The following is a 45906-nucleotide window of genomic DNA, read 5'->3' as shown; positions in this document are numbered from 1 at the left end:
CCCCCAGAAGCCCCGCCCACTTTCGCTGCCCCCGCTCGAAGCCGCGGCGGTCCACCACGGTGCAGCGAATCCACTTGACCAGCACCGCGCCATCGTAAGGCCACGGAGCGTGGCGCCGGTCACTCTCGGCAGGAGTGCTCTCCGGCGTTCGCTCCCGCGCGCGTGGCAGGATGGACAACCGGCCTTGTCTGCTGGGCAGTTCGGGCTGAGACAAACGCGAAACGGGGAAGGGGAGCCTGGTGAACGCCATCAACAAGGGGATCCGGAAGGTCGAGATCTCACTCAAGTGGGATCCGAGTCCGGCGGGGCAGCCGCCCACCGACCTGGACCTCGTCGCCGCGACCTACCTGGCGAGCGACCCGTACGGCGATCCCGCGTACGTGGTGCACTTCGACAGCCGTTCTCCCGACGGGACCATCTATCTCAACCGGGACAGCAAGGACGGCAAGGGCTTTGGCTGGGACGAGGTCCTCACCGTGGAACTCGACCGGCTCGACAGCCGGTACGCGCGCGTGATGGTCGGAGTCGTGATCCAGCAGAACCCGTCGAAGCGCACCTTCGTCAGCGTCGTCAATCCGGCCCTGCGCATCCGTGAGGGCTACACGGTCATGGCCGAGGACGACTTCGGCGGCGTCCTCGGGTCGACGGCGACGACGGTCGCGGAGTTCGTGCGCGAGGGATCGAGCACATGGGACTTCCACCCGGGCATCCACGGTTTCGAGGACGACCCGGAGACGTTCACGGCAACTATGGGAAGGGCTCGCCAGCCCTGAGCGACTCGTAGGTTCGCCGGGCATACGGCGAAGAGGGGCGCCGACACAGGGTCGGCGCCCCTCTTCAGGGCCTTCGTCGGGTCACCTCAACGGCTGCCCGGCTTCAAGGCCATTCCGCTGCCCGATGTCAGCTGCAGCCGCTGGTCGAGCCGCAACCCTCGCAGATGTAGCAGGAGCCGGCCCGTTGCATCTTCGTGCCGCAGGAGAAGCACAGCGGGGCGTCGGCCTGGATGCCCAGCTGCATCTCCACCAGCTCGGCGCTGGTGTGGGCCTGCTGCGGAGCGGGCTTGGCCGCCGATGCCTCGGCCTTCGGCGTGGCGACGGCCTTCAGCTCCTGGGCGCGCGGCGCCGACTGGGCCAGGCCCTCGACGTCGACCTCGTCCTCGTTGGGCTCGTAGGAGCCCGTCTCCAGGTGACGCTGACGCTCCTCGGCGGAGTGGATGCCGAGTGCGGAGCGCGTCTCGAAGGGCAGGAAGTCCAGCGCCAGGCGGCGGAAGATGTAGTCGACGATCGACTGCGCCATCCGCACGTCCGGGTCGTCCGTCATGCCGGCCGGCTCGAAGCGCATGTTCGTGAACTTCGAGACGTACGTCTCCAGCGGCACGCCGTACTGGAGGCCCACCGAGACGGCGATGGAGAAGGCGTCCATCATGCCCGCGAGGGTCGAGCCCTGCTTGGACATCTTCAGGAAGACCTCGCCGAGACCGTCGTCCGGGTAGGAGTTGGCGGTCATGTAGCCCTCGGCGCCGCCGACGGTGAAGGAGGTGGTGATGCCGGGACGGCCCTTCGGGAGGCGCTTGCGGACCGGACGGTACTCGACGACCTTCTCGACCGTCTCACGGATGGTGGCCTCGGCCTTCTCCGTGATCTCGGCCTTCTCCTTCTCCTTGGTCTTGGCGGAGAGCGGCTGGCCGACCTTGCAGTTGTCGCGGTAGATGGCGAGCGCCTTGACGCCCAGCTTCCAGGCCTCGAAGTAGATCTCCTCGACCTCCTCGACGGTCGCCGACTCCGGCATGTTGACCGTCTTGGACAGGGCGCCGGAGATCCAGGGCTGGATCGCGGCCATCATGCGGACGTGGCCCATCGCGGAGATGGAACGCTCGCCCATGGCGCAGTCGAACACCTCGTAGTGCTCGTGCTTGAGACCGGGGGCGTCGACGACATTGCCGTGCTCGGCGATGTGGGCGACGATCGCCTCGATCTGCTCCTCCTGGTAGCCGAGGCGACGCAGGGCCTGCGGGACGGTGCCGTTGACGATCTGCATCGAGCCGCCGCCGACCAGCTTCTTGAACTTGACCAGCGCGAGGTCGGGCTCAAGACCGGTGGTGTCGCAGGACATCGCGAGACCGATGGTGCCGGTCGGGGCGATGACGGACGCCTGGGAGTTACGGAATCCGTTCTTCTCGCCGAGGCGCAGCACGTCCTGCCAGGCCTCCGTGGCGGCGGCCCAGATCGGCGTGTCCAGGTCGTCCATGCGGACGGCCACGGTGTTGGCGTCGGCGTGCTGCTTCATGACGCGCAGGTGCGGCTGGGCGTTGCGGGCGTAGCCGTCGTACGCGCCGACGACCGCGGCGAGTTCGGCGGAACGCTTGTACGACGTGCCCGTCATCAGGGAGGTGATGGCGCCGGCGAGGGCGCGGCCGCCGTCGGAGTCGTACGCGTGACCCGTCGCCATCAGCAGGGCGCCGAGGTTGGCGTAGCCGATGCCGAGCTGGCGGAACGCGCGCGTGTTCTCACCGATCTTCTGCGTCGGGAAGTCCGCGAAGCAGATGGAGATGTCCATCGCGGTGATGACGAGCTCGACGACCTTCGCGAAGCGCTCGACGTCGAAGGACTGGTTGCCCAAGCCGTCGTCCTTCAGGAACTTCATCAGGTTCAGCGAGGCGAGGTTGCAGGACGTGTTGTCCAGGTGCATGTACTCGCTGCAGGGGTTCGAGCCGTTGATACGGCCGGACTCCGGGCAGGTGTGCCAGTGGTTGATGGTGTCGTCGTACTGGATGCCGGGGTCGGCGCAGGCCCAGGCGGCCTCGGCCATCTTGCGGAAGAGGGCCTTGGCGTCGACCTCTTCGATGACCTCGCCGGTCATCCGCGCGCGGAGGCCGAACTTGCCGCCGGTCTCGACGGCCTTCATGAACTCGTCGTTCACACGGACCGAGTTGTTGGCGTTCTGGTACTGGACGGACGTGATGTCGTCGCCGCCCAGGTCCATGTCGAAGCCCGCGTCACGCAGGGCGCGGATCTTCTCCTCTTCCTTGACCTTGGTCTCGATGAAGTCCTCGATGTCGGGGTGGTCGACGTCGAGGATGACCATCTTGGCGGCGCGGCGGGTGGCGCCGCCCGACTTGATCGTTCCTGCAGAGGCGTCGGCACCGCGCATGAAGGAGACCGGACCGGAGGCGTTGCCACCGGAGGAGAGCAGTTCCTTGGAGGAGCGGATCCGGGAGAGGTTCAGGCCGGCGCCGGAGCCGCCCTTGAAGATCATGCCCTCTTCCTTGTACCAGTCGAGGATCGACTCCATGGAGTCGTCGACGGCCAGGATGAAGCAGGCGGAGACCTGCTGCGGTTGGGGCGTACCGACGTTGAACCAGACGGGGCTGTTGAAGCTGAAGATCTGGTGCAGGAGGGCGTAGGCCAGCTCGTGCTCGAAGATCTCGGCGTCGGCGGGCGAGGCGAAGTACTTGTAGTCCTCGCCGGCCTTCCGATACGTCTTCACGATGCGGTCGATGAGCTGCTTGAGGCTCACCTCGCGCTGCGGGGTGCCCACGGCGCCCCGGAAGTACTTGCTGGTGACGATGTTGACCGCGTTCACCGACCAGAAGTCGGGGAACTCGACGCCGCGCTGCTCGAAGTTCACAGAGCCGTCGCGCCAGTTGGTCATGACGACGTCACGGCGCTCCCAGGCCACCTCGTCGTACGGGTGTACGCCGGGGGTGGTGTGGATGCGCTCGATACGCAGTCCCTTGGTCGCCTTGGTGCCCTTGGCGCGGGAACTCCGTGCCGGACCGCTCGCCGTCTCTGTCATGCCGCCTCCCTGTACGGGCTAAAACGCCCTGAAGTGCCCCGATGTTCCCCGTGGCACGTGTTCTGTCTGGTGCTGCGGGCACCGTCCGATTGCCGCCCGCAGCAGGTCCTCTGTCGCCGCCGTCCGGCCGGATCCGAGAGTCCGAGGACCGGATCCGGCCCGCCCTCAGTCGGCGGCGTTGGCGGGCACGGGGACCTGTGCGGTCCCTCCGGGCCCACGATCGTCTTCCTGGCCCCCCGTGACTGCGTCGTCTTCGCGGTCGTCGTCGTCCGCGGCGGGGCGTCCCGTCGGCTCCCTGAGTTCCGCGATAGCGGCCTCGAAGTCCTCGAGCGAGTCGAACGCCCGGTAGACGGAGGCGAATCGCAGAAAGGCCACGAGGTCGAGCTCCTGCAACGGGCCGAGTATGGCCAGCCCCACGTCGTGGGTCGTCAGCTCGGCGCTGCCGGTGGCTCGCACCGCCTCCTCGACCCGTTGGCCGAGCTGGGCGAGCGCGTCCTCGGTGACCGGTCGTCCCTGGCATGCCTTGCGCACGCCGTTGATGACCTTGGTGCGACTGAATGGCTCGGTGACTCCGGACCGCTTGATCACCATCAGCGAGCACGTCTCCACCGTCGTGAAACGGCGGGAGCAGTCAGGACACTGGCGGCGTCGACGGATCGACGTGCCGTCGTCGGTCGTACGGCTGTCGACGACGCGACTGTCGGGGTGCCTGCAGAAGGGGCAGTGCATAGCTCTCAACCCTCCTCACAGCAGACTCAATAGCCTCGCTGGACCTCATGGGCCCCTCGAAGCAGCCCCAAGCATAGGCGATCTCCGAGCGGTCGAAGACCGGGGGGACCACAACTTCTGGGCTGCTGCCGCAATCCAACCACTAGATGTGGGGATTGGCTCATACATCGACACGGTTCGCGCGTGTCGCACAGACCATGGCGGGCGCCGTACGGCCGCACCGACTCGCGACGCGCTTTGCGCACAGACGTATCGCCCCGGCACATACGGAGATACCGTGAGCGCCGCACGAAGGGGACGTGGGACTCCCGCACAGATGGGGGTCGGTTCCCGGCTGATCCGATCTCGGATGGCAGACTGGGGCAACAACCCACGAGGTCGTCACCCCGGCGGTGAAGGGTACAACAATGAACCCATTTGCCCGTCGGACCGTGCGCCAGCCATACACCCGGACACACGATCACGTCAGGTGATTCGCGATTTTTCACTCGAACGTGTGTTTGGCGCAACCTTTCGAAAGCAACTACCGTTGTGCAACAGGGAGACCATCGAGAGGGGCCGACGTGACCACCACCGCAGACAGTGCCACCATCACTGCCCAGGACCGCTCCCAGGGCCGACTCGAGCCGGTGCATGCGATGAACGAAGCCATGAATCCCGAGGGGCACAAGCGCTCCCTACCGGGCCGACCTCCCGGCATCCGGGCGGACAGCTCAGGGCTCACCGATCGCCAGCGCCGTGTGATCGAGGTCATCAGGGATTCCGTGCAGCGGCGCGGCTACCCGCCGTCGATGCGGGAGATCGGCCAGGCGGTCGGCCTGTCCAGCACGTCCTCGGTGGCACACCAGCTGATGGCACTGGAGCGCAAGGGCTTCCTCCGCCGTGACCCGCACCGTCCGCGCGCGTACGAGGTGCGCGGCTCCGACCAGGCCGCCTCCGTGCAGCCCACGGACACCACCGGCAAGCCCGCCGCGTCGTACGTTCCGCTGGTCGGCCGCATCGCCGCCGGTGGCCCCATCCTCGCGGAGGAGTCCGTCGAGGACGTCTTCCCCCTCCCCCGACAGCTGGTCGGCGACGGCGAGCTGTTCGTGCTGAAGGTCGTCGGTGACTCGATGATCGAGGCCGCGATCTGCGACGGTGACTGGGTCACGGTCCGGCGCCAGCCGGTCGCCGAGAACGGCGACATCGTGGCCGCGATGCTCGACGGCGAAGCCACCGTCAAGCGCTTCAAGCGCGAGGACGGCCACGTCTGGCTTCTCCCCCACAACTCTGCGTACGAGCCGATTCCCGGTGACGACGCGACCATCCTGGGCAAGGTGGTGGCGGTGCTGCGGCGCGTGTGACGCTGCGGCGGGCGAGGAGCACGGCGTCGCCCTCTGACCGGGCCCCGGAACCCCTGCGCCGGTTCCGGGGCCCTGTGCTGTTCCGAGGCTCGTGCTGCTCCAGATCCTGAGCGTGCAGACCCCGACGTCAGTGGACGCAAGATCGGGGGTTAGCCTGTCGCGGCGCCGCGACAGGCTAACCCCCGATCACTGTTCCGCTTCCGACTTCTTCGCCGCCGCGTCGATGGCGGCCAGCGACTTTCGAACCTGGTTACGGTCCGTCGTGAACCAGAAGTCGGGCAGTGACGCCTTCAGATAGCTCCCGTACCGAGCGGTGGCCAGCCGCTGGTCCAGTACGGCGACCACGCCGCGGTCCCCCGATGCCCGTACGAGGCGGCCGGCGCCCTGTGCCATGAGCAGCGCGGCATGAGTGGCCGCGACCGCCATGAAGCCGTTGCCACCGGCGTCCTCCACCGCCTTCTGGCGGGCGCTCATCAGAGGGTCGTCGGGGCGCGGGAACGGGATCTTGTCCATGACGACCAGCTGACAGCTCGGGCCGGGAACGTCGACCCCCTGCCAGAGGGAGAGCGTGCCGAAGAGGCAGGTCTTCGGATCGGCCGCGAAGTTCTTGATCAGTTCGCCGAGCGTCTCCTCGCCCTGGAGGAGGATCGGGAACTCGGGAATGCGGGAGCGGAGCTCCTCGGCAGCCAGCTGGGCGGCTCGCATCGAGGAGAACAGGCCGAGCGTGCGGCCGCCTGCCGCCTGAATGAGCTCGGTCAGCTCGTCGAGCATGTCCACCCGATCGCCGTCCCGCGCGGGGCGCGACAGGTGCTTGGCAACGTAGAGAATGCCCTGCTTGCGGTACTCGAAGGGCGAGCCGACATCCACTCCCTTCCACTGCGGAAGGTCATCGCCCTCGGTGCCCTCGGGGGCGAGTCCCAGGGAAGCCCCGACGCCGTTGAAGTCGCCGCCCAGCTTCAAGGTCGCGGAAGTAAGGACGACCGACCGATCCGCGAAGAGCTTCTCCCGCAACAGGCCCGACACGGACATGGGGGCCACGCGCAGGGAAGCCCCGAAACGGTCATGACGCTCGTACCAGACGACATCCCACTCGGAGCCGTTCGTGATGCGCTCCGCCACGTCGTGCACGGTCTCCACCGAAGCCAGCGCCTGCTTGCGGACCGCGTCCTCGTCCTGCACCGACTTGTCGCGGGTCGCCCCGATCGCGGAGATGACCGTGCGGCCGGCGTCGCGCAGCGCCATGAGGGCGTAGGCGAGGTCTTCCGGGATCTCCTCCAGGCGGCCCGGCAACGCAAGCTCCATCAGCCTCTCGAAGCCCTCTGCGGCGGTCTGGAGCTGGTCGGCGGCCTTCTCGTTGACGAGCTTCGCGGCACGGCGCACCGCGCGGTTGACCTGCCCCGGCGTGAGTTCGCCGGTGGCGACTCCGGTGACCCGGGAGACCAGCTCGTGTGCCTCGTCGACGATCAGGACCTCGTGCTGCGGGAGGACGGGAGCGCCCTCAATGGCGTCGATCGCGAGCAGGGCGTGGTTGGTGACGACGACCTCCGCGAGCTTGGCGCGCTCGCGGGCCATCTCGGCGAAGCACTCGGCGCCGTACGCGCACTTCGAAGCACCTAGGCATTCACGCGACGACACCGACACCTGGGCCCAGGCCCGGTCGGACACACCGGGCGTCAGGCCGTCCCGGTCACCCGTCTCCGTCTCGTCCGACCACTCACGCAGCCGCAGCAGATCCTGCCCCAGCTTGCTGGTGGGTGCGGCGGCCTCGAACTGGTCGAAGAGACCCTCTTCCTCGTCCTGCGGCACGCCCTCGTGGAGGCGGTGCAGACACAGGTAGTTCGACCTGCCCTTGAGCATCGCGAACTCGGGGCGACGGCGCAGCAGTGGGTGCAGTGCCTCGACGGTGCGCGGCAGGTCCCGCTCCACGAGTTGGCGCTGGAGCGCCAGGGTGGCCGTCGCCACGACGACGCGCTCCCCCTGGGCGAGCGCCGGCACGAGGTAGCCCAGCGACTTTCCGGTGCCGGTGCCGGCCTGGACCAGCAGATGGGACCCGCCGTCGATCGCCTCCGCGACGGATTCGGCCATGGTCACCTGGCCGGGGCGCTCCGTACCGCCGACGGCAGTGACGGCAGCATGCAGGAGTTCGGGGAGTGAGGGCTTTGTCATAGCGCGACCACCCTACGGCCCGGCACTGACAAACGGGCGCCCACGGTCGGGACGAGCGGCGGGATCAAGACCTGGGATTCCTCGGGTGAGGTTCGGATCGGTTCAGGTGGGTGCGGGGTTTGTTCGGGCGGGTGCGGAATGGGGTTGTGCTCGGCTCGGGTGGGTGCGGGGTGGGTTTCGGATGAGGGCTGGAGCCGGCTGGGGTGGATGCGGGATCGGGTCGGTCGAGGTCGGAGCTGTACGTCTGTGATCCAGGTCGGTCCGGACCCGAAACCGGTTCGTCGGGACTGGGAACCGGATCGCCGCGAGCGGTGTACCAAAAGTGATGGCGCTGCGACTTGGCGTCACAGCAGATGGCGCAGACTTCGGTCTCTGACCATGAGGGCAGCCCGCTTGGCGGGCAGGTCGACCTCGGCGGAGAACCGGAAGCCGGCGCTCAGGAAAGCGGCGACGGAAGGGGTGTTACGAATGTCGGGTTCGGCGACGATGCGAGCGCAGGCCGGGCGCTTGTCCAAGGCGAGGTCGGCGACTGCTCGGAGAAGGATTCCACCGAGTCCTCGCCCTCGGTCACCCACGGCCCCGATGAGGAGATGGACGCCGGTGTCATGGGGCCGGGCCGGATAGTGCCGGGCCAGCGGGTCGAGGTCGGCTCGGTAGATCTCCCAGTAGCTCATCGGCGTGCCTTCCAACAATCCCAGGCAGGGGACGCTGCGTCCGTCGCCGGAGAGGTGGATCCGCAGGTGTTCCTCGGTCGCGTTCTGGGGTCCGGCGAGTCCCCAGAACGCCGCGACGGCGGGATCGTTCATCCAACGGCCGATGATCGGGAGGTCGCGGTCGACTCGCACAGGGACCAGGTGGAGGACTCCTGCGGATGTGCTGATCGGCCCCCAGTCGGCAACGTGGTCCAGCAGATCGTCGGCGATGGACAGGTCGGAGTCGGGTGCGGCCGTGGGACCGAGTACGGGTGCCTCGGTGAGGTCGGGCACAGGCGCGTCCGTGGAATCGGGTACGGAGGGGGCTGCGGGTGCAGGTGCAGAGGCCACCGCGGGCCCCGAGCGTGCGCCCAGGTTCCCTGTCCGGCCGGCACCGGCGTCCTCCGTGAAGAGCGCGATGATCTCGTCGGGCAAGGGCACGTCCAGCGTGTCCTCGCTGTCGGCGCTCGCGCCGGCGGCGGGGGCTGGAGCGGGAGCGACACGGCGCTCACGAGCGCCCGGGGTCGTGGCGGTACCGATGTCGGTGACGGGGGCGGTATCGGCGTCGGCGGCGGTATCGGTCTCGGCGTCGGCACTCGCGTCGGTGGGGGGCACGACGACGCTCCTCTCAGGAGACGGGGTGGGTCATGTTCCTCAGGGATGAAGGAGTGGGTGAAAGCCAGGGACGGAATCGGGAGCACAGGAGTCGAGCGAGGCGGTGACGGAGGCGAGGGATGCCGACGGGGGGGTGGCGACCGGACAGAAGTGCGGAACGACGAGGGGCGACAGTGATGGTCAGGTATGCAGGGGGTTGGCGATGGTGACGTAGACGGACTGGGTGTCGACCGGGCCGACGAGTTCGTCAAGGCCGTGCAGTCGGGTCAGCAGATTCGCCTTGCACCGCAGGACTGGTGAGTCGAGCAGGTGAGCGGGCAGTGCTGTGCTCAACCGGGCGGGACCGGAGGCGACTTCGCCGAGGAAACGGCGGAAGGCTGCGAGCAGCAACTGTTCGTCGGCGAGACGCTGGGAACCGAACGCGCCAATGAGACCGAACACGTTGTTGATCGCGAGGTAGTACACGAACCGCTCGTCGGTGACCTCGTCCGAGACGAAGGTGTCGCTGCGCTCGCCGATACCTGGAAGCCGAGCTTCGAGTTCCTGGCGACGGGACTCGCGGAAGTAGTAACCCTGGTTGTCGCGGTACCGGCCGCCCGATGGCCAACCGTCACCATCCAGCAGGAGCAGGGTGTTCTGCTGGTGCGCCTCCAGGGCGATCCCGACCTCAGAGTCCAGCCACAGCACCGGACGGACAACCTGCTCGAGGTAGCGCAGGAACCACTCGGCGGCAACGGCCTCGCGAGGGCGCGCTGTCCGGGCGGCGAGATGCGTGACCACCTCGGCCAGACGGGACCGAAGCAGTTCCTTGCCCGATCGCGGTCGGCCGGTGGGAGTGCCGGGTCGTGCAAAGGGGCGAGGTGAGACGAGTCCGGCCACGCAGGACACGTCGTCGGAAGGCATGAACGGGTTGTGCCGGATCACCACGTCGAAGCCAGGCACAGGAGCGCCGTCCGGCCCGTCGACGGCGAGCCATGCCGGATCGCGAACGATGTCGAAACCCGGGTGCGCCGCCTGCCACCGGGTCGAGACACCTGTGCGCAGGAGTCGGTGGACCTCGACGCCGCGGTGCAGCTCCTTGCGGAGGTTCTCACGACGGGAGTTGGTGATCCGCAGGCCCAGCGAAAGCTTGAGCATGGCGGCGGCACCGGACCTGTGGACGGTTCGGACGGAGGAGGTGGGATGCCATGGGGCGCCGCGGGCGCCGAGGTCCCGGAGCAGACCGGCTTCGACCAGGGCCGCGGTGTCGGCGCGGGACAGGACTTCGCGGTGCTGCCACGGGTGCAGGGGGAGGGCCGCGTACCCGTCGGGCAACGGCAGCCCAGTGCCGGCGAGTCGGGCCGTGAGCTGGGCGGCGGGGACAGCGCGGCCCCGTTCGGTCCAAGCAGAGTCAGTGGCGAGCAGGGAGGGAGCGACAGCCAGCCAGTGCAGGGGGAAGGAGCCACGCAACTCGGGTGAGTACCGCCGGGCTTCGCTCTCGGAGAGACCCTCGCGGCTCTTCGGCGTCGGATGGAGCGGGTGTCCGAGCATGAGTGCCTGCTCGGCCGCGAGGAAGCGGTCAGGGCCGTCGCCGGGCTCTTCGCGGCGCTCGCTGATGAACGTGACGGTTCGCCGGACGGAGTCGGCGACGCGGGCAACGAGGTCAGTGGCGGCCGTGGAGATTGCGGGGAGAGGCAGGGCTGAGGGCGCTAGAGAGACGGAGGAGTCGGAGGTCGGCAGAGGTGCGGCGCCGCCACCAGCGGGGTTGCCGCCGCCGAGTGTCTCCCTGATGAGCAGTGCGGCGAGGGTGACCGCGTCGGTCGGCGGGGACTGGGGCGGGAGACCGAAGCGGTGCCACCCCGCCGGGGACCAGTAGTGGACCGGGACCAGCAGGGTGGTGCCTGTGGCCGGCAGGGGGATTCGGAGGACTCCGTGGTCGGGTGCCGGGACGTTCGTCTCGCGCACCCAGCAGCGGAGCAGGTTCTCCACCGCAGCGGCCTGGGCTGCCACGTGTGGGTCGGGATGCTCCAGGGAGTCGGCGGTGTCCTCGTGCAGTCGCTCCTCGTCCGGGGCAAGGCCCTGTGCCGGCACGGGCTGCCCCTGCTGGGAGGGACGTCGAACGGAGGAGCTCTGCGCGCGGGTATCGGTACGGCCGGCTGTCGCGGGGGTGGTGGTCAAGGCTGGTCCTCTTGAAGTGGTTCCGGCTGTGCGGCGACGGCCGCCGTGCTGGTGGTGAGGGTGGCGTGGCCTTGAGGGGCCGTGCTCCAGAGGTGGGCTCGGAGGGGGTGTGTCAGTTGGCGGTGAGGTTTCGGTGGGGCATGAGGGGGTGCTCGGGTGTGAGGCGGTCGGCTGCACGCGACGTGACGGCACAGCTTGGGGTGCGTAGTGACGCACGCCCATGGGTTGCCGGGCTACATGGCCCAGTCGGCTCGACCTGCGCGACCTGTGCCGTCTGTCCGGTCTGTTCGGTCGCCGCGGTATTGATGGCCCTGGTGCGGCTGGTAACTGCCGTCGTGGGCGGCGTAGTCGCGGGACACCGCGTCCACCGCGTCGGCCAGTCGGTCCAGCACCGCGTTGGCCTGCTCGTCGCTGATGGTCAGGGGTGGAAGCAGGCGTACGACGCTGGAGTGGCGGCCGCCGAGTTCGACGATCAGGCCGCGTCGAAGGCACTCCCGCTGGATGGCTGCAGCGAGTTCGGGGGCAGCTGGACGTGGATGGCGGTCCTGGTCCTGCGCTGCCACCGCCCGTCCCGCGGGCGCCGCCAAACCTGCCGTCCGCGGCCTCGCACCAGGTGTGGACTCGGCCTCGGGTTCCACCACCTCGACCCCGATCATCAGCCCCCTCCCCCGCACATCGCCGATGCACCGGAACTCCCCTGCGAGTGCCTGGAGTCGACGCAGCATTCGCGAGCCCAGTTCGGCCGCCCGCTCGGCGAGCTGGTTCTGGCGGACGTACGCGAGGGTCGCTGTGCCGGCCGCCATGGCCAGCTGGTTTCCGCGGAACGTTCCGGCATGCGCGCCGGGTTGCCAGGCGTCGAGTTCGTCGCGGTAGACGATGACCGCCAGGGGGAGGCTGCCGCCGATGGCCTTGGAGAGGACCATGACGTCGGGGGTGACGCCGCTGTGCTCCACGGCCCAGAAGGCACCGGTGCGCCCGACGCCCGTCTGAACCTCGTCGGCGATCAGCGGGATGGAACGGTCAGCGGTGATCTGCCGCATGCGCCGCAGCCAGCCGTCCGGCGCGGGGATCACGCCACCCTCGCCCTGGACGGGCTCGAGGATCATCCCGGCGGGATGGGGCACTCCCGACTTGGGGTCTTCGAGGACGGACTCGGTCCAGCGAGCGGCGAGTTCGGCACCGCGTTCGCCGCCGACGCCGAAGGGACAGCGGTAGTCCTGCGGGTAGGGCAGGCGCGCGACCCGTACGTCGAAGGCGCCCCCGGACGCTTCGAGCGCTCCGGCGGTCATCCCGTGGTACGCGCCGCTGAAGGCGAGGATTCCGTTGCGCCCGGTGGCGGCCCGGACGAGCTTGAACGCGGCCTCCACCGCGTCCGTGCCGGCCGGGCCGCAGAACTGTACGCGCGCGTGGTCGGCAAGGCCGGGCGGCAAGGTGTGGAACAGCTCGGTGATGAAGGCGTCCTTGACGGGGGTCGCCAGGTCCAGGACATGCAGGGGCGCGCCCGAGTCCAGGACCTTGCGGATGGCCTCGAGGACCACGGGGTGGTTGTGTCCGAGCGCCAGCGTCCCCGCGCCGGACAGACAGTCCAGGTAGCGGCGGCCGTCGGCCCCCTCGATGGTCAGTCCGCGCGCCCTCACCGGCACGATGGGCAGGGCACGTGCGTAGGTGCGTGCCGCCGACTCGCGCGCCGACTGTCGCCGCAGGATCCCCTCGTGCGCGGCGCGCGCCCCCGCCGACTCGGATGTTTCCCCGCGCACGGATTCGGTCACTGCCATGGCTCCCTGTCCTCCCGCTGTCCAGGGGCGAGCAGGTCTCTCGCATCCTCGCCCGACCCGACATACGAAGCCCCGCGAGCGTCCACTCGAAACTCCGGGGAACTGGGCACAGGGGACCGCACTCAGACAGCAGGCCCCCCACCGCTACCAACCCCGGACCGTTCACCGGGTTACGGGTCGCTTCAAGATCATCGCTACCTGCTCACCCGTCATCGACCGGCTTGGCCCCGGAGGCCCGGAGCCTGGGGCCCGGCGTCGGCCGGACCGCTCCGTGCGTACTATCGGCCGCGCCATCCAGTCGTGGCGCGAGGAGGCCACCCCGGGTCCTCGACCTCGACGTCCTCGACCTCGATGTCTCGACCTCGACGGCGTCCCCAGCGCGTCAAGGCCGCCGTGCTGGACGAGTCCGCCGTCCATGTGGGCACCGACGGCCTCGGCCGACGCCCCGCACGCGTCAAATCAGCACCTCCCCGGATGAATTGCCAGCTCAGACAGCCCGTAGCGAAACCGTTGCCGTTCCGTCGGAACTCCCCCACAGCGAGCGCATAGTGTGTGGTGCCGTCCCAACGCGCCGTGACACCACGCCGAATCAGCGATGCATCCGCGGAGGTTCACGGCCACGGCGCCAAGTACCGTCATCCCAGGGGGAGTCAGATCATGCGTTCGATACGGCCGTCGTTCACCGCTCGTCGGGGGAGGAACACGCGCCGCACCACCTCCCCGCTCCCCGTGGTCGCGCTCGCCGCGGCGCTGGCCCTCACCGTCACGGCCTGTGAGTCGGGTGACGCCGAGGCGGGCGGCGCGGCCACCGCGTCCCCGGCCGCCGGGGGCGAGGGCAAGATCACGATCCCGGACGACATCAAGGACAAGCTCAAAGAGCACGGGATCGACATCGACAAGTGGAAGGACGGGGCCTGGAAGCAGTGGGACAAGGACGACTGGCTCCGCGAGGCGCAGGACTACATCAACCCGATCATCGAGGGCCTGTGGGACCCGGACCGGATGCGGGACGCCGAGGATCCGGACCGGGGCGTCGACGACAGCGACCTCTCCGGTGACCAGGGTGTGACCGACCCGACGCCGCAGCCCGTGTCCGCCAAGGCCGTGCCGGCTTCGTACCACGCCAACGCGCCCGAGGCGGGCAAGGTGTTCTTCGACTCCCCCGAAGGCACGATGGTCTGCTCGGCGACGGTCGTCCAGGACCCGGCCAACCCCGGCAAGTCCAACATGGTCTGGACGGCCGGTCACTGTGTGCACGCCGGCAAGAGCGGCGGCTGGTACCGCAACATCGCGTTCGTGCCGTCCTACAACGACTCGGGCATGTCGGCCGCGGAGATCAAGAACGCCACACGGGAGCAGGTCGCTCCTTACGGCGTCTGGTGGGCCGACTGGGCGCAGACCTCGGACCAGTGGATCGCCCAGGGCGGTGCGACGGGTGGGGACGGCGCCTCGTACGACTTCGCCGTGCTCCATGTGAAGCCGGAGGCGGGCGGCAACGGCAAGTCCCTGGAGGAGACGGTCGGTTCGGCCCTGCCCGTGGACTTCGACGCGCCCGCCGTCCCCGAGGTGGACAGCATCAAGGCGATCGGTTACCCGGCGGCCGCGCCGTTCGACGGCCAGAAGCTGTACCAGTGCCAGGACAGGCCGGGTCGGCTCTCGCTGAAGGCGTCGGACCCGACGATGTACCGCATCGGCTGCACCATGACCGGCGGTTCGTCCGGTGGCGGCTGGGTCGCGACGGGCTCGGACGGCAAGCCGGCGCTGGTCTCCAACACCTCCATCGGCCCGGTGGACTCGGGCTGGCTGGCGGGCCCACGGCTGGGCAAGGAGGCCAACGGCATCTTCGACAAGGTGAGCGACAAGTTCGCCGGTCGGTGACGTAGGTGCCGGCGGCGGTGAGTCGGGGGAGAAACCTTCACCGCCTCACCGCCGTTCGCCCTCAACTCCACGGGCATAGTGGGGTGTCGCGGCCGAGGGGTCGCACAACGGCTCAGCACGTTCCAACGGGGGTTACCGCACCATGCGTTCCACACACATGCCCACAGCTCCACGCAGTAAGCGGCGCTCCGCCCTGGCCGCCACCGGCCTCGTCGCCGCCCTCACGCTCACCGCGACCGCCTGTGGCGGATCGGTGGAGGACGCGGCGAACGGCCAGGCCGATGCCGCCGCGTCCAGGGCTGCCGAGGAGATCGGCGACGGCAAGATCCAGATCCCGTCCGACATCGAGGACAAGCTCAAGGAGCACGGCATCGATGTCGACAAGTGGAACAGCAGCGGCTGGCAGGACTGGGACAAGGACAAGTGGCTGAGCGAGGCCAAGGACTTCGTCAACCCGGTGATCGAGGGCCTCTGGAAGCCTGATCGGATGCAGTCCGCCAAGGAGGCCACCAAGACGGTCACCACGCAGGACGCCTCCGCCGACCAAGGCGTGAGCGACCCGGAGCCGGCCCCCGTGCAGGCCACGGCCGAGAAGACGCCGTACCACGACAACGCGGCCCCGGTCGGCAAGGTCTTCTTCGACTCCCCGGACGGCCCGGCCGTCTGCTCCGGCACGGTCATCAAGGATGTCAACCACCCCGGCAAGTCCAACCTCGTCTGGACGGCCGGCCACTGTGTGCACGCCGGTGGCGACGGCGGCTGGTACCGCAACATCGTCTTCGTCCCGGCGTACAACGACCTCGGCAAGTCCGCGGCGCAGTTGAGCAACGCGAACGCCACCGAGATCGCGCCGTACGGCAACTGGTGGGCGGACTGGGTCTCGACCTCCAACGAGTGGATCCAGGGCGGTTCGGAGACGGGCGGCGCGGGTGCCGCGTACGACTACTCCGTGCTGCATGTGAAGCCGGAGCAGGGTTCCAAGTCACTGGAGGAGACGGTCGGTACCGCCCTCGACGTGGACTTCTCGGCACCGTCGGCGACCGAGGCCGGCACGATGGGTGCCTGGGGCTACCCGGCGGCGCCGCCGTACAACGGCCTGCGGATGTTCAAGTGCCTCGACCAGCCGGGCCGGTTCTCGCTCAGCGCGGCCTTGCCGACGATGTACCGCATCGGCTGCACCATGACCGGCGGTTCGTCGGGCGGCGGCTGGTTCCGGGTGGTGGACGGCGAGACCAAGCTGGTGTCGAACACGTCCATCGGCCCTGAGGACAACACCTGGCTCGCGGGCCCGCAGCTGGGAGCGGGCGCCGAATCGGTGTACCAGTACATGAGCAAGACGTACGGCGGTCGCTGACACCCGCGCATACGAAAGGTCCGCCCCCTGCGCGAGGGGGCGGACCTTCTGTGTATTTACCGCACGGCTGCCTACGGCACCGCTGTCCACAGCACGGCTCAGGCGGTCGGCGCGGGGACGTACGGCGTGAGATCCGCCGCGAGTTCCTCGTGCACCCGCACCTTGAGCAGCGTGCCCTCCGGGGTGTGCTCCTCGGAGATCACCTCGCCCTCGGTGTGGGCGCGGGCGACCAGCTTGCCGTGCGTGTACGGCACGAGCGCCTCGATCTCGACGGACGGGCGGGGTAGCTCGTTGTCTATCAGTGCGAGCAGTTCGTCGATGCCCTGGCCGGTGCGGGCCGAGACCGCGATGGAGCGCTTCTCGATCCGCATCAGCCGCTGGAGCGTCAGCGGGTCGGCCGCGTCCGCCTTGTTGATCACGACGATCTCCGGTACGTCGGTCGCGCCGACGTCCCTGATCACCTCGCGCACGGCGGCCAGCTGCTCCTCCGGGTCCGGGTGCGAGCCGTCCACCACGTGCAGGATCAGGTCGGACTCGCCGACCTCCTCCATGGTGGAGCGGAACGCCTCGACCAGGTGGTGCGGCAGGTGCCGTACGAAACCGACCGTGTCGGCCAGCGTGTACAGCCGTCCGCCCGGGGTCTCGGCCCGACGCACGGTCGGGTCGAGGGTCGCGAACAGGGCGTTCTCGACCAGCACACCCGCGCCCGTGAGACGGTTGAGCAGGGAGGACTTGCCGGCGTTGGTGTAGCCCGCGATGGCGACCGAGGGCACCTTGTGGCGCTTGCGCTCCTGGCGCTTGATCTCGCGGCCGGTCTTCATCTCCGCGATCTCCCGGCGCATCTTCGCCATCTTCTCGCGGATCCGACGCCGGTCCGTCTCGATCTTGGTCTCACCGGGACCACGGGTGGCGAGGCCGCCGCCCTTGCCGCCGCCCATCTGCCGGGACAGCGACTGACCCCAGCCTCGCAGCCTCGGCAGCATGTACTGCATCTGCGCGAGCGCGACCTGCGCCTTGCCCTCTCGGGACTTGGCGTGCTGGGCGAAGATGTCGAGGATCAGGGCCGTACGGTCGATGACCTTGACCTTGACGACGTCTTCGAGGTGGATGAGCTGACCCGGGCTGAGCTCACCGTCGCAGATGACGGTGTCGGCGCCGGACTCCAGCACGATGTCCCTGAGCTCGTATGCCTTGCCGGAACCGATGTAGGTGGCCGCGTCGGGCTTGTCACGGCGCTGGATCACACCGTCCAGCACGACCGCGCCCGCGGTCTCGGCGAGGGCGGCGAGCTCCGCGAGGGAGTTGTCCGCGTCCTGCGCCGTCCCCGAGGTCCAGACACCGACGAGCACGACCCGCTCCAGACGGAGCTGGCGGTACTCGACCTCGGTGACGTCCTCGAGCTCGGTGGAGAGGCCCGCCACGCGGCGCAGAGCCGCGCGCTCGGAGCGGTCGAACTGGTCGCCGTCCCGCTCTCCGTCGATCTCGTGGCTCCAGGCGACGTCCTCTTCCATCAGGGCATCGGCCCGAAGACCTTCGGGATAGGTGTACGCGAAGCGCTGCGTGTCCTGGGAAGGGGAAGAAGAGGAGGTCATTGGGTCCTTACGTCGATGGGAATCCGTTTGCGGCGACGGTGGCAGTGGTTCTGGCCTTTCGGAGCGAGTCCGTAGCGCCCGGAAACTGTCCGTCACTACCCACAACGCACGAGTACCCCGGGAGATTCCCGCGGCACCGTGCCGTGCCGACCTGAAGATGGTCGCACGGCACGGCCCGTCTCGTCACCGCCTTATTCGCCGGCCGCCTTCTTCCCGGCGGACGCCCTGGCGGCGGTCTTCTTCCCAGCCGGGTTCTTCCCAGCCGCCTTGTCCCCGGCCGACTACTTCCCGGTCGCCTTCTTCCCGGCCGGCTTCGTCGGGTCCGCCGACTTCCACTCCGGCTGACCGGGCATCGGCGGGGTCTTCTCGCCGTACAGCCAGGCCTGCATGAAGCCGTCGAGGTGGCGTCCGGAGATGTCCTCGGCGAGCGCGACGAAGTCCGCGGTCGTCGCGGAGCGGTCCTTGTGACGCTGCACCCAGGCGCGTTCCAGGCGCTCGAACGCCGGGGCGCCGATCTCCTGGCGGAGGGCGTACAGGACGAGGGACGCGCCGTCGTAGACGTTCGGCCGGAAGATCCCGTTCTTCTTGCCGGCGGCGGCCACCTTGGGCGCGGCGGGAGGCCCGCCGGCCGCGCGCCAGCGGTCGGAGGCGGCGTACGCGGCCTTCATCCGCGCCTCCATGGGCCGGCCCGCCTTCTCCGCCGCGTACAAGGTCTCGTACCAGGTGGCGTGCCCCTCGCTGAGCCACAGGTCGGACCACTCGCGCGGGCTGACGCTGTCGCCGAACCACTGGTGCGCCAGCTCATGCACCATGATCGACTCGATGTACCACTTCGGGAAGGCGGACTCGGTGAAGAGGTCTCGCTCGAAGAGCGAGAGCGTCTGCGTCTCGAGTTCGAACCCGGTGGCGGCATCGGCCATGAGCAGGCCGTACGTCTCGAACGGGTACCGCCCGACCTTGCTCTCCATCCAGGAGATCTGGCCGGGGGTCTTCTTCAGCCACGGTTCGAGCTTCTTGCGGTCCTTGGCGGGCACGACGTCCCGGACGGGCAGTCCGTGCGGCCCGGTGCGGTGCACGACCTCGGAGCGGCCGATGGACACCTGGGCGAGCTCGGTGGCCATGGGGTGCCGGGTGCGGTACGTCCAGGTCGTCGATCCGCCCGCGCGGTCCACGTCGGTCGGCAGGCCGTTGGCGACGGCGGTGTAGCCGTTGGGTGCGGTGACCCGGATGGTGAACATCGCCTTGTCGGAGGGGTGGTCGTTGCACGGGAACACGACATGGGCGGCGTCGGCCTGGTTGGCCATGGCGAGGCCGTCCGTGGTCCGCACCCAGCCGCCCTCCCGGGTCTTGCCGTACACGGGATCGCTGGTGTGCCGCACGGTGATCTGCGTCCAGCTGCCGTCGGTCAGCGGCTCCTCGGGCGTGACGACCAGGTCCTCACCGGCGCTGCGGAACGTGGCGGGCGTCCCGTCGACCTCGACGGACTCGACCTTGCCGTGGGCGAAGTCCAGGTTGACGCGGTCCAGGTCCTTCGTCGTCCAGGCGTCGATCGTGGTGACGGCCTGGAGCGGTTTGCTGTTCGTGCCGGGATAGGTGAAGGAGAGGTCGTACGAGGCCACGTCGTAGCCGGGGTTGCCCAGCTGCGGGAAGAGACGGTCGCCGACGCCCAGGGGTTCGGCCGGGGCGCTCGCGGCGAGGAGGCCGAAGGACGCGGTGAGGGCGACCAGGGCGGACGCCTGGGCCCGTCGACGGGTTCCGGGACGGGTGCGAGGAGCGCCAGGGACTGGTCGCTGAGCCTCGGTGCGGGGGGTGAGCAGCATGCATCACGGCTATCAGCGCGCGCGTGGGCGGCGTCGACGACGCGCGACCGGCCCACTCGAACGGGTATGTCAGGTGGGTGCAGCCGCTGGAGCACCCCGCGCCTTCACGCCCCCGCGCCCTGCTCACGCCCCCTGAGTCTGCGGCTGCGCCCTGCTCACGTCGTACACGCCCCCCACGTTCCGCATCGCCCGCATGAGCCCCGGCAGCAGCGCCGCGTCCGGCAACTGGACCGTGTAGGTGTGCCGTACGCGCTGCTGGGTCGGGGGTTCGACCGTCGCCGAGACGATCTCCGCGCCCTCCAGGGCCATCGCCTCCGTGAGGTCCGCCAGAAGGTGGGGACGAACGAACGATTCGGCGACCAGGGTGACGCGGCACTCGGTGATCTCTCCCCAGCGCACGCCGACCTCCGCACGCCCGGTGCCCTTCATCCGCGCCACCGCGGAGCACTCGACGCGATGGACCGTCACCACTCCCCCGCGCACGGCGAATCCGGTGACCGCGTCGGGCGGTACGGGGGTGCAGCAGCCGGCGAGGCGTACGGTCGCGCCGGGACGGTCGACGAGTACGTCGCCGCCCTCGGACCGGCCGAGCGGACCCTCCGCACCCGGTCGCGAGGCCGCGCCCTCCGAGGCGGCCGTCTGGTTCACGGCCCCGTCCGCCGCCCCCCGGAAGGCCACCGCGGCGTCCTTGGCCTCCGCGGCCCCCTGCGCGGGATGAGTGGCCAGCCACCGCTGGATGGCGATCCGGGCGGCCGGCGTGTGAGCGTGCTCCAGCCACTCCCTGGAGGGCTCCGATGCCGGGTCCTGGCCCATGAGGAGCTGGACGGTGTCGCCGTCCCGCAGAACGGTGCTGAGGGTCGCCAGGCGGCCGTTGACGCGGGCGCCGATGCACGCGTGCGCGTCCTCGCCGTACTGGGCGTACGCCGCGTCCACACAGGTCGCGCCCTCGGGCAGGCCCAGAGTGCCGCCGTCGGGCCGGAAGACGGTGATCTCGCGGTCCTGGGCGAGGTCCTCGCGCAGGGTGGACCAGAAGGTGTCCGGGTCGGGGGCGGCCTCCTGCCAGTCGAGGAGGCGGGAGAGCCAGCCGGGGCGCGTGGGGTCGATGCGCTCGCCGTCGCCTGCGGCGACCTGCTCCTCCGAAGGAGGAGCGTAGGGATTGCCGAGCGCGACGACGCCGGCCTCGGCGACCTTGTGCATCTGGTGGGTGCGGATGAGGACTTCGGCGACCTGGCCGTCCGCGCGGGCCACGGCCGTGTGCAGCGACTGGTACAGGTTGAACTTGGGGACGGCGATGAAGTCCTTGAACTCCGAGACGACCGGCGTCATACAGGTGTGCAGTTCGCCCAGCACGCCGTAACAGTCCGCGTCCTCGTTCACCAGCACGAGCAGCCGCCCGAAGTCGGCGCCGCGCAGTCGGCCGCGTTTGCGGGACACGCGGTGCACGGAGACGAAGTGCCGGGGCCGGATGAGGACTTCGGCCTGGATGTCGGCCTCGCGCAGGACCGTGCGCATCTCGTCGGCCATCTCCGCGAGCGGATCGTCCTCGCGCGAGGCGTTGCCGACGATCAGCTCGCGGGTGTGCTCGTACTCCTCCGGGTGCAGGATCGCGAAGACCAGGTCTTCCAGTTCCGTCTTGAGCGCCTGGACGCCTAGTCGCTCGGCGAGCGGGATGAGCACGTCACGGGTGACCTTGGCGATGCGGGCCTGTTTCTCGGGGCGCATCACGCCGAGGGTGCGCATGTTGTGCAGCCGGTCGGCGAGTTTGATCGACATCACGCGGACGTCGTTGCCGGTGGCGACGAGCATCTTGCGGAAGGTCTCGGGCTCGGCGGCGGCGCCGTAGTCGACCTTCTCCAGCTTCGTGACGCCGTCGACGAGGAAGCGCACCTCCGCCCCGAACTGCTCGCCGACCTGATCGAGCGTCACGTCGGTGTCCTCGACGGTGTCGTGCAGCAGAGAGGCCGTCAAGGTCGTGGTCTCGGCGCCGAGTTCGGCGAGGATCAGGGTCACCGCGAGCGGGTGCGTGATGTACGGCTCGCCGCTCTTGCGCATCTGGCCGCGGTGCGAGGACTCGGCCAGCACATAGGCGCGGCGCAGCGGTTCGAGGTCCGCGTCGGGATGGTGGGCCCGGTGGGCGTCGACGACATGGCTGATGGCGTCGGGCAGCCGGCCGCGCGAGGCGGGGCCGAGCAACGCCGCCCGGCCGAGGCGGCGCAGGTCGATGCGGGCACGGGCCTTCCTGCGAGGCACCGCAGGCGTCACAGCGCCTGCTACCGGGCCTGGCGTCGCGGAATTCGTTGCCTCCGCACTCATGGGCACCTCCGGCTGCGTGGACCGGCGAACGGGGTGCCCCATGGCGGACACGGCTCAGGGGATGACGGCATCTCCCCCGTCCGGGCCGGTGCTTGATGCTACCGAGCCCATCACGTGCGACTGACCGCCTCTCGCCGAGCGTGAAACGGATCACCCATTCGAGCGAGGGATCGCGGGTATACGTTTTTGCGCCAGACAGCCAGCCGCCGTTCGCGATCTCGAACGCGACAGGGGTCCCGACGGCGTCACTCTCAGGCCACGTCCGGCTCGAGTCTCTGATGCCGACTCGCGAAACCGTTCAGCGAACGAACGTTTCCAGCCACTCGGCGTCGATCTCCCCCTCGGCCACGATCACCGCGGGTCCGGTCATCTCGATCTCGCCGTCGGGCCGCTCAGTGATCACAAGGGTGCCGCCCGGCACGTCGACGGTGTACGTCACGGGGGCGCCGGTGACCGCCGGGTCGGCACCGTCCCGCCGCGCGGTGGCCACGGCGACGGCGCACGCGCCCGTGCCGCACGACCGGGTCTCGCCGGCGCCGCGCTCGTGCACGCGCAGGGCGACATGCCGAGGCCCGCGGTCGACCACGAACTCGACGTTGACCCCGTCCGGGTAGGCCGAGGCCGGGCTGAACGGCGGCGCGGAGTACAGATCGCCGGCGTGGGCGAGGTCGTCCACGAAGGCGACCGCGTGCGGGTTGCCCATGTTCACGTTCCGCGCGGGCCAGCTGCGCTCACCGACGGTGACCGTCACGTCTCCTTCGGGGAAGAGCGCCTTGCCCATGCCGACGGTGACATCACCCGCGCCGGAGCCGCCATTAAGTGCGGTCTTGGCGATGTGCACGGTCTTCACGCCCCCGCGCGTGGCGATGGCGAGATCACCCTCGGCGGCGTACCCGGCGCGCTGGAGGTAGCGCGCGAACACGCGCACGCCGTTACCGCACATCTCCGCGATCGAGCCGTCGCCATTGCGGTAGTCCATGAACCACTCGGCCTCGGCCGCCATGTCCTTCGCCTCGGGGTGCGCCGCGGACCGCACGACGTGCAGCAGTCCGTCACCGCCGATGCCCGCGCGGCGGTCGCACAGGGCGGCGACGGCGGTCGGGGGGAGGTCGATGACGTTCTCGGGGTCCGGGACGATCACGAAGTCGTTCTCCGTGCCGTGACCCTTGAGGAAGGCGATCCGCGTGCTCATTCCTCGATCGTACGGTGCCGCTACGACAGACCCGTAAGGACGGCCCTCAGCGCAGGCGAGCCACGCGCCACACGGCCAGCACGACGATCGCGGCGACGAGCAGGGCGTACGCCAGCACGACCCGCCAGTCCGCTCTGCGGCCGGAGCCCCGCTGCGGCAGCCCGGGCCAGGTGTAGCCGACCCGGCGGGCGGCCATCATGCCCCAGCCGGCCGCGCAGGAGCAGATCAGCAGCCCCAGCATGGCGATCACGGCCCCGCTGTCGCCGAAGTCGAAGGCGAGGGGGAAAGCGAACATCAGGGAGCCGACCGCGGCCAGGGAGACGATGGGTGCGAGCTGCCAGATGCGCAGTCGGCGCTGCGGGCGCAGCTCGACCTCGACCTCGGGGCCGCCGGCGTACATCTCCTCGGGCTCGGGGCCGTCGTCGGTGACGCCGTCCTCGGTCTCGTCGATCCCGTCCGGCCCGTCGGGGCTCAGACGGTCGCCGTCCCGCTCCGGTTCGCCCCGGTCAGCGGCGACGTTCTCGGTGCCTTGTGCGGTGTCGCGAGGGCCGGCCTCCATCGCCACGCGCCCTCCCAACTCGGACTCCACTTGGTCGATCGAAGCTCGATGATGGCATGGCACCGGAGGCCCGGATGACGGCCGGAGCGTCCCGATGCCATCACGTGATCAGGCTGTAACCGGTCGTTCGACCAACGCCAGTGCGAGATGCGGAAGTTCTGTGAGATCCGCCGCAGCCCCACTCAACCAGTGCACTCGTGGGTCGCGCCTGAACCATGAATCCTGGCGGCGCGCGAAGCGCTTGGTGGCACGTACGGTCTCGGCCCGCGCCTCTTCCAGCGTGCACTCCCCGGCGAGCGCCGCGAGCACCTGCTGGTAGCCGAGCGCGCGCGAGGCCGTACGCCCCTCGCGCAACCCCTGCGCCTCCAGCGCGCGGACCTCGTCCACGAGTCCGGCGTCCCACATCCGGTCGACCCGGCGCGCGATGCGCTCGTCCAGCTCCGGTCGGGCCACGTCGACGCCGATCTGGACCGTGTCGTAGACCGAGTCATGACCGGGCAGATTGGCGGTGAAGGGCTTGCCGGTGATCTCGATCACTTCGAGGGCGCGGACGATACGACGGCCGTTGCTGGGGAGGATGGCCTGGGCGGCCTCTGGGTCGGCGGCGGCCAGACGGGCGTGCAGCGCCCCGGAGCCGCGCAGCGCGAGCTCCTCCTCCAGCCGGGCCCTGACCTCGGGGTCGGTGCCGGGGAACTCCAGGTTGTCGACGGCCCCACGGACGTACAGCCCCGAGCCGCCGACCAGGATCGGCCAGCGTCCCTCGGCGAGCAGCGCGTCGATCCGCTCCCGCGCGAGCCGCTGGTACTCGGCGACGGACGCCGTGACCGTCACGTCCCAGATGTCCAGGAGGTGGTGCGGAACACCGTCCCGCTCCTCGGGCGTCAGCTTGGCGGTGCCGATGTCCATCCCCCGGTAGAGCTGCATGGAGTCGGCGTTGACGACCTCGCCGCCGAGTTGCCGGGCCAGGAAGACGCCCAGATCGGACTTTCCGGCCGCGGTGGGTCCGACTACGGCAATGACGCGGGGGGCGGGGGGTGCGCTGCTCACCGCTCCAGTCTCGCAAACCTCACGGGGTGGACTCGAACGAGTTACGTGACGGCACACGCGCGGGGTCGTTGCCTGTTGCGAGGTTTTCGCCGCCGGTTTCGCGGAGGCGGCGACCCGGGGGCGCAGAAGGACGCACCGGACGACGCGGGATTTCGCCCGCACGAGTAACGTATGGAGTGGATATGGGCGTTTTCGCACGACTTTTCCGGCGGTCGAAGGCCACGGAGGAGGCGTCAACCGTCGAGGCCCAGGCCGACACACCAACGGCCGAGCCCGCGGCGGAAGAGGCGGCGGAGGCGAAGGGGTCGGCTGAGACCAAGGCCGAGGACGCGGCCGAACCGACGACGGCGGAGTCCGTCGAGACCGACGCCGACGACGGCGTCGAGATCCCCAAGCAGCAGTCCGCCGACGAGGCGGCCGACAGCGAGGCCGGTGAGGGCGCCCGCACGTAACTGCCCCGCGCGGGAAGGTGAACGATGGGTCTGAAGGACAATTTGAAAGCCAAACTCGCCCCGGCGAAGGACAAGGTCTCCGGCCTCGCGCAGCGGCACGAGGGCAAGATCCACCACGGCCTCGAAAAGGCCGCGAAGGTCGTCGACGAGAAGACCAAGGGCAAGTACAGCGACAGGATCCACACGGGCACGGGCAAGGCCAAGGGCGCCATGGACCGACTCGCGCACAAGGGCGACGACAAGGCGACCGGCAGCAGCACACCGCCGCCGGACGCACCCCCGCCGACCACCTGAACGGCACTTCGACGGACGGCCGCGGAGCTTGACGGCTCCCGGCCGTCCGCCGTTTTCGAAACCGTTTCGACGTCGGCTTCCTGGGTTGGGCGCGCGCTACGACCAGGTCGCGACCAGGTATCCCACCCCGTACGGCGCGTCCTCGTACAGCAGGGCGCCCGAGAGACCCGCCTGCTCCGCGGCGCCCGCGAGGACCTGCCAAGGGGCCCGGCCCGACGCCTTCAACTCCTGCGCGAGCTCGGTGTCCAGTTCCTTGAGGGCGGCCACGTCCGCCTCACCCAGCGCACGCGCGACGGACGCGTCGAACGGGGCCGCCCGCTCGTCGAGGTACCCGGGCGCCTTGAGCGTGCGGCAGGCGCTGGCGTCGCCCATCACGAGCAGTGCCACCCGCTCGGCCCGGGCGGCGATGTCCCTCCCGATTTCAATACACCGCTCGGCCTCAAGAGGTTCCCCCACACCGAGTCCCTCGATCGGGGCGTCCGACCAGCCGGTCCGCTCCAGCAGCCAGGCTGCGACGGCGAGCGAGGACGGCAGCCGGAGCCCCGAAGGCGCCGGACCGGCCACGTCGCCATCGCCCTGGCCCTCGCCGTGGCCCAGCCGTACGTCGAGGTCCACCCCGAAGCCGCGGAACGTACCCCGTGTCCCTTGGGGATACGTCAGCCTCCCGCTCCCCTCGGCGGGCCCCACGACCACGAGTCGGTCCGGTCGGGCGGCGGCGAGCAGGCCCAGCGCATCCGTACAGGCAGCCCGCGCGGCGTCCAGCTCGGGCGCGGCGCCCGCGGCGACCGGAGGCACGAGAAGAGGCGGGCAGGGGCAGACGGCGGCAGCGGCAAGCATGATCGGCAGCCTACTGCGAGGCCTCGGGGCGACCTGGGACGGCAGCCACGAGGCCCTTCGAGAAGATGCCTCGCCGCGCCGACGAGCGTCAGTCGACCGCAGGTCAGTCGACGGCACAGCCCCCGGTGACGGCCGGCAGCGGCTCGGGCACGCCCACCTTGGGGAGCCCCAGCATGACACCTGCAGCCTTGGTGGCCTCGGCGGCGTTGCGCTTCTCCCAGGCGTCGCCCACGCGGGTGCGGCGCACGTTCAGGACGGCGCCCTCGGCGAGGAGGTGGTGGGGGGCGGCGTACGTGATCTCGACGGTCACCACGTCGCCGGGGCGGACCTCCTGCTCCGGCTTGGTGAAGTGGACCAGTCGGTTGTCGGGGGCGCGGCCGGACAGGCGGTGCGTGGCGCCGTCCTTGCGGCCCTCGCCCTCGGCGACCATCAGGTCGAAGGTGCGGCCGACCTGCTTCTTGTTCTCGTCCCAGGAGATCTCCTCCTGGAGGGCGACGAGACGCTCGTAGCGCGCCTGAACGACCTCCTTGGGGATCTGGTTCTCCATGGTGGCCGCCGGGGTGCCCGGGCGCTTGGAGTACTGGAAGGTGAAGGCCTGGGCGAACCGCGCCTCACGGACGACGTGCAGCGTCTGCTCGAAGTCCTCCTCGGTCTCGCCCGGGAAGCCCACGATGATGTCGGTGGTGATCGCGGCGTGCGGGATGGCGGCGCGGACCTTTTCGATGATCCCCAGGTAGCGCTCCTGGCGGTAGGAGCGGCGCATCGCCTTGAGGACCGTGTCCGAGCCGGACTGGAGTGGCATGTGCAGCTGCGGCATCACGTTCGGGGTCTCGGCCATCGCCGCGATCACGTCGTCCGTGAAGTCGCGCGGGTGCGGGGACGTGAAGCGGACGCGCTCCAGGCCCTCGATGTTGCCGCAGGCCCGCAGCAGCTTGCTGAACGCCTCGCGGTCGCCGATGTCGGAGCCGTACGCGTTGACGTTCTGGCCGAGCAGCGTGATCTCGCTGACTCCCTCGGCGACGAGGGCCTCGACCTCGGCGAGGACGTCGCCGGGGCGGCGGTCCTTCTCCTTGCCGCGCAGGGCGGGGACGATGCAGAAGGTGCAGGTGTTGTTGCAGCCGACGGAGATCGACACCCAGGCCGCGTAGGCGCTCTCGCGCCGGGTCGGCAGCGTCGACGGGAACGCCTCCAAGGACTCGGCGATCTCGACCTGCGCCTCCTCCTGCACGCGCGCGCGTTCCAGCAGGACGGGGAGCTTGCCGATGTTGTGCGTGCCGAAGACGACGTCCACCCAGGGCGCCCGCTTCACGATGGTGTCGCGGTCCTTCTGCGCGAGGCAGCCGCCGACCGCGATCTGCATCCCGGGCCGCTTGGTCTTCATCGGCGCGAGGTGGCCGAGGTTGCCGTACAGCTTGTTGTCGGCGTTCTCGCGGACCGCGCAGGTGTTGAAGACGACGACGTCCGCGTCACCGTCGGAGCCCTCGGGTGCGCGCACGTAACCGGCGTCTTCGAGCAGGCCGGACAATCGCTCGGAATCGTGGACGTTCATCTGGCACCCGTAGGTACGCACCTCGTATGTCTTCACGTCCACTGCCTGGCTCCGGTCGCTGCTGCTCATGGGACAAGGGTATGCGGTCGCGAGAACCCGTCGCCCCGGCCTGGTGGGGCTGAAGCGGCGGGAGAGAGCTACCGCGCGGGAGTCGCCCATCCCTGCCGACGCAGCACGCCCGACACGTCCGGCGCCTCGTAGTGCTCGCCCTTGAGGACCTTGCCGTCGGCTCTGCGGGAGATCCGGCCGTCGGGGCCCAGCTTGGTCATGTTGGAGCGGTGGATCTCGGACAGTACGGCGTCGAGGTCGATGCCGTGGACCAGGGCCGTGCCGTACGCGACGTAGACGACGTCGGCCAGCTCGTGCGCGAGCTTGTCGAGCGGGCCGGTCACGGAGACCTCGGCGACCTCCGCGGCCTCCTCGGCGAGCAGCTCTCCACGGTGGGCGGCGAGTTCCGGGGAGACCTCGGTCGGCGTTCTGCGGGCGTCGAGGCCGAAGGCGAGGTGGAATTCACGGACCAGGTCGGCGGGAGAGGAACTCATACGGCGACTGTATCGGCCGGGTCTGACACTCCTCGGCCGCTCCTTGGCCACTGCTCGGCTCGCGGCAGCGACCACCCCGGCGCTCCGACAGCCCCGCCCGTTGCGTCCCCTGTGACCCCTGCCCTGGTCAGCACCGCGTACCGGCTGGCAGGATCGCGGCCATGTTCAAGGCATCCACCCGCATCAGCAGGCGCCGGGCCCTCGAGGGCGCGGCTGCCGGCCTGGTGACCCTCGGGCTGCTGTTGTGGTGGCTGCTGCCGCTCGGTGAGGATCCGCCGAGCGGGACGATCACGTTCAGTACGGGCACGCGCGCGGGGGTCTACCAGGAGTACGGCGAGCTCCTGCGTGAGGAGCTCGCCAAGGACATGCCGCAGCTGAAGGTGCGGCTGACGACGAGTGCCGGGTCGCAGGAGAACGTCGAACGCGTGGCGACCGGTGAGGCCGACTTCACGATCGCCGCCGCCGACGCCGTGGACACCTTCAGGATGGGCGGCCGGCCCGTCACCGACCGGTTGCGTGGCGTCGCCCGTCTGTACGACGACTATGTGCAGCTCGTCGTCCCGCCGGACTCGGACATCCGCTCCGTCGCGGACCTGAAGGGCAAGCGGGTGGCCATAGGGCTGCCCAACTCCGGTGTGCGGCTGATCGCCACCCGCGTACTGGAGGCCGCCGGCATCGATCCGGAGAAGGACATCACGCCCAGGTCGGACGGCATCGACACCGGGCCCAAGCGGCTGGGAGACGAGCTGGACGCCTTCTTCTGGTCGGGCGGACTGCCGACGGGCGGCCTGGAGGAGATCGCCAAGACCTCCGCGTTCCGGTTCGTGCCGATCGACGCGGACCTCGTCGCCAAGGTGCACGCCCAGGGGGACGCGGCCCACTTCTACCGAGCGACCAACATGCCGGAGTCGGCCTACCCCAGCATCCAGGACGGCGCCACCGTGCCGACGATCGCCGTGTCCAACCTGCTGATCACCCGCAAGAACATGGACCCCCGGCTCACCGAGTGGCTGACCCGGACGGTGATCAAGAGTCGCGACGGCATCGGCGCCCACGTCCACTCCGCGCAACTCGTCGACCTGCGCACGGCGATCTACACCGACCCGCTGACCCTGCACGAGGGTGCCAAGCGTTACTACCGCTCGGTGAAGCCGTAGGGCAGGTCGCCCGGGCCGGCCGTGGCGCAGGCCGCCTGGGCCAGCACCTGGCACCTGCCCGCTAAGGCGTAGGCCCCGACCTCGGCACCGTCACCGTCACCCGCAACCCGTGCGGCTCATGACGGCCGTACGCGATCGACGCACCGCCCGGCGCCAGCAGTGCCCGGGAGATCGACAGGCCCAGACCCGAGCCCTTGATGTTCTGGTGCCGGCCGCTGCGCCAGAAGCGGTCGCCGATGCGGGCGAGTTCCTCGTCGGTGAGGCCGGGGCCGTTGTCGGCCACCTCGATCGTCGCCGTCCTGCCGTTGGACGCGACGGTCACCTCGACGCGCTCGTCCCGCGGTGTGAACTTGACCGCGTTGTCGATCACCGCGTCCAGCGCACTGGACAGTGCCACAGGGTCGACCCAGGCGGTGGTGGGCGGACAGGTGCCCACCAGCCGTACCCCCTTGGCGTCGGCTGTCGGCGCCCAGGCCGCGACGCGCTCCGCGGTCAGCGCGCCCACGTCGGTCAGCCGGAGGTCGGCCTCGGTGTGCTCGGCCAGGGCGAGGTCGAGCAGGTCGTCCAGGACCTGCGCCAGGCGCTTGCCCTCGGCCTGCACCGAGGCGATCTCCGCATTGCCCTCGGGCAGTTCGAAGGCGAGCAGTTCGATGCGCAGCAGCAGCGCCGCGAGCGGGTTGCGCAGCTGGTGCGAGGCGTCGGCGACGAAGGCGCGCTGCTGCTCCAGCACGTCCTCGACGTTGTCCGCCATCTCGTTGAACGACCGGGCCAGCCGTCTGAGTTCCGGCGGACCGCTGGCCACCGCGACACGTGACTTAATGCGGCCGCTCGCGATCTCGTGCGTGGTGACATCCAGGACGCGCACCGGCCTGAGCACCCACCCGGTCAGCCTGAGGGCGGCCCCGACGGCCACCAGCATCGCGGCCGTCAGCCCCGCGCCGATGATCAGCCAGCCGTGCAGGATCCGCGAACGCATCTGCCCGGTCGGCGAGTCGGTGACCACGACCGCGACGACGTCGCCGTCCCGAATGACGGGCGAGGCGATGACGAGGCGGTTGCGCTGCCAGGGCCAGACCTGCTTGGGGTCGTGGCTGCGCCGGCTGAGCAGCGACTCCTTGAAGGCGTCGCGCTCTTCGCCGGTGTCGGGCAGGAGCCAGGTCGTCGGGCCGCTGGCCAGGGGCGTGTCGTTGGGCAGGAAGACGCCGGCCCGGATGCCGTAGACCTCGTAGTAGCTCTCGAGCTCCCGGCTCAGGATGCGCAGGTCGTCGCGGGAGCCGGTCGTGGTGTCGGCGGCGGGCCGGGCAATCGCCGCGAAGTACGCGGTGTCGTCGATCCGGTCGACGACCACCTTCTGCTGCTGGGCCGACGCCAGGCTGACCGCGAGCGGTACGCCGAGGGCGAGCAGCACCGCGGCCATCAGGACGATCAGCAGCGGGAGGAGACGAGTGCGCACCCTTGCCCGCTACGACGCCGGGGCGACGAGTCGGTAGCCGACGCCGCGTACGGTCTCGATGAGCGCCGGCATGCGCAGCTTGGCGCGCAGGGACGCCACATGCACCTCAAGCGTGCGCCCGGTCCCCTCCCAACTCGTGCGCCACACCTCGCTGATGATCTGTTCCCGGCGGAAGACCACCCCGGGGCGCTGGGCGAGCAGGGCGAGGAGATCGAACTCCTTGCGAGTCAGTTGGACAACCGAACCGTCCACGCTGACCTGGCGGGTCGGCAGCTCGATGTGTACGGCACCCAGGCGCAGCACGCCGTCGCCGCCCACCTCGGCGTCCTCCTGCACGGTGCGCCGGCTGACGGCGTGGATCCGGGCGAGCAGCTCTCCGGTGTCGTACGGCTTCACCACATAGTCGTCGGCCCCGAGGTTGAGGCCGTGGATGCGGGAGCGGACGTCGGAGCGCGCGGTGACCATGATCACCGGGGTGCTGGTGCGCTTGCGGATCTTGCCGCAGACCTCGTATCCGTCCTGGTCGGGCAGGCCGAGGTCGAGGAGGACGACACCGAAGCCGTTGCCCTCGGGTACCAGCGCCTGGAGGGCCTCCTCGCCGCTGCGCGCGTGCGTGACGTCGAAACCGTGCCGTGCCAGAACCGCGGACAGCGCGGCGGCGACGTGGTTGTCGTCCTCGACGAGGAGCAGTCTCATCCCGGCCTCCTTCGGTTCATCGGCCGTACGATTCAGGTAGGTACACAGTGCGTGCGCACGCGCGCGTGCACCATGGAAGTCACGCTGATGGACGAGGACGCCGTCAAGTGGGTTCCGGTTGCTCACGGCTTCCGTTATCCAGCCGGTACGCGCCCGGTCTCAAGTGCTACGACACGTGTCCGATTGCTATCGGATCGTGATGCTCAGATTCCCCTCAGAACTGATGACGCAGGTCGGATACGGTTACTACTGTCCTCCGAAACCGAGGAGGACGGAGCCTGAGAGCGATGACCGAAGTATCGGTGGCCAAGGAAGATGTGGCCGCGACCGGCGAGCTGGTCGTCCTGAAGAACGTGAACAAGCACTTCGGCGCCTTGCACGTGCTCCAGGACATCGATCTGACGATCGCCCGCGGCGAGGTCGTCGTGGTCATCGGACCCTCCGGGTCCGGAAAGTCCACCCTGTGCCGCACCATCAACCGCCTGGAGACGATCGACTCCGGCACGATCGCGATCGACGGCAAGCCCCTGCCCGCCGAGGGCAAGGCGCTGGCCAAGCTGCGTGCCGACGTCGGAATGGTCTTCCAGTCCTTCAACCTTTTCGCGCACAAGACCGTGCTCGAGAACGTGATGCTGGGCCAGATCAAGGTCCGCAAGACCGACAAGAAGAAGGCCGAGGAGAAGGCCCGCTCCCTGCTCGACCGGGTGGGCGTGGGCAGCCAGGCGGACAAGTACCCCGCCCAGCTCTCCGGCGGCCAGCAGCAGCGTGTGGCCATCGCCCGTGCGCTGGCCATGGACCCCAAGGTCATGCTCTTCGACGAGCCCACGTCGGCGCTCGACCCGGAGATGATCAATGAGGTCCTGGAGGTCATGCAGCAGCTCGCCCGCGACGGCATGACCATGATCGTCGTGACCCACGAGATGGGCTTCGCCCGTTCGGCCGCCAACCGGGTGGTGTTCATGGCGGACGGCAAGATCGTCGAAGAAGCTGTGCCGGACCAGTTCTTCAGCAACCCGCGCAGCGACCGCGCCAAGGACTTCCTGTCCAAGATCCTGCACCACTGACGTGGTGCGTTCCACGCGCCTCTGACGGGGTGCGAGCCGCACCACTGACGGTGCGAGTCCGCACCCCTCACGAGGTGGGCACCACGCACCACCGACGGACTGCTTCCCGCACCCGACGACCTGCGTCACCGCCGTTCCTGACGGCACGCATCTCTTCTTCACACAAAGGATGTTCACCATGAAGCTCCGCAAGGCCTCCGCCGCGGCCGCCGCTGCAATCGTCCTCTCCATCACCGCCACCGCTTGTGGTGGTGACGGCGACAGCGACAGCAACTCGGGCTCCGGTGGCGGCGACAAGATCAAGATCGGCATTAAGTACGACCAGCCGGGTCTGGGCCAGAAGGAGCCCGACGGTTCCTTCTCCGGCTTCGATGTCGACGTGGCGACCTACGTCGCCAAGGAACTCGGTTACGACGCCGACCAGATCGAGTTCGTCGAGACCAAGAGCGCCGACCGCGAGAACGCGCTCGCCCGCGGCGACGTGAAGTTCATCGCGGCCACGTACTCGATCACCGACGAGCGCAAGCAGAAGGTCGACTTCGCCGGGCCGTACCTGCTGGCCCACCAGGACCTGCTGGTCAAGAGCGACTCGAAGATCTCTGAGGCCACCGACCTCAACGGCCAGAACCTGTGCTCGGTGGTCGGCTCCACCTCGGCTCAGAACGTCAAGAACGACTTCGCCCCGAAGGCCAACCTGAAGGAGAACGGCACCTACTCGGAGTGCCTCGCGGGCCTGCAGAGCGGCGCCGTGGATGCCCTGACCACCGACGACTCGATCCTCGCCGGCTACGCCGCGCAGGAGCAGTACAAGGGCAAGTTCAAGCTCGCCGGCCTCAAGCTGAGCAATGAGAACTACGGCATCGGTGTGAAGAAGGGCGACACCGAGACCGTCAACAAGATCAACGCCGCCCTCGAGAAGATGGTCAAGGAAAAGGCCTGGGACAAGGCGGTCGCCGACAACTTCGGTCCGGCCAACTACAAGAACGAGCCCGCGCCGAAGATCGGCGTCATCGTCAAGTAGCGCAAGGGTTCACCGGCGCGCCGCCGTCCACCGCGATCAGGGCGGCGGCGCGCCGCGCTATCCACGTACGCCACCCACCCGGAAGCGCGGGAGATCGTGTTCGACTTTCTTTCTGACTATGACAACCCGACCCTGTTGGGTGCCTTCTGGATGACGGTGAAACTCACCCTCCTCTCCGGCATCGGCTCCCTGGTCTGGGGCACCCTCCTGGCCGCGATGCGGGTCAGCCCGGTCCCGCTCATGCGTGGGTTCGGCACGGCCTATGTGAACATCGTCCGGAACATCCCCCTGACGGTCATCATCATCTTCACCTCGCTCGGCCTCGCCGACATCTTCGGCGTAACGATGGGCGCCTCCGACTTCAAGGTCCAGGGCTTCCGCCTGGCGATCCTCGGTCTCGTCGCCTACACCGCGGCCTTCGTCTGTGAGGCGATTCGTTCCGGCATCAACACCGTGCCGCTCGGCCAGGCCGAGGCGGCCCGTGCCATCGGACTGACCTTCAGCCAGACCCTCCGGCTGATCATCCTGCCGCAGGCCTTCCGCTCGGTCATCGGCCCGCTGGCCAACGTGTTGATCGCCCTGACGAAGAACACCACCGTGGCGGCCGCGATCGGCGTGGCCGAGGCCGCCTACCTGATGAAGGAAATGATCGAGAACGAGGCTCAGACGGTCCTAATCGGCGCGGTCTTCGCCTTCGGTTTCGTGGTACTGACCCTGCCGACCGGCCTCTTCCTCGGTTGGCTGAGCAAGCGACTGGCGGTGAAGCGATGAGCTCCGTTCTCTACGACGCTCCGGGCCCGCGCGCCAAGCGGCGCAATCTGATCATCTCGGTGGTCTTCTTCGCCCTGCTCGCCCTGCTCGTATGGTTCATCTGGAACACGATGGACGAGAAGGGCCAGCTGGAATGGGCCCTGTGGAAGCCGTTCACCCAGTCGGAGGCCTGGACCACTTATCTGCTGCCCGGCCTCGCCGACACGCTGAAGGCCGCGGCACTGGCCATGGTGATCGCTCTTCCGCTGGGCGCGTTCTTCGGCATCGCTCGCCTCTCTGACCACCGGTGGGTACGGCTTCCTGCCGCGTGGGTGGTCGAGTTCTTCCGGGCCATCCCGGTCCTGCTGCTCATGCTGTTCGCCAACGAGTTCTACGACCGCTGGACGAACGTCACCAGTGAACAGCGTCCCCTCTACGCGGTCGTCACCGGCCTGGTGCTGTACAACGCGTCTGTCCTCGCCGAGGTCGTACGGGCCGGCATCCTCTCCCTGCCCAAGGGGCAGAGTGAGGCCGCCATGGCGATCGGTCTGCGCAAGAGTCAGACCATGAGGAGCATCCTGCTGCCGCAGGCGGTCACCGCCATGCTGCCCGCCATCGTCAGCCAGCTCGTGGTCATCGTGAAGGACACCGCACTCGGCGGCGTGATGATCGGGTTCACCGAACTGCTCAACTCACGCGCGACCATGGCGTCCTACTACGCCAACGTCATTCCCAGCTTCATCGTGGTGGCGCTCATCTACATCGTGCTGAACTTCATCCTCACCAGCTTCGCCAGCTGGTTGGAGAAGCGACTGCGGCGCAGCAAGAAGAGCACAGGCGCGGTGCTCAGCGCCGAGGACATGGAGGAACTGAACCCGGCTGCGGTGGGCGGCTCCTTCGGGACCGGCGGCGAAGGCGGCGGCCTACCGGGGTCCAGGACCTATACCTGACGAGCAGTCAAATAGCATGAGCGACCCAGAGGGCAGTGGCATGATCGCCACTGCCCTCCGTCACTTGACGCAAGCACCGGCAATGGGTTGCATACGTTCTGTGATCGTGCACCCTGCTCCAACTTTCTGTTCACTCGCGTCCCTCGGGACACCGCTGCGGGCAGGGGGCGCCGCGCCGTGGACCCGGTGATCATCGTCGGAGCGGGGCCCGTCGGGCTCACGCTCGCCCTGGCACTGGCCCGTCAGGAGGTGCCGTCCGTCGTCCTCGACGAGGGACCCGGCAAGGACGAACTCCGCCTCGCGCGTACCGTCGTCCTGCGCGAGGAGACCACCGCCCTCCTGGAACGCCTGACGGGCACTCCGCTCTCCGAGGCCGGGGCCCACTGGGCCGGATGGCGGGCAGTGCGGCGCAAGCAGGTGATGCGCGAGATCACGTTCGACGACGCCGCCGAAGAGGAGGCAGAGGGACGCGAGCGCGTCACGACCCCCGCTCCCCTGCACATCGCCCAGCACGTGCTGACCGGTGCCCTGCGCGCGGCCCTCGCCGACGAACGGCTCGTCAAGGTCGTCGTGGAAAGCCGCCTGGACGCCATCGAGCAGGAGCCCTCGGGCGTCACCGTCCACACCCGCGGCCCCAAGGGCACCTGGTGGCGCGCCAGTTACGTGGTCGGCTGCGACGGCCCCCGCTCGACCGTGCGCAAACTCCAGGACATCCGCTTTCCGGGCCGTACGGCGGTGGAGCGACACGCCGTGGCCGCGCTGCGTGTGGAACTTCCGTGGGAGGGCCAGGCGTTGCTCCATCGGATGCCGCCGTGGCGGACGTCCGGACCCTCGGGCGGGGAGGTGACCGGACGGCCGCTCCCGGACGGGGTCTGGCGCCTTGACTGGCTGCTGCCGCCGGGCAAGGACCTGGTCACACCCGAGCTGCTGGTGTCGCACGTCCGCGAGACGCTCGCCGGCTGGTCCACCGGTCCGACACCGCCGTACGAACTCCTCGACACCGGGGTGCACACGGTCCATCACCGCCTGGCTCGCCGCTGGCGCGTGGGCCGCGTCTTTCTCGCCGGGGACGCGGCGCACTGCCTCGGCACGCTCGGCACACATGGGCTGGAAGAAGGGCTGAGGGACGCCGACAACCTCGCCTGGAAGCTGGCGTCGGCCTGGCACCACGGGTCGTACGAGGCGCTGCTGGACAGCTACCAGGCGGAGCGGCGCGCGGCCGTCGCCGCCCGGCTGCGCGCCGCCGACCAGGCACTGCCGTTGCTGCGCGGCGGCGGAGGGCTGCGCGCGTACGTCCCCGGCTCCACCCGCGGCCATGACGCGCTGCTGATCGACGGCCACCTCGGGCAGGGAGCGATCGGTGCGCCGGGGACGTATGCCGGCTCACCCCTCGCGCCCCCGCACCTGGAGGGCGAGGTCCCGGTCGACACACCTCGCGGTGCGCCGGTCATGGACGTACGCGTAACGGCCGAGGACGGCTCCTTCGTACGGCTTCGGGACCGGCTCGGACGCGGCGCGCTGCTGGTTCTGCTGATCGCTCCCGGCACGGGCGTGTGGGAGCGCAAGCACTGGGCGACCGCCGGGATCATGCCGCGACTGGCGGCCGCAGTGACGGCGCTGCCGTATCCGGCCGAACTACTGGTCGCGGAAAGCTATCCGGGGGCGTCCGCGCACAGCGTGCTGCTCGTCCGACCCGACGGCCACCTGGTGACCGCCTTGAGCGGGGTGCGGCCGGCCGATCTGTACGCGGCCGCCGAGGCGACGCTGGGTGGACCGGTCAAGGCGACCAAGGCGGCCAAGACGAGCAAGGCGAGCAAGGCGAGCAAGACCGGCCAGGCCGCCGAGGAGGCGGAGGCTGCGGCCGGCTCACGCTGACGCCTTCGCCTTCGCCTTCGCCTTCGCCTTCGATCAGAACGGCCGACCCGATGGCCGAGAAACGAACAGGTCCTGCCCCGGAAGCAGCACTCACCGTCACTGTGTGGTCCGCATAGTGACAGTGAGTTGACCGGCCCGCACCGGCATGGTGTACTCCGGATCGTGACCGACACCTGTGTGCGCCTGTGGCGGAGGGTCCATATGGACCTCGTCCGCTATGCGGGCTGCGTGTGTCGCCCGTCCTGCTGAACTCGCCTCTCTTCTTCTCGCGCGCGCCGCTCCTGGCCTCCTGATTCCTGTCTCCGGTGCCGTCGCGCGCACTTCGCGAACTCACTTCAGGACGGTGCCCGTGTCTGTCTCTCCTGCCGCCGTTGCCGCTTCCAACCCGGTGGCCAGGCCTCCCGCATCGAATTCCACGGCGAACTCCACTCCGACGCAGGCGGACCTTCTCGACTTCGTACGGCGTACCGCCGCCGACTCCGACTTGATCGCCTCGCTTCCGCTCGACCCAGAAGGCCGCACCTGGGTACGGCTCGAAGGCCCCGGCGGCAGCGAGGCCTGGCTGATCGGCTGGCCGCCCGGGACGGGCACCGGCTGGCACGACCACGCCGACTCGGTCGGCGCCTTCGTCACCGCGGCCGGTGAGCTCAAGGAGAACGCGCTCGCCGTCCGGCTACCCGCCGACGGCTGGAAGACGCTGGAACTGACGGACGACGTGGACCGGGAACGGCGGTTGCCGGCCGGAAAGGGCCGTTCCTTCGGCCATCACCATGTGCACGAGGTCCTCAACGAGTCCTCCGACCAGCATGCGATCTCCGTGCACGCCTACTATCCGCCGCTGCCGCGCATCCGCCGCTTCAGCCGCAGCGGGCCGATCCTGCGCCTGGAGCAGGTGGAGCGTCCGGAGGACTGGCAGTGAGCGGCGGGAGTGAGCGGCCGGTCGGCATCGACGAGTTGCTGGAGCGGGTACGCGCGGGCTACTCGCGGATCGAGCCGCAGAAGGCGTACGAGGCGGCGCAGTCCGGCGAGGCTCTGCTGGTCGACATCCGGTACGCGGCCCTGCGTGAGCGGGACGGTCTGATCCCGGGAGCCCTCGTGGTCGAGCGCAACGAACTGGAGTGGCGGCTCGACCCCCAGGGCAGCCATCGCGCCCCCGAGGCAACGAGTCACGAGCTTCTGGTCGTCGTAATCTGCAACGAGGGGTACGCGTCGAGCCTGGCAGCCGAGTCGCTACGGCGACTGGGACTGCACCGGGCCACCGACCTGGTCGGAGGTTTCCAGGCGTGGCGGGCGGAGGGGCTTCCGGTCCGGTGACGTAGGGGCTGGAGAAGCTCATGCCCAGCGAGTGATCGAAGGCAGCGGAGCGGGACGGTGCCAACAGACCCGCCTGATCACTGTCCGGCCCCGAACGCGATGGGCGCCCCCGCGCGTCCACCGTGTCCGGGACCGGAAACCTTGCGATCGTCGTCGGCCTTCGCTCATGTCCAGGCCCATGTGCGGCCGTCTATGGTTCCGGGGCCGTCCGGATCAGTACCCCTCGTCCCCGAGGAACTCCGTGTCCTCGTCCTCTTCCTCCAGGGCCTGCCGGACCACTCGTAGGGCCATGCCCTCGGGGTAACCCTTGCGGGCGAGCAAGCCCGCGAGGCGGCGCAGGCGCTTGTCGCGGTCGAGGCCACGCGTGGAACTCAGCTTGCGGGCGACGAGTTCGCGTGCGGTCGTCTCTTCCTGTTCGGAGTCGAGCTGGGAGACAGCCGCGTCGATCAGTGTGGAGTCGACGCCCTTGGTGCGCAGTTCCCGGGCGAGCGCGCGGCGGGCGAGCCCTCGGCCGTGGTGCCGGGACTCCACCCAGGCGTCCGCGAACGCACTGTCGTTGATGAGGCCGACCTCCTCGAACCTCGACAGCACCTCCTCGGCGGCATCGTCCGGGATCTCGCGCTTACGCAGGGCGTCCGCGAGTTGCTTGCGCGTGCGCGGGGTCCCGGTGAGCAGGCGCAGACAGATCGCCCGCGCCTGCTCCACCGGGTCCCCTGGGGGCGTCCTCTCCTCGGCCCTCGACGAGGAAGAGGCGCCTCCGTCCTCACCGGGCGGCTCTGTACGACCGCGCCGACGACGCCCGCGCGAGCCGTCCGAGCCCCCGGCCCCGCTCCGGCTGCGGCGCGAGCCACGACCGGGTGCACCGGAGCCGGACTCACCGAAGCCATGTACTGAACCGCCCTCAGCCCACGCCTCGCCGTCCACGGTGCCTTGGCCCGGCTCATCGCCGTAGGTCAGGCCGGGCTCGTCGCCGTATGCCGAGCCCGACCCGTCGCCGTACCCGCCGAAGGACCTGCTTCTGCCGTACGGCGCCGTGCCGTCGTCCCCCCGGTCCGCGTCATGAGCCGCGTCTCCTTCATGGGCACGGCCGCCCACCCCGGAGGAGCCCTCGCCGCCGCCTCGTCTCCGCTCGCGCGGAGCGTCCGGGTAGGCGGCGTACTCGGCCCAGTCCGTTCGCCGTGTCACGGGTCAGCTCTTGGCTGTCGCAGCCTTGGTCTTGGCTGCCTTGGTCGCCGGAGCGGGCACCGTCTTCGCGGCGTCGTCCGGGGTGGCGGAGACCGCGGCGTCCGCACCCGGCTCGGCAGCGGGCTCCTCCGGCCGCACGCCGACGCCCAGCTTCTCCTTGATCTTCTTCTCGATCTCGTTGGCCAGGTCGGGGTTGTCCTTGAGGAAGTTGCGCGCGTTCTCCTTGCCCTGGCCGAGCTGGTCGCCCTCGTACGTGTACCAGGCGCCGGCCTTGCGGACGAAGCCGTGCTCCACGCCCATGTCGATCAGGCCGCCCTCACGGCTGATGCCCTGGCCGTAGAGGATGTCGAACTCGGCCTGCTTGAAGGGCGGCGCGACCTTGTTCTTGACGACCTTGCAGCGGGTGCGGTTGCCGACCGCCTCCGTGCCGTCCTTCAGGGTCTCGATACGGCGGATGTCGATACGCACCGAGGCGTAGAACTTCAGCGCCCGGCCACCGGTCGTGGTCTCCGGGGAGCCGAACATCACGCCGATCTTCTCGCGGAGCTGGTTGATGAAGATCGCGGTGGTCTTGGACTGATTGAGCGCGCTGGTGATCTTCCGCAGGGCCTGGCTCATCAGACGGGCCTGGAGACCGACGTGGCTGTCGCCCATCTCGCCCTCGATCTCCGCACGCGGGACGAGCGCGGCGACGGAGTCGATGACGATGAGGTCGAGGGCGCCGGAGCGGACGAGCATGTCCACGATCTCCAGGGCCTGCTCGCCGTTGTCGGGCTGGGAGAGGATCAGGTTGTCGATGTCGACGCCGAGCTTCTTGGCGTACTCGGGGTCGAGGGCGTGCTCCGCGTCCACGAAGGCGACCTGGCCGCCGGCCTTCTGCGCGTTGGCCACCGCGTGCAGGGTCAGGGTCGTCTTACCGGACGACTCCGGGCCGTAAATCTCCACGACACGGCCGCGCGGCAGGCCGCCCACGCCGAGGGCCACGTCGAGCGCGGTCGACCCGGTCGAGATGACCTCGATGGGCTCATTCGACCGCTCGCCCATGCGCATGACCGCGCCCTTGCCGAATTGCCGTTCAATCTGTGCGAGCGCGGCATCCAGGGCCTTCTCGCGGTCGGTTCCTGCCATGGGTTCCACCCGGTTTGCTTGAGTCGATCGCTTCACGTCAAAGACGCTAACGCCTGCCACTGACAATGCGCCCCGACGCCCGTCCGGCCTGTGGATAACTCGGGAACTTCTCCATCGAAACCTGGGCGAAATGCCCGTCGAGCGCCTCGCCGGAGCCTCCATGAGAATGGATGTTCGATTTTCGTGTCAAGCGCACCACACGTCACCTACGAGACTACGTTCGCGGCCCGGGACGCCCCGGATTCTCGGCCCTGCCGGCCCTGCTGGCCGCGCCCCGCTCCCACACGCGACCCCACAAGCAGACACCCCAAGCAGGTATAAACACGCAACCCCGGCAGACTCACGCTCCCAGGGCAAACCGCACGTACTACTCAGCCGGAGTTCTCCGTGGAACTCCCCCCGGAACCCCCCGAGTCCGTCCCTGGCCGCGCCGATCCCGGCCGCTTGGCCCACAGCGCACGCGCGCGCGTGACCAGACCCCGCCCCGCTCCCCGCCCCCGGTGCCCATGGACGCGGGGATCGTCCGTGACGTCGTAACGCTTCACGTACGCCCCCAGGAACGCCTGCAGCGTGGCGATGGCCGGGATGGCGATCAGCGCGCCCACCGCGCCGAGGAGGGCGGTGCCCGCGATGACCGAGCCGAATGCGACGGCGGGGTGGATGTCGACGGTCTTCGAGGTCAGCTTGGGCTGCAGGACATAGTTCTCGAACTGCTGGTAGATCACGACGAAGATCAGCACCCACAGCGCGTACCAGGGATCGACCGTGAACGCGATCAGCATGGGCAGCGCGCCCGCGAGATACGTGCCGATGGTGGGGATGAACTGCGAGACCAGGCCGACCCAGACGGCGAGCACGGGCGCGTACGGCACGTCCAGGCTCGCCAGCAGGATGTAGTGGGCTATCCCGGATATGAGCGCCATCAGGCCACGCGAGTACAGATAGCCGCCCGTCTTGATGACGGCGATCTCCCACGCCCGCAGCACCTCGGCCTGCTTGGCGGGCGGCAGTACGGAGCACAGCGCGCGGCGCAGTCGCGGACCGTCAGCGGCGAAGTAGAACGAGAACAGCGTGATCGTCAGCAGCTGGAAGAGACCGCCGAGGACCTGGGCGGACACGTCCAGGACGCCGGTGGCGCTGTTCTGCACGTAGTTGCGCAGCCAGTCGGACCGGAGCAGGCCCTCCTGGACGTCCACGCGGCGCAGCTCGGTGTTGAAGTGCGCGTTGATCCAGTTGATGACGGAGTCGAGGTATTCCGGGAAGTCCTCGACGATCTTGATGATCTGGCCCGCGAGCATGGACCCCAGCAGCGTCACGAACCCGGCGGACACGATGATCACGGCGAGGAAGACGATGCCGGTGGCCAGCCCTCGGCGCATGCCGCGCGAGGCCATCCAGCTCACCGCCGGTTCGATGGCCAGGGCCAGGAAGAACGCGATGAGGATGTTGATCAGTAGCCCGGTGAGCTGGTGAAAGGCCCAGCTGCCCAGCTGGAACACGCCGACGAGTGCCAGCGCGAGCACCAGGGCTCGCGGCAGCCAACGAGGCATGCGGGCGTCCGGCCCGGCGGCGCCCTCGCCCGGCGGCGGGGTGGGCGGCGTCGTGCCGAACGGTGATGTGTGCCGGGCGGGCTGCCCGGTCTCGTCAGTGCGTGCCACGAAGCAAGTCTCGCCCACGCCACCGACAACCGGCTGCCGTCCTGCGATCTTCGTGACCTGTCAGCGCTTCTCCCCCGGAACGTTCATGACGGAGCAGACCACACGCCACACGTCCTTGGCCTCCCAGCCGCTGTTCAGCGCCTCGTGCACCGTGCGCCCGCCGAGCTCCGCCATCACATGGTCGCGCGCGAAGGTGTCGGCGTATCCCGGACCGAAATGGTCCGCCATCCGCTCCCAGAAGACCGTCAACCGCATGCCTCCAGTATCCCGCCCCTGAGAGTGGGCCTGCGCCGGGTCCGCTTGTCGAGACCGCTTTCCACCCTACGGTCTGTCGCATGCCCGAAACCGGAGCTTCCCCACTCCCCCCGACGCCCCCGGCGCGCTCCCCGCTCTTCCGCGCCGAGCAGTTCGTCTGGCTCACCGCGCGCGTGCTCGAGCAGCGCCTCTTCGCTTACCACTTCCTGAACGGCGCCGCCGACCCGGTGGAGACCGCGCTGGACGCGTACCGCAACGAGGACGGCGGGTACGGCCACGCCCTGGAGCCGGATCTGCGCGGCCCGGTCAGCCAGCCGCTGCACACCGGTCACGCACTCCAGGTCCTGGACGCGATCGAGCGCTGCGGCGGACAGCGCGTGGACCGCGTGTGCCGTTACCTCACCTCGGTCTCCACCCCGGACGGCGCCCTTCCGGCGATCCACCCGAGCCAGCGCGGCTACCCGGCGGCCCCCTTCATCCCGATCGTGGAGGACGCTCCCAGCTCGCTCCTGGCCACCGGACCGGTGGTCGGTCTACTGCACCGCAACGAGGTCTGGCACGCCTGGTTGTTCCGGGCCACCGACTTCTGCTGGCAGGCGGTCGAGTCCCTGGAGAAGTCCCATCCGTACGAGATCGAGGCCGCGGTCGCCTTCCTGGACTCCGCTCCCGACCGCCCGCGCGCGGAGGCGGCCGCCGACCGCCTGGGCCGCCTGGTGCGCGAACAGTGCCTCGCGGCCCTCGATCCGGACGACCTCGACGCCTACCCGGTCTCTCCCGGCTACGCCCCCGGCGAGCACCACTTCCCGCATCACTACGCGAGGACACCGCGCTCCTTCGCGCGCGCGTGGTTCACGGACGCCGAGATGAGCCGTTCCCTCGACCACCTCGCGGGCGAGCAGCAGGAGGACGGGGGCTGGCCGATCCGATGGCGCCAGTGGGCGCCGGGCACCGCGCTGGAGGCACGCCCCATGGTGACCATCGAGGCGCTGCGCACACTCCGCGCGTACGGCCGTCACATCGGCTGAGCCTCACCCGCCCAGGGCCCGCACCCCCGCCGTCACCACCACGGCCGCCGCGACGACGAGCAGGAACGGCGCCCGCAGGACGAGCGCCACGGCAGCCACGGCGACTCCTGCCGCCCTCGCGTCCAGCACCAGTTCCTGCCCGTCCCCGAACGTCTGCTGAGCCGTGAGAGCGGCAAGGAGGGCGACGGGCAACAGGGCGGCGAGACGCCGTATCAGAGGCCGCTCCAGAGCGCCCGCGGGCACCAGCAGCCCGACGAGCTTGACGCCGTAGCAGCCCAGAGCGGTGACGCCGATCGCGATCCAGGTACTCACCGCTCGCCCTCCCGTACGTCTCCGCTACGTCCCTGCGCCCACAGCACGACCGGCGCCGCGAGGGCGGCCACCAGAACGGGCACGCCGGCGGGCAGCACGGGCAGCAACCCGAGTCCCAGCACCACGGCGAGACCGGCGACAGCCCGCTCGGTCGTCGACTTCAGCATCGGCGCGAGCAGCGCCAGGAAGACAGCGGGCCCGGCCGCGTCCAGTCCCCAGGCATCGGTGTCGCCCATGGCCTCCGCCCCGAGCCCACCGAGCAGAGTCGTCAGGTTCCACAGCACGTACAGGCTGAGCCCGGTCACCACGAACCCGATCCGCGCACCGCGCCGCGTCGGCTGCGCCAGCGCGACAGCGGCCGTCTCGTCGATCACCCACTGCGCGGCGAACGGCCGCACCGCGCGCGTGAGGCTCAGCAACTGCGACAACCGCAGCCCGTAGAAGGCGTTGCGCACCCCCAGGAAGAAGGCACCGGCTGCCGCGGTCAGCGGACCTCCCCCGGCCGCGAGGGCCCCGACAAGTGCGAACTGGGACGCCCCCGTGAACACCAGCAAACTGAGCGCGCAGGTCTGCACGAGCGTGAGTCCACTGCCCGCCGACGTCACACCGAACGCGAACCCGGACAGCCCGACGGCGACGCCGACGCCCAGTGCGTCCCGTACGACGACACGATCCGGTTTGTCTCCTTCGACACGGAGATCTTCGAGAGCTTTCTGTTCTGCCACGCCCGCGACGCTAAACCGACCACTGCCGCGCGTCTTGTACGTTCTTGCGCTCCCGCTGATACGCCCCCGGAGGAACGCCGACGATCCGGGTGAAGTGCCGGTTCAGATGCGACTGATCAGTGAACCCCACCGCCACGGCCGCCTCCGCCGGCGAGACACCCCCATCCAGCAGCCGCCGCGCCTCCCGCACCCGCGCATCGGTCAGCCAGGCATGCGGCGGCATCCCGTACAGCTCCCGAAACGCCCGCAGCAAGGCGAACGGACTGCTGCCAAGATCAAGAGCCAGCGTCTCCAGACTCGGCGGCTCGGCGATCCGCTCTTCCAACACCTCACGCGCGCGTACGGCGACCCGAGCCCCCGCCGTCCGCACCTCCCGCTGCGGCAGGGCCCCGCCGTTCAACCGCAGCAGCCTGGTCACGGCCACCCGAAGCAGCGTGTCGGCAGCCAACGCGTTCCCCTCATCAGCGGCACGCAGCACCTGATGCACCAGTCCCACGGCGTACCGATCATCCAGCACGGGCCTGACGAACCCCGGTGTCCCTCGGATCAAGGTGGTCTCGGCGGCGATCTCGGCCACCACCTCCGGCGACGGGTAGACGGCCCCGTACCGCCAGTGCCGCGCCCGCTCCCCTGAACC

General features: G+C 69.5%; 39 protein-coding genes and 1 pseudogene. 16 read left to right on the top strand and 24 right to left on the bottom strand.

Going from position 1 to position 45906, the window contains the following annotated elements; all coding sequences use genetic code 11:
• Positions 1-239: 239 nt before the first annotated feature.
• Positions 240-773, top strand: a complete 534-nt coding sequence (locus L0P92_RS14500) for a TerD family protein (protein WP_234763063.1) — start codon at positions 240-242, stop codon at positions 771-773.
• 127 nt (positions 774-900) lie between these two features.
• Here the strand turns inward: L0P92_RS14500 and L0P92_RS14495 are convergent, their stop codons facing one another.
• On the bottom strand, positions 901-3795 hold the full coding sequence (locus tag L0P92_RS14495) for a vitamin B12-dependent ribonucleotide reductase (RefSeq protein WP_234763062.1): 2895 nt from the start codon (positions 3793-3795) through the stop codon (positions 901-903).
• A 165-nt stretch (positions 3796-3960) separates the two neighbouring features.
• Positions 3961-4524, bottom strand: a complete 564-nt coding sequence (nrdR, locus tag L0P92_RS14490; protein WP_234763061.1) for a transcriptional regulator NrdR — start codon at positions 4522-4524, stop codon at positions 3961-3963.
• Between the two features lie 563 nt (positions 4525-5087).
• Between nrdR and lexA the strand changes: the two genes are divergently transcribed.
• Positions 5088-5867, top strand: coding sequence for a transcriptional repressor LexA (lexA, locus tag L0P92_RS14485; protein WP_003997358.1), 780 nt, complete (start codon positions 5088-5090; stop codon positions 5865-5867).
• Positions 5868-6053: 186 nt separating this feature from the next.
• Here the strand turns inward: lexA and L0P92_RS14480 are convergent, their stop codons facing one another.
• The 4 genes from L0P92_RS14480 to L0P92_RS14465 form a co-directional block, all read right to left on the bottom strand.
• Positions 6054-8033 (bottom strand): ATP-dependent DNA helicase, encoded by a 1980-nt coding sequence (locus tag L0P92_RS14480; protein ID WP_234763060.1) that lies wholly within the window; start codon positions 8031-8033, stop codon positions 6054-6056.
• A gap of 344 nt (positions 8034-8377) precedes the next feature.
• Positions 8378-9340 carry a GNAT family N-acetyltransferase gene (locus L0P92_RS14475; RefSeq protein ID WP_234763059.1) on the bottom strand — a complete coding sequence of 321 codons (963 nt, stop codon included), beginning with the start codon at positions 9338-9340 and terminating at the stop codon, positions 8378-8380.
• A gap of 180 nt (positions 9341-9520) precedes the next feature.
• Positions 9521-11497 carry an IucA/IucC family protein gene (locus L0P92_RS14470; protein ID WP_372497262.1) on the bottom strand — a complete coding sequence of 659 codons (1977 nt, stop codon included), beginning with the start codon at positions 11495-11497 and terminating at the stop codon, positions 9521-9523.
• Between the two features lie 233 nt (positions 11498-11730).
• Positions 11731-13272 (bottom strand): diaminobutyrate--2-oxoglutarate transaminase family protein, encoded by a 1542-nt coding sequence (locus L0P92_RS14465; RefSeq protein WP_234763058.1) that lies wholly within the window; start codon positions 13270-13272, stop codon positions 11731-11733.
• 657 nt (positions 13273-13929) lie between these two features.
• On the opposite strand from L0P92_RS14465, the gene L0P92_RS14460 reads away from it, so the two are divergent.
• Positions 13930-15150: a trypsin-like serine peptidase gene (locus tag L0P92_RS14460; RefSeq protein ID WP_234763057.1), complete on the top strand. Its 1221-nt coding sequence runs from the start codon at positions 13930-13932 to the stop codon at positions 15148-15150.
• 157 nt (positions 15151-15307) lie between these two features.
• A complete protein-coding gene (locus L0P92_RS14455) occupies positions 15308-16504 on the top strand; it encodes a trypsin-like serine peptidase (RefSeq protein ID WP_372497261.1) in 1197 nt (398 codons plus the stop codon).
• Positions 16505-16602: 98 nt separating this feature from the next.
• Here the strand turns inward: L0P92_RS14455 and hflX are convergent, their stop codons facing one another.
• The 6 genes from hflX to miaA all read right to left on the bottom strand — a co-directional run bounded on the left by hflX (position 16603) and on the right by miaA (position 25027).
• Positions 16603-18096 (bottom strand): GTPase HflX, encoded by a 1494-nt coding sequence (gene hflX, locus L0P92_RS14450; protein WP_234763055.1) that lies wholly within the window; start codon positions 18094-18096, stop codon positions 16603-16605.
• Positions 18097-18377: 281 nt separating this feature from the next.
• Positions 18378-19916, bottom strand: coding sequence for a M1 family metallopeptidase (locus L0P92_RS14445; protein ID WP_234763054.1), 1539 nt, complete (start codon positions 19914-19916; stop codon positions 18378-18380).
• A gap of 123 nt (positions 19917-20039) precedes the next feature.
• Positions 20040-22229: a RelA/SpoT family protein gene (locus tag L0P92_RS14440; protein ID WP_234763053.1), complete on the bottom strand. Its 2190-nt coding sequence runs from the start codon at positions 22227-22229 to the stop codon at positions 20040-20042.
• Between the two features lie 298 nt (positions 22230-22527).
• Positions 22528-23421 (bottom strand): diaminopimelate epimerase, encoded by an 894-nt coding sequence (gene dapF / locus L0P92_RS14435; protein ID WP_234763052.1) that lies wholly within the window; start codon positions 23419-23421, stop codon positions 22528-22530.
• Positions 23422-23467: 46 nt separating this feature from the next.
• Positions 23468-23980 carry a hypothetical protein gene (locus L0P92_RS14430; RefSeq protein ID WP_234763051.1) on the bottom strand — a complete coding sequence of 171 codons (513 nt, stop codon included), beginning with the start codon at positions 23978-23980 and terminating at the stop codon, positions 23468-23470.
• Between the two features lie 108 nt (positions 23981-24088).
• On the bottom strand, positions 24089-25027 hold the full coding sequence (gene miaA / locus L0P92_RS14425; RefSeq protein ID WP_234763050.1) for a tRNA (adenosine(37)-N6)-dimethylallyltransferase MiaA: 939 nt from the start codon (positions 25025-25027) through the stop codon (positions 24089-24091).
• A 182-nt stretch (positions 25028-25209) separates the two neighbouring features.
• Here miaA and L0P92_RS14420 point away from each other — a divergent pair, with 182 nt between their 5' ends.
• Together L0P92_RS14420 and L0P92_RS14415 are read left to right on the top strand one after the other, a co-directional pair.
• Positions 25210-25479: a hypothetical protein gene (locus L0P92_RS14420; RefSeq protein ID WP_234763049.1), complete on the top strand. Its 270-nt coding sequence runs from the start codon at positions 25210-25212 to the stop codon at positions 25477-25479.
• A gap of 24 nt (positions 25480-25503) precedes the next feature.
• Positions 25504-25773: an antitoxin gene (locus tag L0P92_RS14415; RefSeq protein WP_234763048.1), complete on the top strand. Its 270-nt coding sequence runs from the start codon at positions 25504-25506 to the stop codon at positions 25771-25773.
• Between the two features lie 96 nt (positions 25774-25869).
• Here L0P92_RS14415 and L0P92_RS14410 read toward each other — a convergent pair whose 3' ends face one another.
• The 3 genes from L0P92_RS14410 to L0P92_RS14400 form a co-directional block, all read right to left on the bottom strand.
• Complete coding sequence (locus tag L0P92_RS14410; RefSeq protein ID WP_234763047.1) at positions 25870-26610, bottom strand: class III extradiol dioxygenase subunit B-like domain-containing protein; 741 nt, start codon at positions 26608-26610, stop codon at positions 25870-25872.
• Between the two features lie 103 nt (positions 26611-26713).
• The gene (gene miaB / locus L0P92_RS14405; protein ID WP_234763046.1) at positions 26714-28228 is read right to left on the bottom strand and encodes a tRNA (N6-isopentenyl adenosine(37)-C2)-methylthiotransferase MiaB; all 1515 of its coding nucleotides are present in this window, start codon (positions 28226-28228) and stop codon (positions 26714-26716) included.
• Positions 28229-28296: 68 nt separating this feature from the next.
• Positions 28297-28701: a pyrophosphohydrolase domain-containing protein gene (locus L0P92_RS14400; RefSeq protein WP_234763045.1), complete on the bottom strand. Its 405-nt coding sequence runs from the start codon at positions 28699-28701 to the stop codon at positions 28297-28299.
• A gap of 161 nt (positions 28702-28862) precedes the next feature.
• On the opposite strand from L0P92_RS14400, the gene L0P92_RS14395 reads away from it, so the two are divergent.
• Positions 28863-29858 (top strand): TAXI family TRAP transporter solute-binding subunit, encoded by a 996-nt coding sequence (locus tag L0P92_RS14395; protein ID WP_234763044.1) that lies wholly within the window; start codon positions 28863-28865, stop codon positions 29856-29858.
• A gap of 61 nt (positions 29859-29919) precedes the next feature.
• Here L0P92_RS14395 and L0P92_RS14390 read toward each other — a convergent pair whose 3' ends face one another.
• Positions 29920-31311 (bottom strand): sensor histidine kinase, encoded by a 1392-nt coding sequence (locus L0P92_RS14390; RefSeq protein ID WP_234763043.1) that lies wholly within the window; start codon positions 31309-31311, stop codon positions 29920-29922.
• A gap of 9 nt (positions 31312-31320) precedes the next feature.
• Positions 31321-32007 (bottom strand): response regulator transcription factor, encoded by a 687-nt coding sequence (locus L0P92_RS14385; RefSeq protein ID WP_234763042.1) that lies wholly within the window; start codon positions 32005-32007, stop codon positions 31321-31323.
• 287 nt (positions 32008-32294) lie between these two features.
• On the opposite strand from L0P92_RS14385, the gene L0P92_RS14380 reads away from it, so the two are divergent.
• From L0P92_RS14380 to L0P92_RS14350, 8 genes are all read left to right on the top strand, one after another.
• A complete protein-coding gene (locus L0P92_RS14380; RefSeq protein ID WP_030046930.1) occupies positions 32295-33071 on the top strand; it encodes an amino acid ABC transporter ATP-binding protein in 777 nt (258 codons plus the stop codon).
• A gap of 178 nt (positions 33072-33249) precedes the next feature.
• Positions 33250-34092: a glutamate ABC transporter substrate-binding protein gene (locus L0P92_RS14375; protein WP_234763041.1), complete on the top strand. Its 843-nt coding sequence runs from the start codon at positions 33250-33252 to the stop codon at positions 34090-34092.
• Between the two features lie 96 nt (positions 34093-34188).
• Complete coding sequence (locus L0P92_RS14370) at positions 34189-34863, top strand: amino acid ABC transporter permease (protein ID WP_062719417.1); 675 nt, start codon at positions 34189-34191, stop codon at positions 34861-34863.
• On the top strand, positions 34860-35792 hold the full coding sequence (locus tag L0P92_RS14365) for an amino acid ABC transporter permease (protein WP_234763039.1): 933 nt from the start codon (positions 34860-34862) through the stop codon (positions 35790-35792). Before L0P92_RS14370 ends, L0P92_RS14365 begins: the two co-directional genes overlap by 4 nt.
• Positions 35793-35969: 177 nt before the next feature.
• The gene (locus L0P92_RS14360; protein ID WP_234763038.1) at positions 35970-37667 is read left to right on the top strand and encodes an FAD-dependent monooxygenase; all 1698 of its coding nucleotides are present in this window, start codon (positions 35970-35972) and stop codon (positions 37665-37667) included.
• 162 nt (positions 37668-37829) lie between these two features.
• Positions 37830-37916 carry a putative leader peptide gene (locus L0P92_RS45705; RefSeq protein ID WP_313960178.1) on the top strand — a complete coding sequence of 29 codons (87 nt, stop codon included), beginning with the start codon at positions 37830-37832 and terminating at the stop codon, positions 37914-37916.
• A gap of 100 nt (positions 37917-38016) precedes the next feature.
• A complete protein-coding gene (locus L0P92_RS14355) occupies positions 38017-38586 on the top strand; it encodes a cupin domain-containing protein (protein WP_234763037.1) in 570 nt (189 codons plus the stop codon).
• Entirely contained in the window at positions 38577-38981 is a 405-nt protein-coding gene (locus L0P92_RS14350) for a rhodanese-like domain-containing protein (RefSeq protein WP_372497263.1), read from the top strand. Before L0P92_RS14355 ends, L0P92_RS14350 begins: the two co-directional genes overlap by 10 nt.
• Positions 38982-39194: 213 nt before the next feature.
• Here L0P92_RS14350 and recX read toward each other — a convergent pair whose 3' ends face one another.
• The 4 genes from recX to L0P92_RS14330 all read right to left on the bottom strand — a co-directional run bounded on the left by recX (position 39195) and on the right by L0P92_RS14330 (position 43207).
• Positions 39195-40166 carry a recombination regulator RecX gene (gene recX, locus L0P92_RS14345; RefSeq protein ID WP_234763035.1) on the bottom strand — a complete coding sequence of 324 codons (972 nt, stop codon included), beginning with the start codon at positions 40164-40166 and terminating at the stop codon, positions 39195-39197.
• Positions 40167-40169: 3 nt separating this feature from the next.
• A complete protein-coding gene (gene recA / locus L0P92_RS14340; protein WP_234763034.1) occupies positions 40170-41294 on the bottom strand; it encodes a recombinase RecA in 1125 nt (374 codons plus the stop codon).
• Between the two features lie 371 nt (positions 41295-41665).
• Positions 41666-42952, bottom strand: coding sequence for an AI-2E family transporter (locus tag L0P92_RS14335; protein ID WP_234763033.1), 1287 nt, complete (start codon positions 42950-42952; stop codon positions 41666-41668).
• 60 nt (positions 42953-43012) lie between these two features.
• On the bottom strand, positions 43013-43207 hold the full coding sequence (locus tag L0P92_RS14330) for a DUF3046 domain-containing protein (RefSeq protein WP_234763032.1): 195 nt from the start codon (positions 43205-43207) through the stop codon (positions 43013-43015).
• 80 nt (positions 43208-43287) lie between these two features.
• On the opposite strand from L0P92_RS14330, the gene L0P92_RS14325 reads away from it, so the two are divergent.
• Positions 43288-44232 (top strand): hypothetical protein, encoded by a 945-nt coding sequence (locus L0P92_RS14325; RefSeq protein ID WP_234763031.1) that lies wholly within the window; start codon positions 43288-43290, stop codon positions 44230-44232.
• 3 nt (positions 44233-44235) lie between these two features.
• On the opposite strand, the gene L0P92_RS14320 is transcribed toward L0P92_RS14325, so the two are convergent.
• The 3 genes and pseudogenes from L0P92_RS14320 to L0P92_RS14310 form a co-directional block, all read right to left on the bottom strand.
• A complete protein-coding gene (locus L0P92_RS14320) occupies positions 44236-44544 on the bottom strand; it encodes an AzlD domain-containing protein (protein WP_234763030.1) in 309 nt (102 codons plus the stop codon).
• On the bottom strand, positions 44541-45269 hold the full coding sequence (locus L0P92_RS14315; protein WP_234763029.1) for an AzlC family ABC transporter permease: 729 nt from the start codon (positions 45267-45269) through the stop codon (positions 44541-44543). The genes L0P92_RS14320 and L0P92_RS14315 overlap by 4 nt, the downstream gene beginning before the upstream one ends.
• Positions 45270-45297: 28 nt before the next feature.
• Positions 45298-45906 (bottom strand): annotated as a pseudogene (locus L0P92_RS14310) (helix-turn-helix domain-containing protein); the annotation flags it as partial.

This window comes from Streptomyces muensis (assembly GCF_021474425.1).
Lineage (GTDB): Bacteria > Actinomycetota > Actinomycetes > Streptomycetales > Streptomycetaceae > Streptomyces > Streptomyces muensis.
This window is presented reverse-complemented; position numbering and strand designations above follow the sequence as displayed.

Coding starts and splice junctions, on each gene's coding strand:
- L0P92_RS14495 (WP_234763062.1), bottom strand. CDS start 3,795: ATGACAGAGACGGCGAGCGGTCCGGCACGGAGTTCCCGCGCCAAGGGC.
- nrdR (WP_234763061.1), bottom strand. CDS start 4,524: ATGCACTGCCCCTTCTGCAGGCACCCCGACAGTCGCGTCGTCGACAGC.
- L0P92_RS14480 (WP_234763060.1), bottom strand. CDS start 8,033: ATGACAAAGCCCTCACTCCCCGAACTCCTGCATGCTGCCGTCACTGCC.
- L0P92_RS14465 (WP_234763058.1), bottom strand. CDS start 13,272: ATGGCAGTGACCGAATCCGTGCGCGGGGAAACATCCGAGTCGGCGGGG.
- L0P92_RS14460 (WP_234763057.1), top strand. CDS start 13,930: ATGCGTTCGATACGGCCGTCGTTCACCGCTCGTCGGGGGAGGAACACG.
- L0P92_RS14455 (WP_372497261.1), top strand. CDS start 15,308: ATGCCCACAGCTCCACGCAGTAAGCGGCGCTCCGCCCTGGCCGCCACC.
- hflX (WP_234763055.1), bottom strand. CDS start 18,096: ATGACCTCCTCTTCTTCCCCTTCCCAGGACACGCAGCGCTTCGCGTAC.
- L0P92_RS14445 (WP_234763054.1), bottom strand. CDS start 19,916: ATGCTGCTCACCCCCCGCACCGAGGCTCAGCGACCAGTCCCTGGCGCT.
- L0P92_RS14440 (WP_234763053.1), bottom strand. CDS start 22,229: ATGAGTGCGGAGGCAACGAATTCCGCGACGCCAGGCCCGGTAGCAGGC.
- dapF (WP_234763052.1), bottom strand. CDS start 23,421: ATGAGCACGCGGATCGCCTTCCTCAAGGGTCACGGCACGGAGAACGAC.
- L0P92_RS14430 (WP_234763051.1), bottom strand. CDS start 23,980: ATGGAGGCCGGCCCTCGCGACACCGCACAAGGCACCGAGAACGTCGCC.
- L0P92_RS14420 (WP_234763049.1), top strand. CDS start 25,210: ATGGGCGTTTTCGCACGACTTTTCCGGCGGTCGAAGGCCACGGAGGAG.
- L0P92_RS14415 (WP_234763048.1), top strand. CDS start 25,504: ATGGGTCTGAAGGACAATTTGAAAGCCAAACTCGCCCCGGCGAAGGAC.
- L0P92_RS14410 (WP_234763047.1), bottom strand. CDS start 26,610: ATGCTTGCCGCTGCCGCCGTCTGCCCCTGCCCGCCTCTTCTCGTGCCT.
- miaB (WP_234763046.1), bottom strand. CDS start 28,228: ATGAGCAGCAGCGACCGGAGCCAGGCAGTGGACGTGAAGACATACGAG.
- L0P92_RS14400 (WP_234763045.1), bottom strand. CDS start 28,701: ATGAGTTCCTCTCCCGCCGACCTGGTCCGTGAATTCCACCTCGCCTTC.
- L0P92_RS14395 (WP_234763044.1), top strand. CDS start 28,863: ATGTTCAAGGCATCCACCCGCATCAGCAGGCGCCGGGCCCTCGAGGGC.
- L0P92_RS14385 (WP_234763042.1), bottom strand. CDS start 32,007: ATGAGACTGCTCCTCGTCGAGGACGACAACCACGTCGCCGCCGCGCTG.
- L0P92_RS14380 (WP_030046930.1), top strand. CDS start 32,295: ATGACCGAAGTATCGGTGGCCAAGGAAGATGTGGCCGCGACCGGCGAG.
- L0P92_RS14375 (WP_234763041.1), top strand. CDS start 33,250: ATGAAGCTCCGCAAGGCCTCCGCCGCGGCCGCCGCTGCAATCGTCCTC.
- L0P92_RS14365 (WP_234763039.1), top strand. CDS start 34,860: ATGAGCTCCGTTCTCTACGACGCTCCGGGCCCGCGCGCCAAGCGGCGC.
- recA (WP_234763034.1), bottom strand. CDS start 41,294: ATGGCAGGAACCGACCGCGAGAAGGCCCTGGATGCCGCGCTCGCACAG.
- L0P92_RS14330 (WP_234763032.1), bottom strand. CDS start 43,207: ATGCGGTTGACGGTCTTCTGGGAGCGGATGGCGGACCATTTCGGTCCG.
- L0P92_RS14325 (WP_234763031.1), top strand. CDS start 43,288: ATGCCCGAAACCGGAGCTTCCCCACTCCCCCCGACGCCCCCGGCGCGC.